This is a genomic window from uncultured Sphingobacterium sp. (genome assembly GCF_964277905.1).
GTDB classification, from domain to species: Bacteria; Bacteroidota; Bacteroidia; order Sphingobacteriales; family Sphingobacteriaceae; genus Sphingobacterium; species Sphingobacterium siyangense.
The window spans coordinates 807,399-865,069 of record NZ_CAXYKD010000048.1; the positions used below are offsets into that span (position 1 = coordinate 807,399).

At 39.7% G+C, this 57,671-nt stretch carries 61 protein-coding genes and 1 pseudogene (2 of these 62 cut by a window edge); 44 read left to right on the top strand and 18 right to left on the bottom strand.

All coding sequences use genetic code 11. From position 1 onward, the window contains the following. The 5 genes from traM to ACHWSC_RS25160 all read left to right on the top strand — a co-directional run. On the top strand, positions 1-786 hold the 3' portion of the coding sequence (traM, locus tag ACHWSC_RS25140) for a conjugative transposon protein TraM (RefSeq protein ID WP_394678652.1). 549 nt of this gene lie to the left of the window's left edge; 786 of the gene's 1,335 nt are visible here — the last part of the coding sequence; the start codon falls outside the window, past its left edge; it ends in the stop codon at positions 784-786. Positions 787-810: 24 nt separating this feature from the next. Beyond that, positions 811-1,695, top strand: coding sequence for a conjugative transposon protein TraN (gene traN / locus ACHWSC_RS25145; RefSeq protein ID WP_394678653.1), 885 nt, complete (start codon positions 811-813; stop codon positions 1,693-1,695). Between the two features lie 10 nt (positions 1,696-1,705). Beyond that, on the top strand, positions 1,706-2,263 hold the full coding sequence (locus ACHWSC_RS25150; protein WP_394678654.1) for a conjugal transfer protein TraO: 558 nt from the start codon (positions 1,706-1,708) through the stop codon (positions 2,261-2,263). Between the two features lie 13 nt (positions 2,264-2,276). Next, positions 2,277-2,753, top strand: a complete 477-nt coding sequence (locus tag ACHWSC_RS25155; protein ID WP_394678655.1) for a DUF3872 domain-containing protein — start codon at positions 2,277-2,279, stop codon at positions 2,751-2,753. Between the two features lie 249 nt (positions 2,754-3,002). Beyond that, a complete protein-coding gene (locus ACHWSC_RS25160; protein WP_394678903.1) occupies positions 3,003-3,917 on the top strand; it encodes a site-specific integrase in 915 nt (304 codons plus the stop codon). A 136-nt stretch (positions 3,918-4,053) separates the two neighbouring features. Here the strand turns inward: ACHWSC_RS25160 and ACHWSC_RS25165 are convergent, their stop codons facing one another. From ACHWSC_RS25165 to ACHWSC_RS25210, 10 genes and pseudogenes are all read right to left on the bottom strand, one after another. Further along, entirely contained in the window at positions 4,054-5,259 is a 1,206-nt protein-coding gene (locus tag ACHWSC_RS25165; RefSeq protein ID WP_394678656.1) for a serine hydrolase domain-containing protein, read from the bottom strand. Positions 5,260-5,289: 30 nt separating this feature from the next. Beyond that, positions 5,290-6,231, bottom strand: a complete 942-nt coding sequence (locus ACHWSC_RS25170) for an alpha/beta hydrolase (RefSeq protein WP_394678657.1) — start codon at positions 6,229-6,231, stop codon at positions 5,290-5,292. Positions 6,232-6,358: 127 nt separating this feature from the next. Then, positions 6,359-6,961 (bottom strand): DUF6624 domain-containing protein, encoded by a 603-nt coding sequence (locus tag ACHWSC_RS25175; protein WP_394678658.1) that lies wholly within the window; start codon positions 6,959-6,961, stop codon positions 6,359-6,361. Positions 6,962-6,978: 17 nt separating this feature from the next. After that, complete coding sequence (locus ACHWSC_RS25180) at positions 6,979-7,209, bottom strand: hypothetical protein (protein WP_394678659.1); 231 nt, start codon at positions 7,207-7,209, stop codon at positions 6,979-6,981. Between the two features lie 19 nt (positions 7,210-7,228). Beyond that, entirely contained in the window at positions 7,229-7,414 is a 186-nt protein-coding gene (locus ACHWSC_RS25185; protein WP_394678660.1) for a hypothetical protein, read from the bottom strand. Between the two features lie 10 nt (positions 7,415-7,424). Further along, entirely contained in the window at positions 7,425-7,751 is a 327-nt protein-coding gene (locus ACHWSC_RS25190; RefSeq protein WP_394678661.1) for a serine hydrolase, read from the bottom strand. A 68-nt stretch (positions 7,752-7,819) separates the two neighbouring features. Further along, positions 7,820-8,496: pseudogene (locus tag ACHWSC_RS25195) on the bottom strand (serine hydrolase domain-containing protein). Between the two features lie 141 nt (positions 8,497-8,637). Next, on the bottom strand, positions 8,638-9,405 hold the full coding sequence (locus ACHWSC_RS25200) for a hypothetical protein (protein WP_394678662.1): 768 nt from the start codon (positions 9,403-9,405) through the stop codon (positions 8,638-8,640). A 43-nt stretch (positions 9,406-9,448) separates the two neighbouring features. Beyond that, positions 9,449-10,072, bottom strand: a complete 624-nt coding sequence (locus ACHWSC_RS25205; protein WP_394678663.1) for a carboxypeptidase-like regulatory domain-containing protein — start codon at positions 10,070-10,072, stop codon at positions 9,449-9,451. Positions 10,073-10,077: 5 nt separating this feature from the next. Further along, the gene (locus tag ACHWSC_RS25210) at positions 10,078-10,620 is read right to left on the bottom strand and encodes a hypothetical protein (RefSeq protein ID WP_394678664.1); all 543 of its coding nucleotides are present in this window, start codon (positions 10,618-10,620) and stop codon (positions 10,078-10,080) included. A 223-nt stretch (positions 10,621-10,843) separates the two neighbouring features. Between ACHWSC_RS25210 and ACHWSC_RS25215 the strand changes: the two genes are divergently transcribed. Continuing rightward, positions 10,844-12,847: an ATP-binding protein gene (locus ACHWSC_RS25215; protein WP_394678665.1), complete on the top strand. Its 2,004-nt coding sequence runs from the start codon at positions 10,844-10,846 to the stop codon at positions 12,845-12,847. Then, complete coding sequence (locus ACHWSC_RS25220; RefSeq protein ID WP_394678666.1) at positions 12,840-13,469, top strand: response regulator; 630 nt, start codon at positions 12,840-12,842, stop codon at positions 13,467-13,469. Before ACHWSC_RS25215 ends, ACHWSC_RS25220 begins: the two co-directional genes overlap by 8 nt. Positions 13,470-14,242: 773 nt before the next feature. Here the strand turns inward: ACHWSC_RS25220 and ACHWSC_RS25225 are convergent. Continuing rightward, positions 14,243-15,139, bottom strand: coding sequence for a helix-turn-helix domain-containing protein (locus ACHWSC_RS25225; RefSeq protein ID WP_394678667.1), 897 nt, complete (start codon positions 15,137-15,139; stop codon positions 14,243-14,245). Positions 15,140-15,317: 178 nt separating this feature from the next. On the opposite strand from ACHWSC_RS25225, the gene ACHWSC_RS25230 reads away from it, so the two are divergent. The 17 genes from ACHWSC_RS25230 to ACHWSC_RS25310 all read left to right on the top strand — a co-directional run bounded on the left by ACHWSC_RS25230 (position 15,318) and on the right by ACHWSC_RS25310 (position 29,385). Continuing rightward, positions 15,318-16,490: an aldo/keto reductase gene (locus ACHWSC_RS25230; protein WP_394678668.1), complete on the top strand. Its 1,173-nt coding sequence runs from the start codon at positions 15,318-15,320 to the stop codon at positions 16,488-16,490. A 48-nt stretch (positions 16,491-16,538) separates the two neighbouring features. Further along, the gene (locus ACHWSC_RS25235) at positions 16,539-17,000 is read left to right on the top strand and encodes a cyclophilin-like fold protein (RefSeq protein WP_394678669.1); all 462 of its coding nucleotides are present in this window, start codon (positions 16,539-16,541) and stop codon (positions 16,998-17,000) included. 10 nt (positions 17,001-17,010) lie between these two features. Further along, positions 17,011-17,511: a cupin domain-containing protein gene (locus ACHWSC_RS25240; RefSeq protein ID WP_394678670.1), complete on the top strand. Its 501-nt coding sequence runs from the start codon at positions 17,011-17,013 to the stop codon at positions 17,509-17,511. Positions 17,512-17,522: 11 nt separating this feature from the next. Then, positions 17,523-18,587 carry a carboxymuconolactone decarboxylase family protein gene (locus tag ACHWSC_RS25245; protein ID WP_394678671.1) on the top strand — a complete coding sequence of 355 codons (1,065 nt, stop codon included), beginning with the start codon at positions 17,523-17,525 and terminating at the stop codon, positions 18,585-18,587. Positions 18,588-18,673: 86 nt separating this feature from the next. Then, complete coding sequence (locus ACHWSC_RS25250; protein WP_394678672.1) at positions 18,674-19,171, top strand: DapH/DapD/GlmU-related protein; 498 nt, start codon at positions 18,674-18,676, stop codon at positions 19,169-19,171. Positions 19,172-19,219: 48 nt separating this feature from the next. Then, positions 19,220-20,221, top strand: coding sequence for an aldo/keto reductase (locus ACHWSC_RS25255; protein WP_394678673.1), 1,002 nt, complete (start codon positions 19,220-19,222; stop codon positions 20,219-20,221). Continuing rightward, entirely contained in the window at positions 20,175-20,495 is a 321-nt protein-coding gene (locus ACHWSC_RS25260) for a DUF2255 family protein (RefSeq protein ID WP_394678674.1), read from the top strand. Before ACHWSC_RS25255 ends, ACHWSC_RS25260 begins: the two co-directional genes overlap by 47 nt. A 132-nt stretch (positions 20,496-20,627) precedes the next feature. Continuing rightward, positions 20,628-21,806 (top strand): NAD(P)-dependent alcohol dehydrogenase, encoded by a 1,179-nt coding sequence (locus ACHWSC_RS25265; RefSeq protein WP_394678675.1) that lies wholly within the window; start codon positions 20,628-20,630, stop codon positions 21,804-21,806. 124 nt (positions 21,807-21,930) lie between these two features. Then, the gene (locus ACHWSC_RS25270) at positions 21,931-22,800 is read left to right on the top strand and encodes a helix-turn-helix domain-containing protein (RefSeq protein WP_394678676.1); all 870 of its coding nucleotides are present in this window, start codon (positions 21,931-21,933) and stop codon (positions 22,798-22,800) included. A gap of 6 nt (positions 22,801-22,806) precedes the next feature. Continuing rightward, the gene (locus ACHWSC_RS25275) at positions 22,807-24,045 is read left to right on the top strand and encodes an amidohydrolase family protein (protein WP_394678677.1); all 1,239 of its coding nucleotides are present in this window, start codon (positions 22,807-22,809) and stop codon (positions 24,043-24,045) included. A gap of 135 nt (positions 24,046-24,180) precedes the next feature. Next, positions 24,181-24,438, top strand: a complete 258-nt coding sequence (locus ACHWSC_RS25280; protein ID WP_394678678.1) for a hypothetical protein — start codon at positions 24,181-24,183, stop codon at positions 24,436-24,438. Between the two features lie 2 nt (positions 24,439-24,440). Beyond that, positions 24,441-25,112, top strand: a complete 672-nt coding sequence (locus ACHWSC_RS25285) for a type 1 glutamine amidotransferase domain-containing protein (protein WP_394678679.1) — start codon at positions 24,441-24,443, stop codon at positions 25,110-25,112. 81 nt (positions 25,113-25,193) lie between these two features. After that, the gene (locus ACHWSC_RS25290) at positions 25,194-25,829 is read left to right on the top strand and encodes an NAD(P)H-dependent oxidoreductase (RefSeq protein WP_394678680.1); all 636 of its coding nucleotides are present in this window, start codon (positions 25,194-25,196) and stop codon (positions 25,827-25,829) included. A gap of 55 nt (positions 25,830-25,884) precedes the next feature. Continuing rightward, positions 25,885-26,868 (top strand): aldo/keto reductase, encoded by a 984-nt coding sequence (locus tag ACHWSC_RS25295; RefSeq protein WP_394678681.1) that lies wholly within the window; start codon positions 25,885-25,887, stop codon positions 26,866-26,868. Positions 26,869-26,930: 62 nt separating this feature from the next. Continuing rightward, positions 26,931-27,845: an alpha/beta hydrolase gene (locus tag ACHWSC_RS25300; protein WP_394678682.1), complete on the top strand. Its 915-nt coding sequence runs from the start codon at positions 26,931-26,933 to the stop codon at positions 27,843-27,845. Positions 27,846-27,946: 101 nt separating this feature from the next. Then, complete coding sequence (locus tag ACHWSC_RS25305) at positions 27,947-28,891, top strand: aldo/keto reductase (protein ID WP_394678683.1); 945 nt, start codon at positions 27,947-27,949, stop codon at positions 28,889-28,891. A gap of 8 nt (positions 28,892-28,899) precedes the next feature. Then, positions 28,900-29,385, top strand: coding sequence for a cyclophilin-like fold protein (locus ACHWSC_RS25310; protein ID WP_394678684.1), 486 nt, complete (start codon positions 28,900-28,902; stop codon positions 29,383-29,385). 144 nt (positions 29,386-29,529) lie between these two features. Here ACHWSC_RS25310 and ACHWSC_RS25315 read toward each other — a convergent pair whose 3' ends face one another. From ACHWSC_RS25315 to ACHWSC_RS25325, 3 genes are read right to left on the bottom strand one after another with little or no spacing between them, the layout of a single operon-like run. Beyond that, entirely contained in the window at positions 29,530-30,447 is a 918-nt protein-coding gene (locus ACHWSC_RS25315) for a DMT family transporter (RefSeq protein WP_394678685.1), read from the bottom strand. Between the two features lie 3 nt (positions 30,448-30,450). Next, positions 30,451-31,614, bottom strand: a complete 1,164-nt coding sequence (locus tag ACHWSC_RS25320; RefSeq protein WP_394678686.1) for a MalY/PatB family protein — start codon at positions 31,612-31,614, stop codon at positions 30,451-30,453. Then, positions 31,614-32,474 carry a DUF3737 family protein gene (locus ACHWSC_RS25325; RefSeq protein ID WP_394678687.1) on the bottom strand — a complete coding sequence of 287 codons (861 nt, stop codon included), beginning with the start codon at positions 32,472-32,474 and terminating at the stop codon, positions 31,614-31,616. Before ACHWSC_RS25325 ends, ACHWSC_RS25320 begins: the two co-directional genes overlap by 1 nt. Positions 32,475-32,683: 209 nt before the next feature. On the opposite strand from ACHWSC_RS25325, the gene ACHWSC_RS25330 reads away from it, so the two are divergent. The 11 genes from ACHWSC_RS25330 to ACHWSC_RS25380 all read left to right on the top strand — a co-directional run bounded on the left by ACHWSC_RS25330 (position 32,684) and on the right by ACHWSC_RS25380 (position 43,192). Beyond that, a complete protein-coding gene (locus ACHWSC_RS25330; RefSeq protein WP_394678688.1) occupies positions 32,684-33,601 on the top strand; it encodes a helix-turn-helix domain-containing protein in 918 nt (305 codons plus the stop codon). Between the two features lie 79 nt (positions 33,602-33,680). Then, entirely contained in the window at positions 33,681-34,562 is an 882-nt protein-coding gene (locus ACHWSC_RS25335; RefSeq protein ID WP_394678689.1) for an aldo/keto reductase, read from the top strand. Between the two features lie 174 nt (positions 34,563-34,736). Further along, positions 34,737-35,585 carry an SDR family oxidoreductase gene (locus ACHWSC_RS25340; RefSeq protein WP_394678690.1) on the top strand — a complete coding sequence of 283 codons (849 nt, stop codon included), beginning with the start codon at positions 34,737-34,739 and terminating at the stop codon, positions 35,583-35,585. Positions 35,586-35,619: 34 nt separating this feature from the next. Then, entirely contained in the window at positions 35,620-37,023 is a 1,404-nt protein-coding gene (locus tag ACHWSC_RS25345; RefSeq protein ID WP_394678691.1) for an NAD-dependent succinate-semialdehyde dehydrogenase, read from the top strand. Between the two features lie 16 nt (positions 37,024-37,039). Beyond that, positions 37,040-38,065 (top strand): SDR family NAD(P)-dependent oxidoreductase, encoded by a 1,026-nt coding sequence (locus tag ACHWSC_RS25350; RefSeq protein ID WP_394678692.1) that lies wholly within the window; start codon positions 37,040-37,042, stop codon positions 38,063-38,065. 108 nt (positions 38,066-38,173) lie between these two features. Further along, the gene (locus ACHWSC_RS25355; RefSeq protein ID WP_394678693.1) at positions 38,174-38,752 is read left to right on the top strand and encodes a flavodoxin family protein; all 579 of its coding nucleotides are present in this window, start codon (positions 38,174-38,176) and stop codon (positions 38,750-38,752) included. A 23-nt stretch (positions 38,753-38,775) separates the two neighbouring features. Continuing rightward, on the top strand, positions 38,776-39,837 hold the full coding sequence (locus ACHWSC_RS25360) for an NAD(P)-dependent alcohol dehydrogenase (protein ID WP_394678694.1): 1,062 nt from the start codon (positions 38,776-38,778) through the stop codon (positions 39,835-39,837). 412 nt (positions 39,838-40,249) lie between these two features. Further along, positions 40,250-41,071, top strand: a complete 822-nt coding sequence (locus ACHWSC_RS25365) for an RteC domain-containing protein (protein ID WP_394678695.1) — start codon at positions 40,250-40,252, stop codon at positions 41,069-41,071. After that, on the top strand, positions 41,061-41,936 hold the full coding sequence (locus ACHWSC_RS25370) for an NAD(P)-dependent oxidoreductase (RefSeq protein ID WP_394678696.1): 876 nt from the start codon (positions 41,061-41,063) through the stop codon (positions 41,934-41,936). Before ACHWSC_RS25365 ends, ACHWSC_RS25370 begins: the two co-directional genes overlap by 11 nt. 224 nt (positions 41,937-42,160) lie before the next feature. Continuing rightward, complete coding sequence (locus tag ACHWSC_RS25375; RefSeq protein WP_394678697.1) at positions 42,161-42,571, top strand: hypothetical protein; 411 nt, start codon at positions 42,161-42,163, stop codon at positions 42,569-42,571. A 6-nt stretch (positions 42,572-42,577) separates the two neighbouring features. Further along, complete coding sequence (locus ACHWSC_RS25380; protein WP_394678904.1) at positions 42,578-43,192, top strand: TolC family protein; 615 nt, start codon at positions 42,578-42,580, stop codon at positions 43,190-43,192. Positions 43,193-43,241: 49 nt separating this feature from the next. On the opposite strand, the gene ACHWSC_RS25385 is transcribed toward ACHWSC_RS25380, so the two are convergent. Then, complete coding sequence (locus ACHWSC_RS25385; protein ID WP_394678698.1) at positions 43,242-44,138, bottom strand: helix-turn-helix domain-containing protein; 897 nt, start codon at positions 44,136-44,138, stop codon at positions 43,242-43,244. 215 nt (positions 44,139-44,353) lie between these two features. Between ACHWSC_RS25385 and ACHWSC_RS25390 the strand changes: the two genes are divergently transcribed. The 9 genes from ACHWSC_RS25390 (at position 44,354) to ACHWSC_RS25430 (ending at position 52,820) form a co-directional block, all read left to right on the top strand. Continuing rightward, entirely contained in the window at positions 44,354-45,115 is a 762-nt protein-coding gene (locus tag ACHWSC_RS25390; RefSeq protein ID WP_394678699.1) for an SDR family NAD(P)-dependent oxidoreductase, read from the top strand. 26 nt (positions 45,116-45,141) lie between these two features. Next, complete coding sequence (locus ACHWSC_RS25395; protein ID WP_394678700.1) at positions 45,142-46,335, top strand: aldo/keto reductase; 1,194 nt, start codon at positions 45,142-45,144, stop codon at positions 46,333-46,335. Between the two features lie 10 nt (positions 46,336-46,345). Next, positions 46,346-47,347 (top strand): DUF6282 family protein, encoded by a 1,002-nt coding sequence (locus ACHWSC_RS25400; protein ID WP_394678701.1) that lies wholly within the window; start codon positions 46,346-46,348, stop codon positions 47,345-47,347. Between the two features lie 30 nt (positions 47,348-47,377). Next, positions 47,378-49,291 carry a pyrroloquinoline quinone-dependent dehydrogenase gene (locus ACHWSC_RS25405; RefSeq protein WP_394678702.1) on the top strand — a complete coding sequence of 638 codons (1,914 nt, stop codon included), beginning with the start codon at positions 47,378-47,380 and terminating at the stop codon, positions 49,289-49,291. Positions 49,292-49,327: 36 nt separating this feature from the next. Then, a complete protein-coding gene (locus ACHWSC_RS25410; RefSeq protein WP_394678703.1) occupies positions 49,328-49,816 on the top strand; it encodes a cupin domain-containing protein in 489 nt (162 codons plus the stop codon). Between the two features lies 1 nt (position 49,817). Then, positions 49,818-50,048, top strand: coding sequence for a hypothetical protein (locus tag ACHWSC_RS25415; protein WP_394678704.1), 231 nt, complete (start codon positions 49,818-49,820; stop codon positions 50,046-50,048). A gap of 76 nt (positions 50,049-50,124) precedes the next feature. Then, complete coding sequence (locus ACHWSC_RS25420) at positions 50,125-50,883, top strand: hypothetical protein (protein ID WP_394678705.1); 759 nt, start codon at positions 50,125-50,127, stop codon at positions 50,881-50,883. A gap of 136 nt (positions 50,884-51,019) precedes the next feature. Beyond that, on the top strand, positions 51,020-52,534 hold the full coding sequence (locus tag ACHWSC_RS25425; protein ID WP_394678706.1) for a MauE/DoxX family redox-associated membrane protein: 1,515 nt from the start codon (positions 51,020-51,022) through the stop codon (positions 52,532-52,534). Positions 52,535-52,565: 31 nt separating this feature from the next. Next, entirely contained in the window at positions 52,566-52,820 is a 255-nt protein-coding gene (locus ACHWSC_RS25430) for a hypothetical protein (protein ID WP_394678707.1), read from the top strand. Positions 52,821-52,845: 25 nt separating this feature from the next. On the opposite strand, the gene ACHWSC_RS25435 is transcribed toward ACHWSC_RS25430, so the two are convergent. From ACHWSC_RS25435 to ACHWSC_RS25445, 3 genes are all read right to left on the bottom strand, one after another. Beyond that, positions 52,846-55,176 carry an alpha/beta hydrolase family protein gene (locus tag ACHWSC_RS25435; RefSeq protein ID WP_394678708.1) on the bottom strand — a complete coding sequence of 777 codons (2,331 nt, stop codon included), beginning with the start codon at positions 55,174-55,176 and terminating at the stop codon, positions 52,846-52,848. Between the two features lie 152 nt (positions 55,177-55,328). Beyond that, positions 55,329-56,702 (bottom strand): RagB/SusD family nutrient uptake outer membrane protein, encoded by a 1,374-nt coding sequence (locus ACHWSC_RS25440; protein WP_394678709.1) that lies wholly within the window; start codon positions 56,700-56,702, stop codon positions 55,329-55,331. A gap of 11 nt (positions 56,703-56,713) precedes the next feature. Beyond that, a protein-coding gene (locus ACHWSC_RS25445) for a SusC/RagA family TonB-linked outer membrane protein (protein WP_394678710.1) crosses the window boundary here: on the bottom strand, positions 56,714-57,671 show its final stretch. Its footprint extends 2,117 nt past the window's final position; the window shows 958 of its 3,075 coding nt (coding positions 2,118-3,075); the start codon falls outside the window, past its right edge; the stop codon is at positions 56,714-56,716.

Genomic DNA, 57,671 nt, shown 5'->3' on the forward strand with positions numbered 1-57,671 from the left:
CCGCAGGCACCTACCTATAAGGATCAGCTCGCATTAATGGAAAAATCATACGAAATGGCTTCGCGCTATCTTCCGTCAGCAAATGCGGGCCCCGTAAGCCCTACGGTCAATGTTAGTCAGAATATGGATTCAACTACAGTTAAAACAACTGCTTTACCAGGCAAAAAAGGGAAAACCGAAAGTTTGAAGGCAGACAAAAAGAGTGTGGTCTCAGCCCTCTATCGGGAAGAGGACGCATCGGAGATTTTAAATGGAACCACAGAGCGTAACATGGGGTTTATAACGCCCGGACAGGTTGCCCAAAGCGATATTGTCAGCAACAGTATACATGCAATGGTGATGGAAACAAAAACAATATCAGGCGATGGATCACTAAAGTTGAGGCTATCCGAAAATGCAACCATCGGTGGACATCATGTTCCCAAAGGAACAGAACTCGTTGCAGATACCAAATTTCAGGGAAACAGGTTGCAGCTAAAGATTAGCGCAGTTGAAGTATCTGGAAATATAATTCCGGTTGAAATCCTTGTTTACGGCACGGACGGTCAGCTCGGTTTACTTGTCCCACGAACAGATGAGATCAATGCCGCAGGAGAAATCGCGGCTAACATGAGCCAGAGTTCAGGAATGAATATTTCGATGTCACGTTCTGCGGGCCAGCAGGTTGTCGGTGATATGAGTCGGGGCCTGATACAGGGAGTTTCTGGCTTTTTTTCTAAGAAGCTGAGAGCTGTTAAGGTAACGGTGAGAGCTGGGCATCCGGTACTGCTTTTGACAAAAAAGTAATATAACAACAATAATAATCATATTATGATATCAATCAAAAATATACTTATGATCCTACTTTTTGTGGGGCTGTTCATCAAGACCTTTGGACAACAGTCGCTTGAAGCGGGAAGAGTCGAACCTTATAGGCTCGAAGTTACCTATAATAAAACCTGCCACCTTATTTTTCCGGTAGCGATCAGGTACACAGACCTGGGATCGAATTATCTGATTGCGGAAAAGGCTGAGGATGCACAGAACGTCCTGCGTATAAAGGCAGCAGTTAAGGATTTTGCGGAGGAAAGCAACTTTACTGTAATTACGGAGGATGGCCAATTTTATAGCTTTAATGTTATTTATAATGCTGATCCATATACGCTGAGCTACGATTTAAAGAAAATGAAAAATGATGCTGACCGTGAGGAAGGAAGAAACGTTCAGTTTGAGGAGCTAGGTTTTAATCCACCATCTTTAACAGAAGTTGCGCTAAAAACCATATATCAGCAGAATAAAAGATATGTGCGACATATCGCGTCCAGATCGTATGGAATTCAGTCGGTTCTTAAAGGTATCTATGTCCATAACGGTAAGCTTTACTTCCATGTGGAAGTTAAAAATAGATCAAACGTACCTTTTGTCGTGGACTTTTGTACCTACAAAATAGAGGATAAGCGGATTGCAAAAAGAACGGTTTCTCAGGAAAAACAATTAGTTCCTTTAAGGCAGTATCCAGGTCTTGATGTAATCTCAGATAATTCGATCGCTGGCAATGTGATACTTCTTGATCAGTTTACAATCACCGATGAGCAGGTACTCCGGATTGAAATTTTTGAAAGGAATGGAGCAAGAAACCAGGTGCTGGAGGTTGAGAATTCGGACTTGGTTGCCGCTAAGCCCGTATCTGAGATGAATATCAAGGTTAGTCAATAAACAAAGAATCATGAAACAGTATATCATCTTTTTAGTACTAGCCATTATGAGCAGTCCATTGTGTGCGCAGCGCATGGTGTATAAACAGAAATCGTTGGAAATGAATACAGGGCTTCTAAATACTGATAAAGTCGGCAAAAATTTCTATATCAATCTGACATTGAACAGTTTTGCAAAGCACGGAAACTACTGGATCTGGGGGCTTGAATATCAAAAGAAAGCTGTAGACTATAAAAATTGGGAAATCCCTTTAGAAAACTACTTTGGAGAGGTTGGCTATAGTATAAAGCTTCTTTCCGATTCAAAAAAGTTTATAATCTTAAACGGGGCCTTAACGGGTATCGCTGGCTACGAATCTGTGAATAGGGGAGATAGTATCCTTTTTGACGGCGGAGTTCTGAAAAACCAAAATGGATTTGTTTTTGGTACTGGAGGAAGGTTGTCGTTGGAGACCTATATTTCAGACCGGGTCGTTTTTATGGTGCAAAGTCGGATCAGAATCTTATGGGGGACCGATCTAGAGAAATTTAGACCATCAACGGGTATCGGTTTACGTTTTAATTTTTGAAAATCAGAGAATTATGAAAAATATATTTAATACTATGAAAATGTCGATAGGATCGGTTTTTTTAGGCTTTATTGCAATTCTGGGAATTGCATTACTTTCCGGCTGTGAGAAAGAGGTTTTGGATGTGCAGGAGGTTTTTCCTTTTGAAGTGAAGGTGATGCCTGTTCCAAAGGAGATCGGGATTGGTGAAAGTGTGGAAATACGGTTTTCCATAATTTCCTCTGGAAACTTCACAGGTAATACGTACAGGCTAAGATATTTTCAAAATGATGGCCAAGGTAGTTTAAATTATGCGGGATATAAACCTTATTTGCCAAACGATTTGTATCCATTGGCGGAAAAAGAATTTCGTCTGTATTATACATCAGAATCTTTAGTTTCACAACAATTTGACGTCTGGATAGTTGATAGTTTTGGTAATGAAAAGCAAATTTCTTTTCAATTCAATAACAAAAAGCTAGGTCCGATCATTATTGGGCCAGTTAGATAATTTGTTTTCATAAATTTTGTGATATTTGTAAAGCAGAAACCATACACTACCAGAGTGGAAGCATGCTTGTTAGGACAGCCAATAGGCTGTCCTTTCTTGTTACAATTAATAGTTTGGCCATTAAGTTCGGGGCAAATTAAATGTGATTTGTACATTATTATTTCATTATTAGGGTAAAAAGATTAAATTGACCATACGATAGACCATAAATTACACTATACGGAAACTTATTTTATTGCTGACGCTGACATCCTCAAAGTATTCAAGGACCAAAATGAGGATTTTGAAAGAATCGTCAGTAAAGGCAAGCGTTCTCAAAATACCTACAATAAATACAAGACCGTTTTCAATCATCTATGTGAATTCATCCGTGAAAGGTATCACAGAGATGATTTGGCCTTTAGGGAACTTACATCTGATTTTATCCGGGAGTTCGACTTTTTTCTGCGTATAGACAAGGAATGCACGCACAATACAGTTTGGGATTATACAATGCCGGTAATTGCTCTAGCAGATCTGGCTATTAAAAAAGGGCTGATACGTCAAAATCCTTTTGAGGATTATGAAATCAGTATGCAGGAAACCGATCGTAGCTATCTTCTAAAAGAGGATGTAGAGAAGTTAATGCGTTTAAAGCCGTCGAAACCTAAATATGAATTCGTAAAAGACCTCTTCATTTTCAGTTGTTTTACGGGGCTATCCTATATAGATATCCAAAAGTTAAAATGGAGCAACATACAGTCATTCTTTGATGGTCATCAATGGATCATTAGCAGAAGAAAAAAATCGGATGTAGCTTCCAACGTCCGGTTATTGGAAATACCCAAACGTATCATTGAAAAATATAGGGGATTTACCCGTAACGATCACGTATTTCCTGTACCCTCGAACGCAACATGCAATAACCACGTAAAGAAATTAATAGAAGAAGTAGAAATCATTACCGAACAGAAGATAACCTTCCATACTGCACGTCACACATTCGCTACTATGTTTTTAACAGAGGGTGTACCACTTGAAAGTCTTAGCAAAATGATGGGGCATAAAAACATTTCCACCACACAGATTTATGCCAAGATTACCAGTCAAAAAATCAGTAAGGATATGGATATGGTGTCAGATAAATTCAAAGCAATGGAAAGCGCCTTTTTGGAAGTGATATAGATTTCACAAAAACAAAGCAGGTTTATATAGGTCCTGCTTTTGCTTTTTTATTTTCTTTTTTAAGTCAGAGAAGCAATTGATTTTCTCGCTTTCTGATAACATTCGCATGATTTCTCCTGAAAATTTTCATATTCATCTACTTTCCAAGTAAGATAGAATCTTTATCCCACTTGATTCTCTGTCCGTATTTATAAAGTTCATTATAGATATTAAAAAACTTAGCCTCTTCTTTTTCTGTGAGGGATGTATTTGAGAACATAATTACAGCCACTTTTTTATCTAGATCTGAAAGCATAAATGTCCTAACACCCGGGTCGCTGCCATTATGCCCAATTCGTTTTCCGCCCATCTTTGTAGCCCAAAATATACCTGAATTAAGGTCTTTGGGGTCGATGTTTTCCGGCTTGTTCTTTTCATTAAATTGAAAGGCCAACATCTGCCCGACAGTTTCTTCTTTCAGGATTCTAATATTTCTATACTTTCCATTATTCAGCAGAGCTATAAAAAACTTGCACAGATCATCTACTGAGGTGTGTACACCACCATCAGGATAGGTCGTCAACCCATATAGCTCGATGTTCTTGACACCAACATCATCTTTCACATATAGCTTCGCATGTTTTTTGAGGTTGATGTCTGATAAAAACCAGCCTGTATGATTCATTTTTAATGGCTTGAATATGTAACGTTTACTGTATTCGTTCAATTTCTGTCCGGTGCGCTGTTCCACAATAAAGCCAGCGAGTGCCGTACCTATATTTGAATATTCGCGGAAAGTACCCGCCTTATGATCCAGAAAATTCTCTTTTGAATAATACTTGCCCCCTGCCACGAAATAATTCCTAAGAAAATCGCCCAAAGACTCCGGGGAGTCTTTCCCATTAATGTAAAGACTATCCGTATAAAACGGATACCGATCTGTTAAGCCCGAAGTATGGGTTGCAAGGTGACGCAGTGTTACACGATCCTGCGGAAAATATGGATTCACGATCTTAAATGGCAGATACCTGTTGATATCTTCATCAAGTGAAACCTTGCCTTGTTCTACAGCTTTCATCAGGCAAGCCCCCGTCACTGTTTTAGTAATGGAAGCAATGTTCATTATCGTCGAAGTAGTAAAAGGTTTATTGTTTTCTCTATCGGCAAAACCAAACCCTTTTTTCCAGACAACTTGCTTGTCTACAATGATTGCAGCGCTCAGGCCAACGATACCGCTCTCAGTAATCTTTTGGTGAAGGATACTATCGATCTGAAAGGAAACATTCACGTCCTTATTTTGTGCAAATAGGTTATTTGCCCAGATCAAAATACATACAACTACTGTTACTAATTTTAATTGCATTGTTAATTACTTCTAATATTACGAATCATGTTATTTTGGATTTGATATTTTAATCACCATATCGTTGATTGCGTTTTCAATAGCTTTTGGCTGTTCCTGATTGATATAATGACCACTGTTCGGTACTAAAATTTGTTTGCTGTCTGTTGACAGTAACAAAAAATCTTTTTGCATTTTATTCCAGGCATTTATCATTTCCATTTTTAATTTTTTTTCTTTTATAACAGAATTATAGCGCTTGACATCTCCTGCTGTCAATATAACAAGAGGAATAGTGCCAAAAGATTTTATTTTAGATGCCTCTATTTTTATCGAGCCCATCTGATCCTGCTCCTCTAACACAGCATCGGCACTTTTATAAAGCAGAGCGGGCATTATTGAAATTTGATATTCATATTCTTTACCGCTGGGAAACATTCCTTTGAACATCAATCTGGCAAGTCCGAAAGTATTCGCAAATTTTAGAAAACCACTTGGCAGTCCCTGATTTGCCATTTTGAAAAGTTCCGGCGAAAGATATTTTTCATCATCAGGGCATTGGCTGTCCACAAATATTACAACTCCAACAACTTTAGGATATTTGTCGACGAAAAACCGGACAAGCGTTCCGCCAAATGAATGCCCAACTAGAATATAAGGTTTAGGCAATCCCGCTTTTTCCAGCAAAAGATGTAATTCTTCCGCCATTTTTACTCCCGACTTTGGATTTTTTCCTCTTTCACTCCACAAAATTCCTGCCCTGTCATAGGAAATACTTGTATAAGAAACTGGTAATTCTTTTTGGATATTGTACCACTGTAGGTGTCCTGCCGGGTCAAATGCGGTTTCAAAAACAACGGTAGGTGCGCCGTTTCCTTTTTTGTGATAATGCAGGCGATGATTTTCAACCACTGCAAAGTTTCCGTCGGGATTAATCTTTTCGGCATCATGTCGGGATTTCCTTTCGAAGATAAATCCTGCAATGAGTAACAATATCACAAAGGAGATTAATGCCAAAGCTATTCGTTTTGCCCATTTAAGAATTCTTTTCATTGTTTTTATATTAAGACATTTTGGTTTGGGTTTTTATTACATCAGTGTATTTTCTAGGGTATCTTTTTTATTTTTTCCATCCAACTTTTTTTCGCCATATAATATATTCAGCATTTTGATTTTCAATGAATTCAATACTTTCGATGGGCAGGATACTGTCAATCTTTTCTTGCGTAAGTTCTGGCAGGTGATTTTTTTTTCTTAGCCCGTTGATTTCGTTTTTATTGATAACCGGATAAATTGTGCCATCAGAATTAAGCTGAGTTCCAAATTTCTGTGGTTTCCCTTGAAAAAACTGAATCCTGTCAAATAAAAATGCAAGATGCTTCAAATTAACATCAGCCGAATTTTCCAGCATTAGTTTGTAAGAACTTTTCATAAATTCGGGCTCTGCTATCGAATGTTGAACAATAAGCCAGGCAGCATCACTTGCCTTTTCCCCAACTGTTGAGATGGTTGGAAAACCAATTTCCTTAATTATTTCTTTTAGACGTTGGGCATTTTCTTTATGCACTTTTTCCATTTCAGGATTATATCCGTCAGAAAGTTTATTTATGGCCAATAACTTTTCCCTCATCAGCAAATCATTTTCTGCCAGTTGTACCAATTCTTCAGAGAATTTATCTTTCATACTTTTAATTTTCTTACCTATTGTTTTTCCTGCTTTCATAAAAAATCAGCAATCTCTCAAGAAAAAATAACACTCATGATTTTCCATTTGCCTTCCGCTTTTATAAGATACCAATATTCATTTCCCCAATCCTTAATTTTCTTTCCTTCCCAGAATAAATAATCAAAAGTAATACTGCCAATAGCATCATGTACAATCTTAATATGTTCAAATTTTTCTTCCTTACTTCTTTTTCCTAGTATATAATTGAGGAATTTTTGGTATTCGCAGGATTTTTTGCCAGTCATTTTTGTTAGATCCTGTTTTTTAGAACACCAATCCATTTACGGGATTTTCATGGAACAGACTATAAAAGGTTGCTGAATCTTTTTTGATGATACTTTCTTTAAACTGTTGAACAACTTTTCCAATTTCGGCTTTTTCGCTTACAAAATTTTGAGCCATTGTAAAATTGGATAGCAGACTAAAAATGAAAACATGAATTATTCCCATAGGCAGATATCTATTGTTTTAATGTTTTTAAGGTCAATTCGGCAATGTCCCTTACCACTTGGGTTGGCGAATTACAGTCACAATTGCTAAAACCTACTACGTAAATATCTTCACCTGGTATGTAAACAGCCATCGTCTTAAATCCGAATATACTTCCGCCATGCTCACGTGTTGATACTTTATCAATGTCCTTGATGTGCCATCCGTAACCGTAGGTAAAATAATCGCCGTTGTTTAGTTTATACTTGCTGAAAGCTTTTTTCGTTTCAATGCTATCAAGGAGAAGATTTTGGTTCAGTGCGTTTTGCCATTTAAGCATATCGGACAAAGTCGACATTAGCGACCCGGATGAAAATGGAACGCTGAAACTGATTACTGTTTTATTGACATAACCATATTCCTTCTTTATCCATAAGCTCTATTTTTGATAACTTTCCGGTCACTGGCATAACAGGACTGGGACATTCCGGCTTTGTCGAAAATATGTATACGAATATAATCTTCATATTTTTCGCCGGAAACAAGTTCAATCAGATAGCCCAGCAAAACATACCCTGAGTTGTTATAATCAAACTTTTCACCCGGTGCAAAATCAACAGGCTCATTCTTAAAGAAATCAACCATCATTTTGGGTGTCATTTCTTTCTGCGCAATGTCTGATAAAGATTTCATCTTTGTAAAATCCCTGATCCCCGAAGTATGGGTTAACAAATGGTGTATTTTATTTTATCTGCATTCGGGTAATCCGGAATATATTTCGAAATACGGTCTCCAACGTTGAGTTTGCCCTGCTGTTCCAACATCAATATGGCCACCGCGGTAAACTGCTTGGTCATGGAGCCGAGCTCGAATACATTATCTACCGACATATCATCACCAAGTTCCAGATTTGCCTTTCCAAATGCCTTCTGATAAACAGGCTTTCCTTGATGTGCGTTCATGAATACACCACCGGGAACGTTTTTATCATTAAAATCTCTTGAGATTAAACTATCGACTGCTTTTTCAATACTTTGAGCCTTAATGGCAAATGGGCTTAAGGCAAATATCCATAAGAGTAATGATACACTAAAATTCTTCATTTTTGACTAAGTTGTTTATGTTATAAGACGCAGTAAGAATACGATGGGTTACAGAATATAATGTTATAATGATAATTTTTGACCTTTTCTGACCGCAGAATCCTATTTTATCCTTATATCACAGGCCAGACCGGAAAGCGGTTATTTCTTAAATCCATAGATTTTAATATTGCTGATCAGCACTTTTGCACCATTCTCATAGGTCCATGGAGCGGTAAAATAAAAGTTCTTGGCAACGGACGGATTAAAGAAGACCGCGTCCTGCAGTTTTTTTCCGTCCAGATATACAGCTATCCGCTGCCCGTCTACCGCTAAAGCTACATGTAGCGGACGGTTTAGGTAAGCAGAAAGGTCAAAAGTGGTATTGATGAATTTTTTAGGGCTGCTATTGCCAAAATTTACCTGGTCACCATCATAATAATGGAGTTCTACATAAGCGCCTGCATTGCTGGTGTATTCCCCTGCGCTGTTGTCTGTGGCAAAACCAAATGACATCGGCGAAATATCCTTTATCTTCTCACCTGTTGTGAGCACATCAAATTCTACGGTAAACTGCCTAGGGTATATTATTGCTTTAGAGAATTTATAAGTCGTTTTATTCTGTAAGGACAGCCACTTCCCGCTATTCCCCTGAACCGTTTCCACATTAACTGTGCCTTTAAACCTGCTTTGTGCTCCGTTTTTCGTACCTGAGAAATCTTCGGAAAAGATCAGCGAATCTCCTGTTATAAAGTTTCCAGTATCTTTTATATGATAACCTGTTTTTTTCGCACCACCTTTTTTTTCAATAATTTCCCCGCCTTTTTCCTTTGCCTTTTTTAACAATCCATCGAGTTGTGCGTGGGCTTTTATGCCGGAAAATAACATTAAAAATACAATCAGGCGAATTGGTGTTTGATATGTTTTCATAATATTTTCGTTTGGTAGATTACTTCCTTAATAAAAATTAAACTCAGTTGAGTTTTATCTTAACAATTTCCCCATCCTGGTTAACCTCTACAAATGCTTCAATCCTGTCCTCATGGTCAACTGAATAACTCTTTTGCTGATAGTAGTCTGTCTGTCCGCCATAATTGTTATACCCTGATCCGGTATATTCATTATAGGTCCCATTATGTGTATAGCCCAGAAAACCTTGCAGGAAATATTTGCCAGGCTTCATATCGGGAAACGTAAATTCCCCATCACTATTGGTAATTGCTTCCAGCCTGTACCTGTAGGCATCTTTGGAAAGATAGACATAACGTCTTTTCCTCAGGTTTTCTTTTTCCTTTCTCAAAGCATACCACGACTCCAGATATGGTGTTACGGGGAATAATGTAACCTTTATCTGATTGGCATATATGCGTTGCCCCACCTTGAGTCCCCATTTACTTTTCGCTTTGGTAAAAGCTATTCCTTTGATGGTGGAGGTGCCTTTGGTAAGTTGTTGTTTCGCCTGCAATGAATCAAAAGGGATCTGCGGATAAATCGCTTCAATTTTATCCTTTTTCTCTGGCTCCTTATATTGTGCCTTTGCAGGGATTACTGCGTAAAGGACTATCAGGAGCAACAATGCTGATTTGTTTAAGTGCATATTATTTATGGATTTATTATGGTCTGATAAGGAAGATTGAATGAACCATCAGTAATACTGATAGCTGTACCGGCCATGTTACGTACGGTACCCGAAAATGTACCTTTAATACCCTGCTTACCTATTGATTCTATCTTGAGGGTAAAAACGTCATTTGCGAAGGATGTATTATAAAGTAATGTCCCATCGGATGTCTGTACCGCATAACGAGCGATCATTTTTTCCTCTATTGGGGTAGAATACGTGCCTTCCGTGATATTACTTCCAAGCTTCCAGATCTCGAAATCCAATGAAGGTGGGATAGGCTGTCCAGAAGCCGGATAAGAAGTTTCATACCCCCCCACCACAATGTGTTCCCATCGATTGTCATTCCCACCGCCCTGAAAATTAACAGTGTGGAAATCTACCTTTCTTCCATCAATGGCAGCCCTGAAGTAATAATCCGTAGAAACATCATTACCGCCATCCTCATCTTTAGAGCAAGCGGAAAAGGCCAGTAAGATAACTACAGTAAACAAACATGTCCATAGTTTTTTGGATCTTACCATATTTTTCATCTTTATTTCTCTCATACTTTAATATTTTCCAAATGGTACTTCAAAGCTAAGGCAACCATCTGCTTTTTGAAATACCCTGTTTTGATGCTTTTTTTCTACTGGTTTTTCAGTATTTTTTATCAGGTTTTCATTGGGTGTTAAAATTGCATTAATTAAAAGCGGATATTTACAGGTAGATAAACCCGGTAATCAACTGGATAATAGTATTTCTAAAATGAGAAAGATATTAGTATTTGTACTCGCTGTACTGGGATCATTTGAAATACATGCACAGCAGCAAATTCCCCTTAACGAAAAACACTATCTGGATAGTTTGCAAAATATCCTCCGTCGAAACATGGCGGATAGTTCCAAGGCAGATGCCAGTTTCCTGCTTGTGGAATACTGGAAGATGAAAGATACCCTCAAAAGTAGATCCTATCTGGCCGCTGGGAAAAAATATGCACAAAAAAATCCCTATTATACTGCCCTTGGACATTTTTACGAAGGGCAGTATTATTTCAGTTGGGATCACCTAAAAGCGTCCATTGCTTTTAAGCAAGCGGAAGAGGCACTTGCCCGTTTTCAGACGAAGAAAGCCTATGCCAAGCGAGCAGCTGCATGGTATAATTATGCCCTTATGAACATAGATAAAAAAGGTTATGATTACATTACAAAAATTACCCTTGACAAAGCAATTCCAAATGCCGAAAAAACTGGAGACCCCAAAGTGGTCGCCTATTATTATACGCAGCTTTCTACCATTTTCATGAATAACTATCAGTTGCAAAAGGCGGCGTTATATAGTCAAAAAGCAATTGAATTATTGGAAAAAGAAAGTCCTAGTTCTTCAGATCTTCTGTTTGCCTATCTCAGTGCCGTAAGTATCTATTGCTACGATCATAAGATCGAATTGGCCAGTCCGTTATTGGAAAAAGCATATAAAATGTTGCAGCCTTTTCCCGAATCGTTGAATAACACTTTATATTACTATAACGAGGCCCTTTACTATACCATTACAAAGCAATATGCCAATGCACTTACCAGTATTAATCGGGGTATCTCACTGGCTAAAAAATATAATCAGAAACAACTTTACCAGCAATTTTTCTTTCGAAGGTATGATATTTATTCGGAGCAAAAGGAATTTGCAAAAGCCCGTGGAATCTTGCTTAATATAGTTAATGAAGGCACACTTATTGCGAACATTAACGACAAGGCAACAATATACTTGGAGATTGCCAAAACAAGTGAGCGCTTAAAAGATTATAAAGCAGCGTATACCTGGCTCAACAAATATCGCAATGTAAATGATAGTATCAACAATAGCCAAACGACGTTAAAGATTAATGAACTCGAAACCAAATACAGGGTGGCACAGAATCAGCAGAAAATTGCTTCCCTTCAGGCACAGAACAGGCAGGCTTTGTTGACATCCAAAAACGAAAGGCTATATAACTGGGTTCTGGGACTTGGTTGTCTATTTCTCTTAGCTACACTCGCACTCGTTCTTCTTAATACCCGCAACAGAAGAAAACTGCTGGAACAAAAAGAAATAAACTATAAACAACAGCTTTTGGAACTGGAGCAAAAGCAGCAGCTTAAAGTCACTAAAGCAATGCTTGATGGTGAAGAACTGGAAAGGGAAAGGGTTGCAAGGGATCTTCATGACGGTCTTGGCGGAATGTTGGCCGGTGTGAAAATAGGGCTTTCTGGTTGGTCAAACACTAATCCGGTAGTTTCCGGCGATAAAGATCTGAGCCGTATCATAAATCAGTTGGATGCCTCCGTGAGTGAACTGCGCCGGATTGCAAGAAATATGGTACCTGAAACCCTAATAAAGTTTGGTCTGGAAACTGCACTGAAAGACCTTTGCGAATTCCATATGCAGGAAAGCCTCAACATTAACTATGAAGCTTTTAATATTGAAGGGGACATTCCACTCAATGTACAGCTCAATATCTATCGCATTGTTCAGGAATTGCTTTCCAATGCCATTAAACACGCGAAGGCAAAAAATATATTAGTACAGTGCAGTCAGAATGCGGATACTATCTTTATTACTTTTGAAGATGATGGTATTGGTTTTGATCTCAATTTACTGGATCAAAATAAAGGGATGGGATTGGAAAATTTAAAAAACCGTATCGCATATTTACAGGGAAAACTTGAAATATTATCTTCTGTAAACGATGGTACGACCATAAATATCGAACTTAATACCGCTCTGGATGGATAAATTACATACCGTGATAGTAGACGATCATCCAATAGTGATCGCTGGCCTGAAAACATTCCTTCAGAATGAAGCCAATTTAGATATAGTAACCGAATTTTACGCCGGAAATGATCTTATTTCATACATAAAAATAAATCCTACGGATTTGATCCTGCTTGATATAACCCTGCCCGATATAAATGGAATGGATCTTTGTTTATTGATAAAAAAAATATCGGTACAGACAATCATACTCATTCTGAGCAACCATACAGAAAGAAGTATAATCATGCAGACCATCCAAAACGGAGCTAGCGGCTATCTATTAAAAAACAGTTCCCTCGAAGAATTAAGACATTGCATAGCCCAGGCAATGAAAGGAAACATCTGCTACAGCAGAGAAGTTATAGAGATCATGAGCCGCCCTACAAAAAATCAGTTAAGAATTACCCCTCAGCTGACCAAACGCGAAAAACAGATATTGGGTCTTCTTGCTCAGGGAAAGACCAGCATGATTATTGGGGAGGAACTCTTTCTAAGCCCGCTCACTGTGGATACGCATCGCAGGAACTTGCTCCAAAAATTTGAGGTCAAAAATGTTGCGGAACTAATTATGATAGCTACTCAACAACAGGTTTTGTAGGCCTGTTTTATTTTTTGCATTAATCTTTATTTTTAGAAACTAATTTCTTACCCGAGGAATAGCAGGAAAAACTATTTGTTTCAAATGCAGTCAAATATGATTAGCATTAAGTATATGGGTGATTTGATGTTAGAAAACGTAATATAACAAATGGATTTGGTATCACATAGATTTGCAGGAATGAAAGCTGCGTTTATTGAAATGGAAGATGAGATTCCAGTTTGATTTTTACAATTTTTATACATTATAAGCAGGATTCGATCCTGCTTTTTTTGTTTTAGGAAACCAAGGTAATCTTAATGAAATTCTTTTTTAAATTTACTTATAACAATCCTGTAATCCTTAAAACACATTTATTCCTCCGGAATACACCCCACGCCATAAAAGAGCTTTAACAGGATATCCTAATAAACCATACAAAAAATTCCGCCTTCTGTTCCTAAACTACATTTTCTAGTATCGTTTAAGTGGTTAATCAGGCCACCATACTTTAAAACTGTTACCAAATTTTTAAACTTAGCTATCTCCAATTTAGCTACAAATTTTGCGATCATAAATGACAACTTCCCCCAAGTTGTACCCAACTGGGGGAAGATTTTTAATTTTCAAATGACTTAAATACCATCAATTATAGGCTTTTATAAATACCCGACAAAAGGATAAAATATTGTTCTTAGAGGAATGAGGCTGATAAATTTAAAAAAGAATATATAAAAAAACAATCTTATGAAAAGCTGTATATAATCAGTATGTAGACTATTAATACGATTCTCTTAGTTCAAATTTCTGAATTCATTTGGGGTTATTCCCACTTTTTGCTTAAAAAGGCGGGTAAAATGCTGTTGATATTTAAAACCAAGTTCATCGGCGATCTCATTGATGGATTTATTCGGTTCAAATATTCTTTCTTTGGCTTCTTCGATCAGTTTTGCTTGTATATAGTCCAGCGCTGTATTGCCTGTTTCCTTTTTGATAAGGTCACCAAAATAATTCGCCGAAAGGTGCAATTGTTCTGCACAATAAGTTACAGTAGGCAAACCCAGTTCCTTTGATTTTCCGGACCTGAAATAATCATAAAGCAGATTTTCAAACCTTCCCAATATATCCGTGTTAACATTGACCCTGGTGATAAACTGCCTGTCATAAAAACGCATGCAGTAGTTTAAGAAAAGTTCAATGTTGGAAACGATAAGTGTTTTGCTATGTCTGTCTATGTTCAGATCAATCTCGTTTTCTATTTTATCAAAACAATCATTGATGGTAACTCTTTCTTTTTTGGAAAGGTGTAAGGCTTCATTAACATCATAGGAGAAAAACGTGTAGTCCTTGATCTTTTTTCCCAGCGAAGTACCAACGATCATATCAGGATGAAATACCAAAGCCCTTCCTGACGGTTTAATGACCTTACCGCTACTATCGATTCCATATACCTGGCCTGGCGCTATGAAAACAAGAGTACCATCTTCATAATCATACGGTTGGCATCCGTATCGCATGTCGCCACATTTTATATTTTTCAGGAAAACACAATACAACCCCATATATCTACGGAACTGAATATAAGTAGGTATTTCATCGAAATTTACAATACTGACCAAAGGGTGTTTTGTTTCAACCCCCATCTCGTCATTATACTGTTTTACCGTATCGATTTTTCGAACTTCTTCCATAATATTCTTTTTTTTCTTTCTGTACAAATTTAGAAAACCTTTCTTTTAGATGTATGTTTTTGGAGCCAAATCCGTAAAACTGGTAAATACATCTGTATTCTGTATAAATAAGTTGAAATGTTTTATACTGAACTTTGTAGAAGTTAATTATCGATAGTTGGACTCAAAAAATTATTTTATGGAAAACTTATCAAATAAAAGCCTTGCCGATAATACAAACGAACGGAGGGATTTCATTAAGAAAGGATTATTGCTTGCTTCAGGTGCACTCATCGCTCCCGATATTTTATTTGCCAGTCAAAACCGAAAAAATAGTGATATAAATCCACAAAAGCCATTCGCAGGTGGAACACAGAATAATATCTATATGGAAAAACGTAAGCTTGGAACACTGGAAGTATCTGCCATTGGGCTGGGATGCCTGCCGATGGTAGGCTATTACGGTAATGGTGTAAGGGATAAAAAGACGATGATCGAACATATCCGAACGGCTTATGACAAAGGTGTTACACTCTTTGATACAGCTGAGGTTTACGGACCTTATATATGTGAGGAATATGTCGGAGAAGCAGTTAAATCCTTCCGGAAGAATATTGTGATAGAAACAAAATTTGGTTTTGGTGTGGAAGAAAAGCAACCTACAGCACTTAATAGTCGGCCGGATCATATCCGAAGAGCGGTAGAAGGTTCCCTGAAGCGCCTTCAGACGGATTACATTGACCTCTTGTACCAACACCGAGTAGACCCGAATGTACCAATGGAAGATGTGGCAGGAACAGTGAAAGATCTGATACAGGAAGGAAAGGTCAGACACTTCGGACTATCCGAAGCCAGTGCAAAATCCATCCGCAAAGCCCACGCCGTGCAGCCTGTTTCAGCTGTGCAGAGTGAATATGCGATTTGGTGGAGAGAACCAGAAACAAAAATATTCCCCACTTTAGAAGAATTAGGTATTGGCTTTGTGCCTTATTGCCCTTTGGGCAGAGGCTTTCTTACGGGAGCTATAAACCCATTTCAAAGGTTTACGAAACCGGACAGGCTTTCGACATTGCCTCGATTTGAGCCTGAAGGATTAAGAGCCAATATGCCATTGGTGGACTATATCCGCCAATGGGCAGAGCGAAAAAATGCGAGTATGGCACAGATCGCACTCGCCTGGACAACCTCCCAAAAACCATGGATAGTCCCTATTCCGGGAACAACACAATACCATCACCTTATTGAGAACATAGGAGCGGCAGCAGTGCGTTTTGATCCGGCAGAGCTGCAGGAATTCAATGCAGGTTTGGACAAGATCAAATTAACCGGAAGCCGTGCAGATACTTTTACCGAAAGTCAGGTAGATCATTAAAGGAAAGATTTGCAAAAAACACAAAAGGAAAAAACGATAAAAAAACCGATGAAGGTAATTACAGTTGCAGTAACGTTACTATTGAATTGCCTTATGTCTATTGGTGGAAATCACAAGGAAGAAATCCCCATCTGCTTTACACCAACAAATAACAGAGGAAATATGGATATGAGGATCACCGTCAACGGCAAGGTTGCCAAAGCGGTATTATATGACAATGAGGCCAGTAGGGATTTTGCAGCCTTGCTGCCAATGACACTTGTTCTGGAAGATTATAATAACACAGAAAAGATTGTTGAGATCTCCAAAAAATTGTCCATCGATGGAGCTCCGTCTGGGTTTGATCCCGACATCGGCGACCTTACCTATTATGAGCCTTGGGGAAACCTTGCGTTGTTCTATAAAGACTTCGGATATTCCAACGGGCTGGTATCCCTTGGTAAAGTTACCGAAGGGCTGGCACTTTTCAAAAACAAAGGGAAACTCAAGGTAACATTTGAATTGGACTAAAATTTTAAATATGAAACATACAGTTATAACATACGGATTAGTTGTAGCGGTGTCGGCTTTGACACTGGGTTGCAGCAATCCCAAAAACAAGATAAATATGGCAACAGAAAATAACAGTTCCATTTTCCCTTTGGGAAATAAGGTAGATTCCAAAAACTTCGTAGGTAACGCCTACCTCCAGCTCTTAACGGAAAGGGAAAAAAACAGCGATTACGTTATCGGAAGTGTCACATTTGAACCCGGTGCCAGAAACAACTGGCACAGCCATCCAAAAGGTCAGATATTGTTGGTTACAGAGGGAGAAGGATTGTATCAGGAAAGAGGCAAGCCGGCCCGACGCATTAAAAAAGGCGATGTGGTAAACATCCCGGAAAACACGGAACACTGGCACGGAGCCACCGCCGACAGCAAGATGGTACATATTGCCATTACCAACTATCAGGGGGATACAAATGGAATATGGCTTGAACCGGTGAGCGAGGAAGATTACAAACAGGCAAACAAACTTTAAACGTATAGAAAATGAGCAGATTCAACATCAAACAATTGATTTTACTCTTTTTGTTCGCAATAAATATAAATACAATGGAAGCACAGGAAAACAAAACCACAAAAGAGGCATTGAACACGCACCAACAGACTTTGGCTACCATCGCCGCCCTTACCGCAACGGGTGACCAGGAAGCACTTAAACCCGCACTCAACAAAGGACTGGATGCAGGACTGGCAATTAACGAAATCAAAGAAGCATTGGTACAATTGTATGCTTACTGTGGATTTCCCCGCAGCCTTAATGCTGTTGGCACATTTAAAACCGTACTGGAGGAAAGAGCTGCAAAAGGTATCAAGGATAAAGAGGGTAAACCCATTGTAGTAGAAAATATAGTTCCGGACAAGTACGAGCAAGGCCGCAAGGTTCTTGAAGAATTAACGAAAACTCCCCAGGCTAAACCTGCACCTGGTTTGGGTGAATTTGCACCACGTGCCGACGCTTTTCTCAAAGAACATTTGTTTGCAGATATTTTTGCCAGCGATGTACTGAACTTCCGACAAAGAGAGTTTGTGACCATATCGGCACTCGCTGCAATGCCGGGCGTAGAACCCCAATTGAAAGCCCACATTTTTATGGGTAAAAATACAGGTGTAACCGATGCGCAACTGGCAGAACTTACCGAAATCATTGAAAAAACCGCGGGCAGGACACAGGCCAATGTTTTAAGAGCGGCCATTGGGCAACCTGAACGTCCCATCATAGCACCTGATATGATGGTCAGGATCGCCGAGATAGAGATTGTACCTGAATATCTGGAACAATACAATGCTATTCTTAAAGACCAGTCATCCCAATCACTAAAAATAGAACCTGGTGTAATCTCCATCTTTCCAATGTACCAGAAGGATAATCCTACCATATTGAGGTTAATAGAGATTTATGCCAGCAAGAGCGCCTATGAATCCCATATCAAATCAGATCATTTTCAGGAGTACAAGACCAGTACGCTTAAAATGGTCAAGTCACTCAAGCTCGTAGAAATGGGCGCTATAAATCCTGAGACAATGACATTAATTTTTCAAAAATTAAAATAAAGATGCAAGACTTCAGTGAAAAGGACATTTTTGAAAGATTGAAGGATGGGGAAACCATACCTCAGGGCGATTCTCAGGCGTACAGGATGAGGGATGCCTCTTATGCTGCCAAAGAGTCATTGTTACAAATGAATGCCACCAGTGATGCTTCGGAAATACGGTATCATCTGGGGCAGATTACAGGTAAGGAGATTGACGAAACGACAGATATATTCACTCCCTTGTATATCAATTACGGCAAGGACATCACGATCGGGAAAAATGTGTTCATCAATTTCGACTGCGTTTTTCTGGGACTGGGTGGTATCATCATCGAAGACAACGTACTTATTGCCCCCAAGGTAAGCCTGCTTTCCGAAGGACACTTGTTGAATCCTGAAACCAGACATTCATTAGTTCCGGGTCGCATTCATATCAAAAAAAATGCCTGGATAGGTGCGGGAGCCACGATTTTACCGGGGGTTAGTATAGGTGAAAATGCAGTAGTGGCTTCGGGGGCAGTCGTTTCCAAAAATGTGCCTGACAATACTGTAGTGGCAGGCATTCCTGCCAAAGTTGTAAAGCACATCGGCACCGAAAAATAGAATCAATAACAATAAACAATTAGGACCAAGTCCTTAAAAATATAAAATATGGAAAAGCGATTTTTAGGTAATAACAAATTGGAAGTATCTGCCATTGGTTTAGGATGTATGGGTATGAGCTGGTCTTATGGTCCGGCCAAGGATAAAAACGAAATGATCGCCCTTATTCGTAAGGCTTTTGAACAAGGCATTACTTTTTTTGATACTGCCGAAGTATATGGCCCTTTATTAAACGAAGAGCTGTTGGGCGAAGCTGTCCAGCCATTCAGGGATGAAGTAGTAATAGCCACCAAATTCGGTTTTAAACCATTGAAAGACGATCCTAGCAATCCACGTTGGGGAGGTATCGACAGCAGACCTGAACATATCAAAAAAGTAGTGGAAGAATCATTGAGAAGATTAAGGACAGAACGTATAGACCTTTACTATCAGCACCGTGTGGATCCCAATGTTCCAATAGAAGATGTTGCCGGGGCAGTAAAGGATCTGATAACCGAAGGAAAAGTGAAGCATTTTGGCCTGTCGGAAGCAGGCGTAAAAAATATCAGGAAAGCCCATAACGTACAGCCCGTAACCGCTCTACAAAGCGAGTATTCTATGTTCTATCGTGATCCCGAAAAGGAAATCCTGCCGCTTCTGGAGGAACTCGGTATAGCTCTGGTGCCGTTCAGCCCGTTGGGCAAAGGATTTCTGACCGGTAAAATCAATACGGACACAAAATTCGATAGTACCGATTTCCGCAGTACGGTGCCAAGGTTTGAGCAGGACAATTTAAAAGCGAATATGGCCATCGTAGATTTTATTGAATCAATAGCTGGGCAAAAAGAGGTTACTCCTGCACAAGTAGCATTGGGATGGCTGTTGGCACAGAAACCGTGGATAGCCCCGATTCCGGGTACGACAAAACTGGAACGGTTGGAAGAAAACATCGCTGGGGCAAGCGTCAACTTTACCCAAGATGAGCTACAATCCATCAATGACCAACTTTCCAAAATACAAATCCATGGAAACAGGTACTCCCCTGCCCAGGAAAAGATGGTTGACAAATAATTTCAAAACAAAGCATATGAACATTAATAAAAGTTTTTCAGCAGAAGATTTAGAAAAGATCGATTTGGCTGAAGACCTGAAAATTGCGCCGTTCAGAGCAGATGGAATTACCTACGGCACACCAACCTGGATATGGAATGTCGTGGTGGGTGGCGAACTGTACGTGAGAGCCTACAATGGTCGAAGTTCCCGTTGGTACCAATCGGCCATCGCTCAAAAAGCAGGACAGATCCACGCTGCCGGGATGGTAAAAGATGTTCTTTTCGACCCCTAAGCGATGTTGTACTCAATATAGAAATTGATGCTGCCTATAATAAAAAGTATGGTGGCAGTCCATATTTACCTCCGATGATCAGTAACAAAACTAAAGAAGCTACTATTCATATCATTCAAAAATAAACAGCATATGGAAACCAATTCAGAAAATGACAGTTCAAGACGAAAATTCATTCAGCAAACAGCACTTGCCGGAGCGGGTTTAATGCTCGCCAAGCCGATGGCTTTGTTTGCCGGACAAAATACAAATACCATGAATACCATAAAATCAAAAGGCTATGCCGGTAAAAATGAGACTGGTAAACTCGTCCCTTGGAATTTTGAAAGAAGAGCTGTGGGAGACAATGACATCCTAATCGAAATAAAATATTCCGGCATTTGCCATTCCGACATCCATACGATCAAAGGACACTGGGGCAAACAGCAATATCCACAGGTTCCCGGTCACGAGATTGCGGGAATTGTTGCCGCTGTTGGAAAGAATGTTACCAAATTCAAAGTCGGCGATAAAGCGGGTGTTGGTTGTATGGTAAACAGTTGTCTGGAGTGCGAACCGTGTAAACACGGGGAAGAGCACCACTGCGAGAAAGGAATGACCGGAACTTATGGTACTCCGGAGACGAGTTCTCCCAGCGGTATCACACAGGGAGGTTATTCCAACAATCTAGTGGTACGCGACCATTTCGCAATTAAAATTCCCGACAATATTGACCTGCAACATGCTGCACCGCTGCTTTGTTCAGGGATCACAACCTATTCACCGCTAATAAAGGCGAATTTTAACAGGGGTGATAAAGTCGGCATCGCAGGTATTGGAGGGCTTGGTCATATAGCCATCAAGCTTGCGGTTTCCAAGGGAGCTGAAGTTTACGCCTTTACTACTTCCGCTGATAAAGTGAAAGATATTCTTTCCTTTGGAGCAAAAGAAGCAGTTCTTGTTGACAGTCCGGAGAAACTTGCTCCCTACAGAGGCAAACTGGACTATATGCTTTCTACCATACCTTATGACTATGACATTGCGGCGTATGCCTCTGTTGTAAAACCCTACGGCACACTTACGCAGGTTGGCGTGCCTATCGGGGGCAAAGTAACGACCAATTTCTTCGACCTTATTTTCAGCAGGGTGAAAATCAATGCTTCGATGATCGGTGGCATCCCTGAAACACAGGAAGTAATGGATTACTGTGCAGACAATAATCTGCTTCCCAATATAGAAATAATAAAGGCTTCAGAAATTAATGATGCCTGGGATAAAGTAGTCAACAAACAGGCCCGTTACAGGTATGTGATCGATGCGACAACTTTCTAACTGAGTTGGCCATCATTTTTTTTACAACTAGTCTATTAGAGTTGCTTCTGCGATAAATTAAAGGAAAGAATTAATTTTTAGAAATGTTCTAATTATATGGAATTGACGACAAAAGAGTGAACGGATGGAAGGAAATGATTTCAACGTATTCCGAGTGGATAACCTTGACGGTTACGCTCCATTTTTCGGAAGAAAAGACCTGTACAGGATTTGTCTGGTAAACGGTAAAAGCAGGATAAACTACAATGACCAGTCTGTCGGCATTTCTGGGAGCTATTTGTTCTTTGGCAATGTCAACACCCCCTATTCTTGGGAAACAGAATCTAACAAACAACAAGGATACAGTTGCCTCTTTACCAAAGAGTTTTTAAAAGGCGCTGAATTTGCACAGAATTTCAGGGAATACTCTCCTTTTCGTTCTGCCAATATTCCCCTTTATGTAGTGAAGAACAAAAAGCAGTTTGCCAATATCGAATTTATCTTCGAAAGGATGCTCACCGTGTATAACAGTGATTATTGTAATCAAAGGGATATGATAAAAAGTCTTATCAATCTTTTGATGCATGAAGCACTTACTATCAGGCCTTATTCAAAGCTCTTAGAAGGAGACAAGGAAACAACAAAAAGTTCCCGCAAAATTTCCTTAGAGTTCCAGAACCTGCTGGACGCTCAGTTCCCGGTGGAGAATAAGAAACTTTCAGTGGAAATGACTATGGCTTCCCATTTTGCGGACAAACTTGGTGTTCACCCAAACTACCTTAACCGAGCGATCAAAAGGGATACTGGTAAGACGGCACTGAAACATATCAATGAACGGATTATTACCGAGGCAAAAATCCTACTGGAACATTCGGACTGGACTATCTCAGAAATATCTTTCTGTCTTGGCTTTGAATATCATTCTTATTTTGACAATGTATTCAAGAAGATAACGGGGCTTACTCCCAAAGCCTACAGGGATCGTTTCAACCCCATAGTTATACTTGAAAAGTGATTAGATATGGATATTAAACGAGAAATACAAGATGATCGGTTAAGTTTCCATCCGTCGGGAAGAAGGGATTTTTTAAAAAAAGGAGGTATTTTAACGGCAGGATTACTTGTTGGCCCCGGAATGCTATTTGCAGGTTCAGATGGCAATACATCAGGGGTTCCCAACTCAGAAAAAACATTAACCAACAACCCTGAAAAATTCAGCATGGAAACAAACATCCCTACAAAAATAGATAGAATCATTACCATTGAAGAGCACTTTACCATCAAAGAGATATCAGCAAAAGTAGCGGAGTTCAACCGCCTTGCAGGAAAAATAAATCCACAAAGGGCTGCCATTCAAAAAGAACTGATGGCTATCGTATTACCTACCAACGATGATATTGAAGATGTTGGTGAGAGGCGTATAAAGTTTATGGATGAAGCAGGCATCGATATGCAGGTACTTTCCTATGGCGCAAACAGCCCGCAGAATATCACAGATAAAGAACTCGCCATTAGACTTTGCAGACAGGCAAACGATATGCTTGCAGTAGTGATTGAGAAACATCCCAAACGATTTTCCGGCTTTGCGCTGCTTCCTGTAGCTGATCCAATTGCAGCAAGTGTAGAACTGGAGCGTACCGTAAGCGAACTTGGATTGAAGGGGGCTATGCTTTCTGGAACGTTTGAAGGCATTTTTTTTGACGATTCGATGTTTTTACCAATTTTTCAAAAAGCCCAGTCGTTGGGTGTACCGATTTATATGCACCCCGCCGTCATAGACCCCAAGGTTGCAGGATACTATTTCCAAAGTCAAGACTGGTCTGCGGTGGCAGGCGCCATGTTTGCAACAGCAGGATATGGATGGCACGTGGATTCCGGCATCGGCATTGTCCGCATGATTGCAGCCGGTATCTTAGATAAATTGCCAGACCTCCAACTTATCTCCGGACACTGGGGCGAGTTTGTTCCTTTTTACCTCAACAGACTGGACGACCAGCTGGGTAAGACGCTGAAGCTTGAAAGAAAGATTTCCGACTATTACCGCAACAATGTATTTGTCACACCGGCAGGTCTATTTTCAGAAAACCAACTGAAATACGCGATCGCAGAATTAGGTTCTGACCGCATCATATATTCAGGAGATTATCCTTTCCTTATAGATAATAATACACGTGGATTTTTGGAACATGCTTCAATTTCCAAAGAGGATAAACGCAAGATTGGCTATGCTAATGCAGAGCATCTTTTAAAAATAAAATAGGCATTTTCCTTCTGTGATATTTCAAACAAACATAAGGTTTGAAATTCATAAGTATTGGTATAAAACCTCTTAACAACGAAGGGATTAGTGTATCTAAATTTGTGTTGTAATTTTTAAACAATAAAAAAAAGTAGTATGAACACAATTTTGGTCAACACCGTTTTAGGTAAAGTAGACAATATCGAAGAGATTCTTCCAAAAGAATTCGCAGTAGTGGAAGGATGGCAAAAAGAAGGCGTTATTGCACATCTTTTTCTGAAAGAGGCTGGTACAGGTGCTGTATTGATCTTTAACGAAACAGATGAACAGAAAGCCCGTGAGCTTATCGCACAATTGCCATTGCACACCTATTTTGAACAAACAGAATATATCGTTCTTGACAAAAAATTCTAGGTATGAAAAAAGTATTATTCGTAGTAACGAGCTGCGACGAAAAAGGTGATACAAAAATCCCTACCGGGTTTAATCTCGCAGAAGTAACACATCCGCTTTCAGTTTTAGAGGAAGGCGGTGTACACGTAGACATAGCATCGATCAAGGGAGGTGCTGCACCATTGGACGGCTTGGAAGACCTTGAAGAGCCGATCAATAAAAAGTATTGGGCGGACGAGGTTTTCAGAACGAAAATTGCCAATACGGCGAAACTGGAAGATGTTGACACTACCCAATATGATGCGATTTTCTTTGCAGGGGGACACGGCACGATGTGGGATTTTCCGGATACAGCTGCGGTACAGACCGCTATCCGTGAGATGTATGAGAGCGGAAAAATAGTATCTGCTGTTTGTCATGGTCCGGCAGCATTGGTAAATGCCAAATTAAGTGATGGTTCTTATCTTGTCAATGGGAAGAAGCTGGCTGCTTTTACCGATGATGAAGAAGAGGAAGTACAATCTACCAATGTAGTACCTTTCCTTTTGGCAAGCACTTTAGAAAAACGTGGAGCATTGCATCAATATTCACCGAATTGGAGTGACAATACTGTAGCGGATGGTCGTCTGATCACAGGACAGAACCCTCAATCAGCCTTTAGTTTAGGAAAATTGCTACTGAACGCACTTAAATAAAAAAAACAATGAAACAGCCGGTTGAATGGTATTTATACCTGACCGGTTTTTCTATTTGTCAACTTAATATAGATCAACAAAATGTCATTGATAGAAGATTTGAACTGGCGATACGCCACAAAAAAATACAATCCGGATAAAAAAATTTCTCAGCAGGACGTTCAAAAAATAGTTGAGGCAGCCAGACTGGCACCTTCATCTTATGGTATACAGCCCTACAAAGTATTTGCCATTGGAAATACAGCATTGAAGAACAAGATATTTGAGATTGGCTGGAACCAGCAGATTATAAAAGACTGTTCCCACTTATTGGTTTTCTGTGCCTGGGACAACTATACAGCTGAACGTGTCGAAGGCTTTTTCAATTATACTTCCCAGGTTAGGGAGACTTCCAAAGACGCTTTTGGCTCTGCCACTGCCGGTATTATAGCCTCACAGGTCAACATGACTCCCGAAGAAGCTTTTATCGATACGGCTAAACAGGCGTGTATAGGTTTCGCAATGGCCATTGCACAGGCGGCAGAACTAAAAATAGACAATACGCCAATGGGCGGTTTCCAAAATGCTGCAATGGATGCTTTGTTAGGTTTAAAGGAAAAAGGACTGAAAAGTGTGTATATGCTTGCCCTCGGATACAGAAGTGACGAAGGAGATTGGTTGGTCAACCTGAAAAAAGTCCGTACTGCAGAAGCAGATTTTGTCGAATACATCGATTAGTTGGTTGCTCTCTGATTATTGGTGTCTTTAATTGGGATTGTATTAATAAATTGAAATGGAATATACTTTTTTAGGGCGTTCAGGATTGCGTGTAAGCCGTTTAGCGCTCGGTACGATGAATTTTGGCTATGTAAGCGACGAAGCGGAAAGTTTCAAAATAATGGATGCTGCCGTTGATGCAGGCATCAATCTTTTTGATAGTGCAGACGTGTACGGCGGTCCTCAGAAACCCGATATGGTTCAAGGCTATGGCATCTCCGAAGAAATTATCGGAAAATGGTTGAGAAAACAAGGCTCAAGAGGGAAAATAGTGCTGGCAACAAAAGTGTACCAACCTATGGGAACAGGTATAAATGATAAATATCTATCAGCCTATCATATCAGGAAAGCCTGCGAGGATAGCCTTCGCCGTTTGCAAACTGATCATATCGATCTCTACCAGATGCACCACATAGACCGAAATACACCTTGGGAAGAAATTTGGCAGGCAATGGAGGTATTGGTTCAACAAGGAAAGATCAGCTATATTGGAAGCTGCAATTTTGCGGGATGGCATATTGCAATGGCACAGGCCGCTGCCGGATCGCGTCATTTTATGGGCTTAGTTTCCGAACAAAGTATATATAACCTTTCAAAAAGAACTATAGAATTGGAAGTAATTCCTGCTTGTGAAAAATTAGGTTTGGGCATCATGCCCTGGAGCCCTTTTGCCGGAGGACTTTTAAGCGGTGTTTTGAAAAAAGGAATACACACTAAACGTGCTGCTGAGACCCGGGAAATGGTAGAAAAATTCAGACCCCAGTTGGAAGCGTACGAGAAATTGTGTGACGAGATCGGACAGGAACCCACTCAGGTTGCACTAGCTTGGTTACTGCATAATCCAACAATAACCGCCCCTATTTTAGGGCCAAGGACAATAGAACAACTCACAACGAATGTACTTTCTTTGGACATCAGATTGTCAGAGGAAACATTAAAAGAACTTAATACAATATGGCCTGGACCCGGCGGAGCAGCTCCTGAAGCGTATGCCTGGTAACTGTTTGCTTAAGATCATAGCCATTACTGTAATACAAAATAATACTGTTTTAATTTAAAAAAATGAAAAAATCAACGAGTTTTAAGAACAAGGGGCTGAAAATGGCGGCTGAATTACACCTGCCAGAAAACTTTTTGGAAACTGAAAAATATCCGGCGATAGTATGTATACATCCCGCAGGAGGAGTTAAAGAGCAGACGATTGGGCACTATGCGGCAAGAATCGCTGAGAGTGGTTTTGTTGTCCTTACTTTTGATGCTTCTTATCAGGGAGAAAGCGAAGGTGAACCCCGCTATCTTGAAGACCCTACCTCAAGGGTTGAAGATGCACGTGCAGGAGCCGACTATCTGGCCACACTTCCATATGTGGATATGGATCGCTTAGGCGTGTTTGGCATCTGTGCAGGTGGAGGCTACGCCATAAGTGTGGCACAAACAGAACATCGTTTCAAGGCGGTGGCAACAGTGAGTGCCTCCCCGATGGGCGAGGGTTTCAGAAACTTCCTTGGATTTGAAACGCCCAATGATGTTTTACTGGACATGCTTTCAAAAATTGGAGAACAACGTAACATTGAAGCTAAAGGAGGTGCGCCTTTGTATATGCATTGGGTTCCTGAAACACTGGCTGAAATCAATGAAAATACCCCCGATTTATTAAGGGAAGGTTACGATTATTACAAAACTCCAAGGGCTCAACACCCTAACTCAGTAAACAAGTATTTATTTACGGGAACGGATAGAATGCTCGCTTTTTCTGCATTTGACCAAATAGGTCGCTTTCTGACCCAGCCGTTTTTATTGATTGCCGGAAGCAAGGCGGATACCAAAGTATTCAGCGACCAGGCTTTCAATCTTGCCAACGGAGATAAGGAATTGTTTGTTGTAGAAGGAGCAACACATATTGCCCTATACGACATTCCCGAATATTTCGAACAAGCGGTTGCTAAGCTGATAGCGTTCTACAGCCAAAAATTATAATTATTAAAAATATGACCAGATAGCTTTAGCTTTTAAGGAATGCGATATCAGGTTCATTTTTTTAATATACACTAAGTATAATACTTTAAACAATAAACAACATGAGTAAATTACCAAAGATAGCCTTAGGTACTTGGTCTTGGGGCAGTGGTTTTGCCGGAGGAGATCAGGTCTTCGGCAACAGTATTGAAGTCAAAGATGTAAAACCCGTATTCGATGCCGCGATGCAGGCAGGACTTACACTATGGGATACGGCTGCCGTATATGGCGGAGGTTCATCTGAAACTATTTTAGGAGAATGTATCAAAGGGTATAATCGGGAAGATGTTTTACTTTCTACGAAATTTACCCCGCAGGTTGCAACCGATACAGAAAATCCTGTTTCACAAATGCTCGAAGAAAGCCTTGAACGTTTGGGTACGGACTATATCGATATCTATTGGATACACAATCCCGGAGATGTGGAGAAATGGACTCCAGGCCTGATACCATTGCTCAAAGCTGGTAAGGTCAGACAGGTTGGTGTATCCAATCATAATCTGGAGCAGATCAAACAGGCTAACGATATACTTGCTAAGGAAGGTTTCCGTGTTTCTGCCGTACAGAATCATTATTCCCTCCTTTACCGTTCTTCGGAGGAAGCTGGTATTATAGATTATTGCCGTGAGAATGATATTACATTTTTTGCTTATATGGTGCTGGAGCAAGGTGCATTGAGTGGCAAATACAACAGTGCTAACCCACTTCCTGAAAACAGTGGTCGGGCCGCTACCTACAATAAGGTTCTTCCACAGCTCGAACATTTGACAACCGCTATGAAGGAGATTGGTGAAAGCCGTAATGCTTCTGTAGCGCAGATAGGAATTGCCTGGGCTATTGCAAAGCACACCTTGCCAATTATTGGGGTCACTAAGTTACCACAGGTTGCCGATGCTGCATCCGCAGCAAAAATAATATTATCGAAGGAAGAAGTGGAAAGATTGGAAGAGCTTGCAATGAAAACCGGAGTAGATACCAAAGGTGCTTGGGAAAACCCGATGGCTTAAAAACAGCAATGAAAAAAACGCTGCTATATACGCTGATGTTCGTGTCAACCTGTTTACAAGCATCTGCCTGTAAACGGGTCGATGCAACAGGTCATAAAACTTCAATAGATAGTCTTACAAATGTGAAAAATATGAAGCTAAATATAATAGTTGGCGATAAAATTATTGTCGCCACAATGATAGACAATGTTACCACTCGGGCATTTGTGGAAATGTTACCATTGACATTAGAAATGACCGAGTTGCACAAAAATGAGAAATATGGTCACCTGTCGAAAAAGTTGCCTGGTAAGGCGCTTACTCCTGGTACCATCCATGCAGGCGATATAATGCTTTGGGATGCGGACTATAAATGCCTTGTACTATTTTACAAAACATTTAGTAGCCCCTATAGCTATGTGAAATTGGGTACAGTAGACAATCCCAAAGAACTCGAAGCCGCTTTAGGTTCAGGCGATATTCAAGTACGATTTGAACAATTGAAATCAGAATAGATATAAAAAGTGCGATTGTTTTGGGCTTAATTATTTGGAATACAAGTCAAATGGCATTGACCATACCTTGTGATTAATGAAAAAGATCCGTTAATTTAATTTTATATTCGTTACGTGTATAATCTCCTCTCTGTCTTTTCCAAATCAGCATTTTTCTTTTTTCCTAATTCCTGTTACCATATACACGCCCAATAAAATAATCAGCAAACCAACAATCTGTAACCATGTTACATTTTCATTTCCAAGGGTCACACCGAATACAAGGGCGATGACCGGATTAACATAGGCATGAGTTCCAACTTCTGCCGCCGGTCTTACTTTTAACAACCAGACATATGCCGAGTACGCTAAAATGGATCCGAAGAAAACCAGATAAGCCAATGAACCCCAGGAAAGCCAAGTTATTTCCTTCCACTGAATGATTGAGAATTCCTGTTTTACAGTGGCGGCTATCCAAAAAGCAATTGAAGCAAAAATCATCTGCCATGCAGAAGAAGACAAGGCATTAGAGTTTTGTGATGAAAATCTTTTGGTTAATAGTGTTCCCAATGCCCACGAGATGCAGCCTATAATCAAGATAAAGATGCCCTTATCTTTGATGGTATCTGACTGATTTTGCCAGTGTTGTTCAAGGTACAGCATCCCAACACCCAGAAATCCCAAAACAAGACCGATAATTTTAAATGGATGATGGAAATTTTTCTTCCATAATGGTATATCCAGCAAGACAATCCAAACAGCAGTGGAAGAAGCGATGATAGCTACCAAGCTACTGTTGACATATTGTTGGGCAACCATGATTACTGCCATATCTATAAACAGTAAAATGATCCCACTGATCGCCGATTGCCATACTAGCCGTATATTAAAAATCGGTTGTCTTTTGGCTATGCACCAAACCAAAAGTATTAATCCTGCAAGTAAGAAGCGTATCGCTCCGAGCAAAAAGGGAGGAAAATCATTTAGTGCCACCCCAATAAAATAATAGGTTGAGCCCCAAACTACATAGATAAGGAGATAAGCAATAATGATATGTAGCTTTTTGTTTTCCGTAATGTTCAATGGTTAATTTTGTTCAAGTACCTGTTTAATTCTTGAAAGTCCTTCCATTAGCAATGCTCTGGGACAGGCAATGTTCATCCGAATAAAATGATCATCCATATCACCAAAAATCTTTCCCTCGTTCAGTCTCAAATTTTGAGTATCCAATAACGTTTTTACGATTTCGCTTGCGGGCTTTCCAAAGGTGCTGCAATCTATCCAAACCAAATAGGTAGCTTCTAAAGGTGCCAACGTAAATTGTGGTAGATGCTGTGCAAAATAATTTTTTACGCAGAGATAGTTTTCAAAAATATATTCATTAAGCTGGTTCAGCCAATCCTCCCCATCGGTGTAAGCAGCGATTAATGCTTCTATACCAAAAACACCCACATCACAAACTTCGTTAATATTCAATGCTTTATCTATCTTTTGCCTGTAAATATCATCAGACACGAGAATGTTGGCAATTTGCAAACCGGCTATATTGAAGGCTTTGCTTGGCGAAGAACAAGTAATGGATTTTTGATAAAATTCTTCGCTGATTGATGCAAATGGAACGTGAAAATGGCCTGGATGTACCAGATCGCAATGTATTTCATCAGCTACCACAATCACATTATTTCGGTAACATATTTCGCCGATCCTTATCAATTCATCTTTTGTCCATACTCTGCCGGCCGGATTGTGGGGGCTACAAAGCAACATCATCGTAGCATTGGGATTTTTAGCTTTTTCTTCCAAATCCTCAAAATCAATGTGATAATTTCCGTTCTTATACAACAGATTGTTGGACACTACCTCGCAACCATTGTTTTTAATGGAGGTGAAGAATAGATTATACACCGGGCTTTGCACAATGACTTGGTTTCCGGGAATGGTGAGCGCCTTTATAATGGCCGAAAGTGCCGGTACCACACCAGAAGTGTACAAAAGGTGTTCTTTTTTGAATCGGAAACGATGGCGCTTCTCAAACCAATCTACCACGGCTTCGTAATATGCTTCTGGCACTTTGGTGTAACCGAAAATACCGTGCTGCACACGCTTTGCCAATGCATCAATAACCGCAGGAGCAGTTTTAAAATCCATATCGGCCACCCACATCGGCAAAACATTTTGGTCTTCATCCAAATCCCATTTATAAGAATTGGTATGTTTGCGGGAAATGATCTCGTCGAAATTGTATGTCATTATATTTCATTTAGCTGTTCGGCGACATCAATTTCACAACCTCCGGCATTCCTTAAGTTTTCGTCCAGGATGATTTCACCAATACTTAATGCCCTGATCTTCCCTCCTAAAGGATTCTTAATGCTTACAATGTTGTTGTTTATATCGGCATTCAACGTACTATATTCAAAAGCTAAATCACAATCATCCATAAACTCACAGTTTTCCAGTATTAGATCAGTATTGTAGCATAGTGGTTGCGTCCCGCCAATCTTGCAATTGACAAGACGAAGGTTTTTGGAATGCCAGCCGAGATATTCGCCAATAATCACCGAATCATATACCGTTACGTTTTCAGTTTTCCAAAATGCATCTTTAGAATCAAGATAAGAATTGCGGATCTCAACATTTTTGGCATCTTGGAAAGAGTAATCACCTTCTAACTTTAATCCATCAATTTTGATGTTGACACAATTCATAAAGATGTAAGGTGCATTTTTCGCTTCGACATTTTTCATTTCAATGTTGCGACAGTTCCAACAGGTTTCTCCTGCATCGGGCAACTTCACGTTTTCGAGAAAAAGGCCATCTACCTCCCGGAACATTTTAGGTGCTTCCACTACAGAATCAACCATACGTATATTTTTGGAATACCAGATCGCAGCCCTGCTGTAAACGGTAAAATGGCTTTTTTCAATCACCGTATTATTGTTGTGCCAGAATGGATATTTGCACATAAAGTAACAATCGCGTGCAATAATGTTCTGGGATTCCTTTAGAGCTGACTCTCCGGGATAAAATTTCACATTTTCTAATCTAAGGTCTTTTGATCCATATAAAGGGCGCTCCCCTTCATAAAATCTATTATTTATTAAATCCATATTGTTATTGTTCTGCTGTAAAATACTGGCAGTTTTGTGTACTATTCTTGTTATCACAAAATTGTAAAGTAATGTCCATTATCTGTTTATACAGAACACGGATGTATTTACCATTTTTACGGATTAACATAATCTAATGCAATTTTTAAATTCAGCTTATAAGTGTAGTGCGTAACTTTCATATCTTTGATTTTCGCAAATAGTACAACATGAACAATAAAGATCTCCCTGAACATTTTGAACAGCCTTACAATCTATTACCTTCAGGAATAAGTAATGACATTGGACACTTTAACGTGTTCGATATTGGGGTAATGGTGGCCAAACACCAAGGCAAACCTTATGTGCCTTACAACAATCGTGTCTTTTATAAGATAGCTCTTAAAAAAGGACACAATATTGTGCAATTTTCAGATGAAAGTTTTGAGATCAAGGGGGATACTTTATTATTTGCCACACCGAAGTACCCATCCAATTGGCTTCCTCAAAATGCTGAGCAAAAAGGACACATCTGCATTTTTACGGACGAGTTTTTGATACGGAACAAAAGCGGTTTCCTTTTGGATGAATTACCCGTCTTCAAATCAGGTTCGCGACCTGTATTTGCTTTGTCCGCAAAAGAATCAAAAAAAATAAATAACTTATTTATTCAAATCCATGAAGAAATAGGTTCTGATTATGCGTTTAAATATGATCTGATTAGAAACCTTGTTCTGGAGATCATACATTTTGCCCAAAAGAAAATGACATCAACGAGTCTTTACGCTACAAAAGACGCATCATCCAGAATTGTTGGCCTATTCATTGAACTGCTGGAAAGGCAATTTCCAATAGAATCACCCATACAAAGATTATCCCTTCTCTCTGCAATAGACTACGCACGTAAGCTGTCCGTACATATCAACCATCTTAACATGGTTGTAAAGGAAAAAACGGGCAAGACCACAACCGAGTTTATCAATAACCGGATTGCCAACGAAGCAAAGATCTTACTACGCAATTCTAATTGGCAGATATCAGAAATTGCATACAGTCTGGGATTTGAGGAGCTTGCACATTTTTCTAATTTTTTTAAAAAGAACACCTCATTCACCCCGACCAGTTTCAGGGAAAGTAATGTTCTGTGATTTTTGCAAACCATTCTTTGAAATTCGCAAGTAATTGAGATATTTCTTTATCAAATTTGTATGATAAAAGATTTCAATTATGAGCATTAGTAAAACCATCACGATCGGGGCAAATACCGATGAACCGTTAACCATAAAGCGATTTGGATACGGTACAATGAGACTTACCGCAGAACATGGCTGGGGTGAACCCAAAGACAAGGATGAGGCGTTAAAGGTACTTAAGGCAACCATAGAAAATGGCATAAGCTTTATAGACACAGCAGACTTCTACGGAGAAGATGTGACCAACCGTTTAATAGCGGAGGCTCTTTATCCATATGCTGATGACCTTCTGCTATGCACCAAGGTCGGCCCTGCAAGAACCTCGCTGAGGGACTGGCATTTTTTTGACAAGCCCGAAAATCTTAGGACGAGCATCGAAAAAAATCTCGCCACACTGAAACTTGAACGTATTCCATTAGTACATTTTAGATATATGCCGGGTTCACCAACACCCTTCGAAGCTTCAATGGAAGAAATGTTCAAGCTGCAACAAGAAGGAAAAATTCTTCACTTGGGAGTCAGCTGTGTAGGAGTTCAGGAACTGACCAAGGCTTTGAACATGGGAAATATTGCAAGTGTGGAAAATGCTTTCGGATATGGACAGCGCACTACTTTCCAGATGCATGGCGTAGAAGTCAGAGGCCTGCAAGAAGTTATGGACATCTGTATCGATAACAAGATTCCGATGGTACCTTATTGGTCCCTGCAAAATGCAAAGGCTGAGGGGGAGGACAAAATAGCTGTCATTGCAAAAAAATACAATACTTCCGAAACAATAATTAATCTTGCATGGCTATTACACTACAATGACCTTATACTACCCATCCCGGGCACTTCCAAACTAAAGCATTTTGAGGAAAACATAAAGGCTCTCGATGTTAACCTTACGCAGGAGGATATGCAATTCCTTGGTTAAATTAATTAATCAGGATCGATTCAATAAAGCATTTGATATACTGTATATCAGATGCTTTTCTTTTGATAAACCTGGTTTGAAATTCATAAGTATTGGTATGAATCCTCTTAACAAGAAAGCGTCAAAGGTATCTACCTTTACATAAAATTTGTATAAATTTTAAAACATACAGAAATGACAGATATACACACAGCTAAAACATGGTTGATCACAGGAGCATCCAAGGGATTGGGTTTAATTTTGACCAAACAACTTTTGGCCTTAGGTCACAAAGTGGCAGCGACTACCCGTGATGTAGAGGCGTTAGAGAACGAATTAGGACCGATGTCGGAATATTTTTTACCTCTTGCTGTTGATTTAAACAATGAAAAGAGTGTACAAGATGGAGTTACTGAAACAGTACGCCATTTTGAGGGACTGGATGTTGTGGTTAATAATGCAGGCTTTGGGCAAATCGGCACACTAGAAGAACTAAGCGATGCAGAGGCAAGAAAAAGCTTCGAGATCAATGTGTTAGGGATGTTGAATGTGATACGGGCTGTAATGCCTTACCTGCGCAAGCAGAGAAAAGGGCATATCATGAATATCTCTTCCATGGCAGGTATTCAAGGCTATATTCCGGGATGGGGAGTGTACTGTTCTGCAAAATTTGCCGTGGCTGGGCTTACCGAAGCGCTGGCAGCTGAAGTTAAGGAGTTTGGAATAAAGGTCACACTTGTCTATCCAGGGCATATGCGTACCAGCTTCCTTTCGCAAGGGTCAATAATGTCTCCCCAAAGCCCAATTGCTGATTATATTTCTGTTCGTCAAAACGAGCAGATGGCCAAAGAGCAAATGAATGGGCAACAGATGGGAGATCCTGAAAAGGCAGCCGCACTGCTTCTCAAAATCAGTTCTCTAGACAATCCACCACTGCATTATTTTATAGGAGAAGATGTATACAAGGCTGCCAATGCCAAGATTGATACATTAAAAAGTGCGTTGGAAACATGGAAAGAAGATTCATTATCTATCGGTTTTTAATAGGTTCTAAATATTAACCAAAACAATTAAAATTATGCCTGATACAATTAAAAAAAGTACAATAAAGTCTATCAACCCATTCAATAACGAACTTGAAAAAGAATTTATTGAAATGGAGGATGCTCAGGTGGACGCCATTATTCAAAATGCAGATATTGCATTTCAAACATGGAGAAAGGTTCCGTTTGCACAACGCGCCATCATTATAAAGAAAGTAGCATCCATCCTCCGTGAACGAAAAACCGAACTGGGGATTCTTGCGACAAAGGAAATGGGAAAACTCCTTCGTGAAAGCATTGCGGAAGTAGAACTTTCAGCTAATATTTTCGATTATTATGCAGACAATGCAGCGTCTTTTCTCTCTGATTCACCTTTGGAAGTTGCCCATGGTGAAGCGTTCCTGAGTTATGAGCCACTTGGTGTATTGCTAAGCGTTCAGCCATGGAATTTTCCATTTTACCAAATAACCCGCTCTGCTGCTCCCAATCTGATGGCAGGAAATACCATGGTGCTAAAACATGCCTCCAATGTACCGCAATGTGCCAAAGTTATGGAAGACATTTTCTTGGAAGCAGGACTGCCTCAAGGTGTATATAATAATATATTCATTCAAGGGAAAGCTGTGGAAAGACTTGTGTCTAACCCTGCCATCAAAGCAGTGACCCTTACGGGAAGCGCGCCGGCGGGAGCCAGCATTGCCGGGGCTGCCGGTTCCAAACTTAAAAAATCAACACTGGAACTCGGAGGTAGCGACCCATTTATTGTTCTGGACGATGCTGATATTGAAACAGCAGCAAAAACTACCGTATATGGACGTATGTGGAATGCGGGACAGGTATGTGTATCGCCAAAACGTGTGATAGTTGCTGAAACCATTGCAGATGCATTCCTGGAAAAAGTAGAAACGCTATTTGCAGGACTTAAAATAGGCGATCCAATGGATGAATCAACAGATGTAGCGCCTTTGAGTAGCGAAAAAGCTGCCAACGATGTTATAAGCCAGATAGACAAGGCTTCAGCACAGGGAGCAACCATCGTAACAGGAGGAAAACGGACACAATCTTCCGGATCTTTTGTAGAGCCTACGCTAATTACGGGAATTACTCCAGATATGGATGCCTACAAAGAAGAGATCTTTGGGCCGGTTTTCATGATGTATGTTTATAAGACCATTGATGAAGCTATAGAAATTGCAAACGCAACGGAATTTGGCCTTGGAGGCTCTGTATTCGGCACCGATATAAAAAGAGCGCAAGAAGTGGCTAGAAGGATTGATACAGGAATGGTTTACATCAACCATGTTACCGGTATCGCCCCGGAACTTCCATTTGGAGGTACAAAACAGTCAGGTTACGGCAGGGAGCAATCTCCTGCGGCAATTTATGAATTTGTCAATGCTAAACTTATCAGAACTACAAGTCCGGATAAAGCATACTAAGAATAAGGAATTAAAGATGAATAAGAATAATTATGAAGGTGCTTTACAGCATAAAATTTTTTCGGGATTTGATGCGGCATCGACGGCATCAGAAGTAATTAAAGGGATTGACCTGTCTGGTAAAACAGCTATTGTAACTGGAGGTTATGCTGGTATTGGGTTAGAAACCACAAGGGTATTCACTGAAGCGGGAGCTAAGGTAATCGTGCCGGCGAGGGATTTGGAAAAAGCAAAAAAGAACCTTAGTGGAATAAGCAATGTACAAATCGAGGAAATGAACCTGATGGAACCTTCTTCGATAATAAATTTTGCTGAAAAATTTCTTGCTGGAAATGAACAACTTCATCTGTTGATTAATAATGCCGGTATTATGTGGGTTCCGCTTCGAAGGGATTCCCGAGGTTATGAGTCGCAGTTTTCAACAAATTATCTGGGACATTTTCAGCTTACTGCTCTATTATGGCCTGCCCTTAGGAATGCTGAAGGAGCCAGAGTGGTCAATGTTTCTTCCTGGGGGCATCACTTTTCACCCATCCTTTTCGATGATCCAAACTTTGAAAAAACAGAGTACCAGCCAATGGTTGGCTATGGACAATCCAAAACGGCCAACATCTTATTTTCACTTGAATTGGACAGCCTTGGAAGCGAATATGATGTACGTTCCTATTCCTTACACCCCGGCGGGATCATAGATACAGATCTTATCCGTAATATGACAAAGGAAGAGCTGATCGGTATGCAGGTAATGGATGCTGAAGGCAATGTGATACGTGACCCTTCAAGAGGGCTGAAGACCATCGCCCAGGGTGCATCTACTACAGTTTGGTGTGCAACTAATCCAAAATTAGACAAAGTAGGTGGTGTTTATTGTGAAAATACAGAAATCGCGGAAATAGATTTATTTACAGGCAATGCATTTGCTGAAATACCTGGTTCTAAAAGACTTGAAGGGGTAATGCCATTTGCACTGGAAAAAGAAGCAGCAAAAAAACTTTGGGTTTTGAGTGAGGAATTAACAGGAACAAAGTTTGACGTTCGTTAAGGTTAGATCTACACCAATTCAAACATATACTTAATTGTTAGTTTAAAAATTGATTTTCCCTTTTATCAAATAATATTGACATAGGCAATTGCCTCTTAAACAAATAAAATGACAACAGTATCCATAATCTATTTTTCAGGAGCTGGACATACAGCCGAATTAGCAAAATCAGTTGAGAAAGGTGCAATTTCTGTATCTGGAGTAACAACTCATCTTATTTCCATTGAGGGGAAGGACATCATTGAAGGGCGCTACCGCAATGATGAAGTAATGGCAAAATTAGATGAAAGCGATGCTATTATTTTCGGTTCTCCAACTTATATGGGAAACATCTCAGCACAATTCAAAGCATTTGCAGATGCAACGGTTTCACAATGGGCCTCCCAGAAATGGAAAGATAAATTTGCTGCCGGCTTTACCGTTTCCGGCACACCAAGCGGAGACAAGGCATATACTTTACAATACCTGCAAACGTTAGCGATGCAACACGCAATGATATGGATAAGCCTTGGTGAATTACCTATGCAACCCAACGGCATAAACCGTCTTGCAAGTTGGGGAGGCGCTATGGCTATGGCAAATACAGAACCAGTAGATATTGCACCAGGCAAAGAAGACAAACTTACAGGTGAAATTTTAGGAAAGCGGGTAGCTAACCTTGCATTAAAATTTGCGGCACAACAATAAACCACTAAATAAAAATACTAATTATGAGTACAACAATAAAAGCATTCGGTACAGAAGCAAGCGATGCACCGTTAAAACAGTTACCTATTGAAAGGAGAAATTTAACGCCTCATGACGTTCAGATTGAAATTTTATATTGTGGCGTGTGTCATTCGGACCTGCATCAGGCACGTGGTGAATGGCATAATACCGTATATCCATGTGTTCCAGGACATGAAATTGTAGGACGAATCACAGCGGTTGGCGACCATGTAACAAAATTTAAGGTTGGTGATCTTGCTGGTGTGGGATGCATGGTCGATAGTTGCCGCGAATGTGAATCCTGCAAGGAAGGATTGGAACAATATTGTGAAAATGGAATTGAAGGCACTTATAACAGCCCGGATAAATATTTGGGTGGTGTAACCTACGGCGGTTATTCAGAAAAAGTAGTTGTGGATGAAAATTATGTGCTTCACGTTCCTGAAAATCTTGATCTTGCAGCTGTCGCACCATTATTGTGTGCTGGTATTACTACTTATTCACCATTGCGCCATTGGAATGTAGGACCCGGTAAAAAAGTAGGAATTGCAGGTATTGGAGGATTAGGACATATGGGTGTTAAGTTAGCGAAAGCAATGGGCGCTCACGTGGTCGTAATTACAACATCTCCTTCTAAAATTGAAGATGCAAAAAGATTAGGTGCTGATGAGGTTATCATCTCCAAAGACCCTGAACAAATGCAAAAGCATAGAGGTACTTTGGATTTTCTATTGGATTGTATTTCAGCAGAACACGATATTAATACTTATATCTCTTTAGTAAAAAGAGATGGCGCGCTTGCACTTGTTGGAGCCCCCGAAAATCCTGTACCTATAGCAGCCTTCAGCTTAATTATGGGAAGAAAAAGCTTTGCAGGTTCTGCTATTGGCGGTATCGCGGAAACACAAGAAATGCTTGACTTTTGCGGACAACATAACATCACGTCTGATATCGAATTAATCAATATCGACTACATCAACGAAGCATATGAACGCTTACTAAAAGGTGATGTTAAATATCGTTTTGTAATAGATATGGCTTCGCTGAAAAATTTAATTATTTAATTTTTGATATTTCTCTAAAGAAGCATTCAGTCTCTCAAATGATATTTCAAAAACTCGTATTTGAACGCTAAAAAAATTGATATTTATCCATAACCTTATTGAAGTGTCTAAGTCGATGATATACAAATCCATGCCCATCTATGCAATCTGGAATATTACTTTAGCGAACTGTCTTTTAACTTGATGAAAAGGATTAAATGCTGTTATTCATAAATACAATGATTTAAGCAATTATGATAGGACTTATATTTTATATAAACCTTGCATAGATAAGGTAGATGTTACTGCTGTTGTTGTCGGTGGATTACTTCAGATCTGATTACTTTGGAACAGATGTGGAATTTCTCCGATCACCTGGTATTAGATCGAACATGTTTGCAAAAAAAAGATTTTTGAAAATAGAACCAAATCAATGAATAATTATTGCGCGGAGGTAATTGATAAATTAAATGAACAACTTGAAGAGTTAAGTATAGAACTTGATAATTCTATTCATCTTTATGAAATAGCAATAAGCTTAATATTAGAAAGGATGAATGATATAAAACAATTCATCCTCAAAAGAGGGTTTACGAGTGAAGAGGAAGAAATTCTCTTTTTTAAGAAATTAAAACCATCAATTCTTTCAAAACTTATTTATTATAATACAATTTACAAGATTGAAATGAAAAAGCCTCATGGTGGCGAAAAAAACATTCGTAAATACCTTAACCATGAGTTGTCCAAATTAAGAAGATATTTTGATAACAATCTTGAATTCTATAAATATTATCGAACAGCTAGTACCTATCTTGATCAAACATATTTCGTGAGAGATAAATATGATATTAAATTAAGTCTTGATACTTATTATTTTGAAGCAGATCACAGCTTTTCAACCTCACATGATTACAAAGTTGCAAAAATTATAGCAAATGACCTTATTCAGGTTTATATTGAAGATCAATTATCAAATGATCTAAAAAAAAAATCCCAAGTAGTATTAAATTGGACCGCAAATAAAACATCTCTGATTGAATTAATTTATGCACTTCACTCACAGGGAGTTTTTGATAATGGTACTAGCGATATTAAATTAATAGCAAAATCATTCGAAAGTCTTTTTAATATCGATTTAGGGGATTTTTATCATACATATATGGAACTCAAAAACAGAAAAATTAATCGTACCAAATTTATCGATGCATTAAAGGATAGTTTGATACACAAAATGGATGAACAAGATGAAAAATAAAAATAAGATTCAAGAAAAAGTAGGGTTTATTGGACTTGGAAATATGGGCCATCCGATGGCAAAAAACCTTGAATACGCAGGCTTTGAATTATCTGTTTATAATAGAACCGCAGTTAGGGCAGCCGATTTTGTTCAAAATTCAACGGTATGCGCGGATATCGCTGATCTAGTAAAAAATGCCACTTTAATCTTTACAATGTTAACTAATGATGAAGCAGTAGAGCGTGTTTACAATGAAATTGTTGAAAATGAAATTGAAGGTAAATTATTTGTAGATATGAGTACCATATCTATTGATATGTCGCAAAAAATTTGCACTTTGATAAATAGTAAAGGTGGGCATTTTCTGGATGCACCTGTGGCTGGAAGTACAAAACCTGCGGAAGAGGGAAAACTCATAATTATGGTTGGTGGTACTGAAATAAATTTGCACCGTGCACTTCCATATCTGGAGAAAATGGGCAAAAAGGTAAAATATCTTGGTCCCAATGGAAAAGGTCTAGCTGCTAAAATATCAATAAACTATTTTTTATCTATCATTTATGAAGGTCTTGCAGAAACCGTATTACTTTCTGATCATTTAGGTATAGATAGAAGTGACATGCTTGAAATTATAAACGAAAGCGCTAGCGGAAGCGGAGCTACATTAGTAAAAACTCCAATGCTACTGAAGAGCGATTATAAGCCCGCATTTAGTTTAAATCTTATGCTGAAAGATATAAAATTAGCATCATGCACCGAAGCAACTTCACCTACAGGTAAAACAGTTCTTGATGTTTTTCAAAAAGCCAGCGACCATGGATATGGTGAAAAAGATGTCATTTCTGTTATAGAATTCTTGAAAAATGTCGAAAATAAGCGCTAGTTTTTTAAGATTTATTAATTACCGATTACTCGAACAAATTGAGTTGACTAAATAAAAAATATTACGAATAAGTAAAATTGGTAAATAAATCAGTGTTCTGTATAAAGTCATTGTAAGCAATCTTTACAAAATTTGTAAAAAATATTAGTTGGTAATAAATGCAAATTGTTTCTGCAATTACCGATGCGCACATTTTATAAATTTTAAAAGCAAAAAATAGGCTATTGACTTCACATATAGAAACATCTACATCTATCTATAAGATATTTACGAAAGTATTCATTGCGTATACTTTGGCAATCTCAAATGTATGTTTTGCTCAATCTTTATCACTTAAGGATGCTATAGAACAAGGAGTAGAAAACTACGGAACGCTTACAGCAAAACAGTTATACGCTGAAGCATCACAGGAAAGAGTCGCCCGTGTGAAACGAGATTATCTTCCCAATCTGAATCTTTCTGCCCAGCAATCTTATGGGACAATTAACGGGCAAAACGGTCCACTTTACGGATTGGGCGGATTGGGCGTTTCCTCCTCTGGGCTTCCTTTGCCGGAGCAAAATTGGAATGCCGCTTTTGGAGCACTTTACTTAGTAAATCTCAATTGGGATTTTTACACTTTTGGCAGGGTATAACAACGAATAAAAGTTGCGGGAAAGGAAGCTGAGCAATCCGAGCTTGATTATGAACAAGAAGTTTTCAGACATAAAATAAAGATTGCAACAGCATATCTTAATCTTCTGGCAAGTCAAAGGTTAGTAACCTCTCAAGAAAGAAACTTGGAGAGAGCTGTAAGTCTTCGTCATAACATCGCCACCAGAGCGAAAGGAGGACTGCTTCCCGGAGTGGATTCCACAATGGCTTCAGCAGAGGTTTCTCGTGCAAATATTGTTCTGAACCAAGCAAAAGAGCAAGTGAAAATTCAGAATAACGAGCTTGCAAAAATCATCGGATACGAATTACAGGACTTTCAAACTGACACATTATTTGTAAGTCGAGAACCCGATATTATACATCTACTTGAAGTTTCTAATGAAGGAGATAATCATCCAATAAGACAATATTTTAAAAGTAGAGTAACAATAAGTGAAGAACAAACAGAGCTTTTCCAAAAGAATTTTTGGCCCACACTTTCCCTAATTGGAGTCCATCAATTTAGAGGATCTGGTTTTAGGGCAGATTATGATTCAAATCAAAATTCCTTTACCGGCAATTCCTTTGATGGAATGCTCCCAACCGTCAAAATTATCTTTTAGGGATCGGCATAAAAAGCCCTTTCTTTATTCGTCTAAACCAACGCACACCTTAATTCGATGACCTGTATTCAATGGGCGTTACGCCCGTACTCTTTTTGAAAGCCCTCGTAAAATGTGCTGGATATTTAAACCCTAATTCGTAGGCAATCTCATTAATGGTATTTTTGTTGTCCAATATCTTCTGTTTAGCCAAAGCCATTATTTTTAATTGGACATATTCTAAAGCAGTTTTACCCGTTTCCTTTTTTATCAAATCACCGAAATAATTGGTAGAAAGGTTTAATTGCTCTGCACAATAGGTAACAGACGGCAAGCCTATTGTTTGCGGCTTGTCCGATTGATAATATTCACCCAACAGCTTTTCAAACTGTACTAAAATATCATTGTTTACCTCATTGCGGGTAATGAACTGGCGTTCGTAAAAACGTACACAGTAATTTAAAAACAGTTCAATGTTGGAGGCAATCAGCATCCTGCTATGCTTGTCCATACCCCGTTCCAGTTCGTACTTGATTTTGTCGAAACAATCAAGTACAATCTTTCTTTCCCTTTCGGATAGGTGCAAGGCTTCATTCGATTGGTAGGAAAAGAACGTATATTCATCAATCTGCCTGCCCAAAGATGTGCCACGTATCAGGTCGGGATGGAACAGCAGTGCGTAGCCCTGCGGTTTATAATCCTTGTTAATATCCACGTTGATGATTTGCCCCGGAGCAACAAAAACCAATGTCCTATCCTGATAGTCATAGGTATGTTTTCCGTATTTCATATCACCGCACACCACTTCCTTTAAATACACGGCATAAAAACCAAAATTCATTTTGGACGCATAGATTTCCGGCACTCTGCCGTCAAAATCCATAATGCTCACTAATGGATGCAAATTCTCCTTATGGTAAAAAGCATCATGCTCGCTAACTGTATCAATTCTTAAAATATCGTCCATTTTAATTGCGTTTAAAATCAATACAAATTTATCCATTATTTCTTCCCCAGTATGGAAATTGGTGCAAATCAGTGAAAATGGTAGCATAATCCGTGGATTGTATAAGGGAAATAAATAACTAAGGTGAGACCTTTGTACTGTAAACTTATAGCGTGGTGCAAATCACGGTAAATATAAAAAACATTTTAACAACAACATTAAATAAAGAATTGATTATGAAACTGATGAAAGACAAGGTTGTTCTTATTACAGGAGCAGCAAAAGGTATCGGATTTGCTGCTGCAAAAGCATTCGCAGAGGCCGGGGCATCGGTAGCATTGGCTGATTATGATGAGGATATGGTAAACCAAGCAGCAGAACAGTTAAAGGCAGCGGGTTATCAAGCACTTGCTATCGTTTGTGATGTTTCGGATGATGCACAGGTAAAGGCGATGGTCGATAAAACGGTGGAAACATTCGGAAGACTGGATGCAGCCTATAACAATGCAGGTATCCAAAATGTACTGGCAGATGCAGCAGACCAAACGATAGAAGATTTTGACAGGGTGATAGGGATAAACCTACGTGGCGAGTGGAGCTGCATGAAATACGAGTTGCAGCAGATGCGGAAGCAGGGAAGCGGAGCAATTGTAAACTGTTCGTCCATCGGCGGTATCTTAGGGGGAGCGCAAAGGGGCACGTACCACGCAGCTAAACACGGTGTAATCGGACTTACCAAAAGTGCGGCATTGGAATACGCCTCAAAAGGGATACGCATTAACTCCATCTGTCCGGGTATTATTCATACACCAATGTTGGATGGCATGTTGAGCGGAGGTCAGACAGATGTAATTGATGAAATGCTAAAAGGAGTACCTATTGGTCGTTTGGGACGTCCCGAAGAAATAGCAAATGCTGTGGTATTCCTGTGCAGTGATGCAGCGAGTTTTGTAATCGGTCATACGTTGGTCGTGGACGGCGGTTACAGCATCCAGTAAACTGATTGTAAACTAAAAATAAAGATATGAGTAACGAAAAAGAATTTCAGAACAACGAGAATAGTAACCCGTCCAATCGCCGGGATTTCTTAAAGAGTGCCGCCCTTTTTGGAGCGGCTGCCTGCGTTCCTACCGTATTAGTATCATGCTGTACAGAGCAGAAAACAACATCTTCAAACGAAAGTCAAAACGAAAGCGATATGCCAGTCATTACAGAACGCCGTACATTGGGAAAAGGCACAGCCGCAATGGAAGTTTCCGCATTGGGCTTCGGTGTCATGGGCATGAATTACCACCGTGGCGCACATCCCGATGAAAAAGCCATGATTAAGCTGGCACACCAGGTCGTGGAGCGTGGCGTTACCCTTTTTGACACCGCAGAGACCTATGGCCCGTTCGTAAACGAGGAACTCGCGGGCAAGGCTCTTGCGGAGTTTAAGGGCAAAGTTGCCGTTACCACAAAATTCGGTTTCAACTATGCCGGAAACAAGATAAACGAGAAACCCGCAGGGGCAAACAGCCGTCCCGAACGTATCCGTGAAATGGTGGAAGCATCGCTGAAACGCCTGAATATTGATGTGATAGAATTGCTGTACCAGCACCGTTTCGACCCCAATGTGCCTATTGAAGATGTAGCGGGAACGGTGAAAGACCTTATCGCCGAGGGAAAGGTAAAACACTTCGGTATGTGCGAGGTCGGTGCAGACACTATCCGCAAGGCACACGCCGTTCAGCCTGTTACAGCCATACAGAGCGAATACCATCTGATGTGGCGTGATGTGGAAAAAGAAGTACTGCCCGTATGTGAGGAATTGGGTATCGGTTTCGTGCCGTACAGCCCGTTGAACAGGGGGTTCCTCACGGGAGCAATCAATGAATATACAAGTTTTGGTTCAGGAAACGACAACCGTAATATCCTGCCACGGTTTACCCCCGAAGCCATTCGGTCAAACCTGAAAATCGTGGAAGAACTGAACAAATTCGGACGGACAAGAGGTATCACCATTGCGCAGGTAGCATTGGGATGGCTGCTTCAAAAAGCACCCTACATCGTTCCCATTCCCGGAACGACCAAACTGTCCCATTTGGAAGAAAACCTAAGAACACTTGATTTTACGTTCAGCCAACAGGAATGGAATGAACTTGAAACGGCGGTAGCAAACATTACCATTGTTGGCGACCGTTACCCGGCTTCCGAACAAAAACAGGTACAGAACTAAAGTAGCAGGTATGGAACGCAGACATTTTTTTAAAGTAGCAGCTATGGGCGGAGGTTCGCTAATGGTTTCAGGGCTGACCCCTGTAAACGGCTTGACAAATTTATCAGATAGTACAGAGGACAAAAAACCTGATGAAGCAACAGCCCAAAGGACTGCGCTGCTGAAAGGTGTGTGCGATATTCATATCCATGCCTCTCCCGACAGTAAACCACGGTTGATAAACGAACTTGGTTTTGCACGGGATGCGTACAAGGCAGGCTACCGTTCGATTTTGTACAAGAGCAACGATTTCAGTTGCCATGACCGGGTGTACCTGATACGTCAGGAACTCCCCGATTTTGAGGTCTTCGGCAGCTTGGTAATGAACCGTGTACATGGCGATAAGGTCAATGTACGGGCTGCCGAAAAAGCGGTGGAAACGACAGGTAAATTTTGTAGATGTATATGGATGCCTACGGGCGATGCCATATATCAGCTTAAACACATGAACAGTAAGGAACAGGGCATTCCGGTATTGGGCAGCGATGGAAAAGTGTTGCCCGAAGTGGTACGTGTTATGGAAATCTGCGAAGAAGCGGGAATTAGTTTTGCCACAGGGCATTCCTCACCTGACGAAGCAATCGTACTGGCTCGCAAAGCCCGTGAAGTGGGTCTGAAAAGATTTATTGTTACCCATGCCAATAGCGGTATTTGGACAATGACCCCTGACCAGATAAAGCAGAGCATGGACGTGGGTGCGTTTGTCGAATACTGTTATCTGCCAAAACTTTGGGGAGCGGGAACAGGTTTGCCGGAATACACCCGCATGACTGACGAAGAATTTTTGTCCTTTGTTCGCATCAACCCGCAACGCAGCTTTATCACCTCCGATTTGGGGCAGGTAGGTATGCCACACCCGATTGATGGGATGAACGACTGTATAAGGACGTTACAAAAGGGAGGTATTTCGCAGCAGGATATTGATTTGCTGCTTCGCCGTAATCCGGCTATGTTGGTGGGTTTGCAGGGATAGATAACAGCGTAATCCTAAATTTAAAAAAAGATGAATAACCGTACAATCACTAAAGCAACCCGTGGCATCCTGTCCATAGCCGTATTGCTGGCAATCGGAAGTTGCAAACAATCGCAGAACAATGACCGTACTTGGTCGGTCTACAAAGCGGATGAAAACAGTTCAAATTATTCTCCCCTAAATCAGATAACGGTGGAGAATGTAAGCCAGTTGCAGCACGCATGGACATTTTCGATGGATGACATGCCGAAAACGGCACAGCCGGGCAAAAGCGAATGCAATCCCATTATTGTGGATGGCATCATGTATGCTTCGTCAGCCAACCAATGGGCGTATGCCATAGATGCCGCAACCGGGAAACAGCTATGGTCTTATAACCCATTGGACGGTGAGGGAACTGGGGAAGTAAACCGGGGGCTTACCTATTGGGAAGATGGCGATGATAAGCGCATCATCATGTCCGCAAACAATTTCCTTATCGCCCTTGATGCCAAAACCGGAAAGCCAATACCTGAATTTGGAAATAACGGTAAAGTAGATTTAAAAATCGGATTGCGTGACGCTGATAAAAACTTTTATGTATCACTCACATCACCCGGCGGCATTTATAAAAATCTTATTATCATAGGTTGCCGTGTACCGGATACTTACGGTTCCCAACCCGGTTACATTAGGGCTTATAACTGTGTTACGGGAAAATTGGAATGGACATTCCATACCGTCCCTAATCCGGGTGAGCCAGGTTACGACACTTGGGCTCCCGAAGCCTACAAAGTGGTTGGAGGTGCAAATAATTGGGCTGGACTTAGTATAGACAGCAAACGTGGAATGGTATTTTTATCGTTGGGTTCTCCATCCTATGATTTTTGGGGAGCAGACAGAAAAGGTGACAATCTATACAGCAATTGTGTACTGGCATTGGATGCGGCGACCGGAAAACATAGATGGCATTTTCAGACCGTTCATCACGATATATGGGATTATGACCTGCCAGCACCTCCAGCGTTGATAACGATAAACGATAATGGCAAAAAAACCGATGCGGTAGTACAGATTACCAAGCAGGGTTTTGTTTTTGTATTCGACAGGGAAACGGGCAAATCATTATTCCCGATTGAAGAAAGAAAAGTTCCGGTAAGTCATTTGCCCGGCGAACACTCATCACAGACCCAACCTTTTCCGCTAAAACCCAAGCCGTTTGCAAGGCAGCATATTACAGAAGCAGACCTAACAAACTTTTCTCCCGAAGACCATGAGGCATTGGTAAAACAATTTCGTTCGATGCGCTACGAGGGCTTGTACACCCCACCTGATTTAAAAGGAACAATCCAGCTTCCGGGAACAAGGGGCGGTGGTGAATGGGGCGGTGCTGCCTACGATCCTGCTACCAATTTACTGTATGTCAAATCGAACGATGCGCCTGACTTGATTACCATCACCACTGGAACAAAGCAGGCTTCGGAAAGCGTTGTTCAGGAAAGTTCCAGCCAGCTTACAACCGCCGACAGAAGCGCACGTCCCGACCAATATATAAACAGCACAGGTTACAAAACGTGGAAAGACCCAAGCGGCAACCCTGCAATTACGCCACCATGGGGAACGCTAAGTGCCATCAATATGGCTACCGGAGATTATGCGTGGCAGATACCGTTGGGCAATGACAGCCTGCGGCAACAAAAAGGCGCACCTGAGACTGGGCAAGAGGGAAAAGCTGGCCCGGTTGTAACTGCAGGTGGTTTAATTTTCATAAGCGGAACGGAAGACAGAAAACTCCGAGCCTTGGATAAGGCGACAGGAAAATTGCTTTGGCAAACAACGCTCCCTGCCCTTGCGAACGCTACGGCGTGTACCTATCAGGTAAACGGTAAACAATATGTGGCAATTTCGGTCGGCGGAACCAAAAATAATCCATCGGGTTCCATTATGGCGTTCTCAATACCGTAAGATGCTAAGATTGGATAATATTTAAAATCAACATATATGACAAAGACTATAACAATAGCATTGATGACAGCAACCTTAATGCTTTTATCCTGCAACAATTCAAAAGATAAAACAATGGAATCGACAAACAACGAAATATTCCCCATTGGTAACAAAATCACCAACGGATATTTTAGCGGAGATGCTTTCTTGCGTCTCCTGCAAGAAAAGGACAAGAACAATGATTTTGCATTGGGCAACGTAACCTTTGAACCTGGCGCAAGAACAAACTGGCATAACCATCCCAAAGGGCAGGTATTAATTGTCACCGAGGGCAAGGGTTGGTATCAGGAAAAGGGAAATCCTGCACAGGTCATCAAGAAGGGCGATGTTATAAACATCCCTGAAGACGTGGAGCATTGGCACGGCGCATCTGCCGACAGCAGGATGGTACATATTGCCATCACCAACTATCAAGGTGAGGAAAATGTAACTTGGCTGCAACCCGTAACGGATGCAGAATACAACGAGGTAAACAAACAATAAAATGAAAAGGATAAGACTTATTGCAGTTGCGTCCCTTATGCTATTGGGACTGGCTTGCACAGAAACCCAAAAAGATAAAAAAGCACCGGATATGAAACAGGAAACTAAACAGGAGGACTATCTGACCTTTAAGTTAAGCGATAAGGTCATAAGAGAGCAGGTATACCATATAAACTTGAAACGGCAATCAACGAATTGGAACTTGAAGCCGATTGTTCGATACAACAGATAGAAACTGTTATCAACCTTATTCTTGGTTGCCTGACCGAAGTAAAAGAGCATGTTTTAAGATAACAAAATAAGATACAATGAATTTCTACATCGTCTCATTATTGGATGCTTTAGCTGAGCAAAATCTATCTGTTTTTTGCAAACTAAATTTTGTGAAGTCCGCAGTCCTTTTTTCTGATCTGCATGTAATATCTAAGCATTTTAAAGTCGTTACTGATTTTTATTTTTCTTTTTTTAAAAACCTTGAATTCATACCGGAAAATGGGTTTACTAAAGATCATTTTGGTTATTATAGCTTTACGGAAGATGATGGTTATGATCAACCGATTAAAGAGGTGGTCCGTAATCTTAACCAGACTAGGCTTGCCTTTAATGATGTATTTCCGGTTCAAGTGCGTTATACTGATAAAAGTAATATACATTTGGTTGTAGGTTTAGGCCGGGCAGAGAGTGTAAAGAGGGGCTTTTTGCACATAGTTGATCTCAATTTGCCTAAAGAGGAAATTAAAAACACCCCTCAAAATGTTATTTATGTTAAGGAGATATTGAAATCCTATAATCCCAATAATATTCAGACTTTAAAGGAGTTTATTGAAGCCAAGGGATTTAATTATAGTCACTTTCAACGTGACTGTAAAATTTGCTTCGGTGATTCTTTCTACAGTTTCTGGTTAAAGGGAAAGATGCTGGACGCAGTAGGCGATATAATATTTACGCCCATGAGCTTAAAGGAAGTAGCATTTAAAAACAGATTTTTAGATTATCAGAATATGTATAAAGCTTTTACGCGTCATGGTGTCGGTCTGACAACAATTCCTCGATTAGCTAATTTATAATTCCTTCAGTTATTATTGTACATACTTTTGTTGCATATTGGTATAATTTTATTGCATATTGGTATATAATTGTTAATATTGTCATTATTTATTTTTAGCACAAGACCGAAATTTGTCATAATCAATGCCAGTGATTATGATAAGCTTTATAAAAAAGTATTTTGTACAGACGGTAAGTATTCTTCTTGCATTGCTTTTTATATATGCTGCTGCCAGTAAGCTGTTGGACTTTGCAAACTTCCAGGTACAACTTGCTCAGTCTCCTTTATTAAGTGCTTACGCGGGAATTATATCATACCTGATCCTGATAATCGAATTTCTGGTAGCAATTGCGTTATGTTTACCCATAAGCAGGCTTCTAGCGTTATATGCATCACTGGCATTAATGGTCGCTTTCACTATTTATATCTACCTCATATTGAATTATAGTGATTTCATACCCTGCAGTTGTGGAGGTATACTGGAAAAATTGGGTTGGAAAGAACATCTTATATTCAATATTTGCTTTGTTTTATTATCTTTTGGTGCAATCGTGGCGCTCAGTAGGAACAGCGGTTTTAAAATGCGCACAACTTTAGCTTTTACGACTATTACAACTGTGCTGAGCTGCGGAATTGTGATTTTATTGTTTCTAGGGTCAGAGCACATTGTGAAAAAGGAAAATAATTTCACAAGACGCTTCCTGGTTCATCCAGTTATTGAAGAAAAAAAGATTCTTGACCTGGACAGACCGGACTATTATTTTGCTGGTTATGATGACGAACATATCTATCTTGGAAATAGGATCTTTCCGCAGATTTTGACGACCGCAGATACAGCACTCAATAGCATGCAGTTAATGAAGATCGAGCCAGACAATATGAACCATAAATTTTCTAATTTGAGGTTGCAGGTCAATAATGGATTTTACTATTTTTATGACGGTACTATACCAATAATTTACCGTGGTAGATTAGGAAATCCACACGCTAAAACTTTAAGTTTTCAAGATGCCTATTTTAATCAGCTTATTGTTTTGGATTCAGCACGGTTTGCGCTGAGAACACAGAGCAGCGCGACGAAACAATTTACACTGGCACTCCTTGATCTAAATTCAGACCCTAAGATAAAGTTATTTCCAGAGCTTTTAAAAAAGCAGATAGATGGTGTGTTCGATGTAGATGGAAACATAACTTATGACAAGTCTCAGATCAACTTGATTTACACCTACCTCTATAGAAACGAATACCTAATTATGGACGATCGGTTTAGGTTAAAGAATACGTTCAATACTATTGATACAACACATATTGCCCAGATCAAAATAACAAAACTTGCTGACGGTAGACACAAAATGAACGCACCCCCATTGAAGGTAAACCGTCAGAGTGTTGCATTCGGTGGAGTACTCTTTAACCAATCTGATCTCATGGGTAAGCTTGAATCGAGGGAAGCTTGGGAAGCCGCGAAGGTGATAGATATGTATAGAACCGACCGACAGGAATACATTGGAAGCTTTTACATATATAATAAAAAGGAGATGAAAATGCATGATTTTTTGATAACTGAGAAATATATGTATGTTCTACGTGGAGACGAAGTGGTAAGGTACCGCATTCGCGATATTATCAAAAAAAATTACGTAAGAGGGGAAGCCGAAAACCTCCACTAAGAGTAGGCAGAGAAATTATAAACAAATTAAGATGAAAAAATTATTATTGCCTGCACTCATTGTAGCAATGGGTGCCGGAGCAGCAGTTGCCGGAAACATGGCAAAATTTAACGAAACAGCTTATCGCTTTGATGAAAGCCAAGGGCTGTGTATTGAGACCAACCAAATGTGTGGTGAAGCTGAAGAAAATCCAATTTGTACGTGGTCTGAGGATTCCTCTGTCCAATTAAAAAGACTTAGCAGTCCAACAGAATGTGGGAAGGTTCTACATGAAATCTTACCTTAGTAACTGACAAAAAAAATGAGGGATGCTAATTAGCATCCCTTTTAATTTCTTTTTCAATCCAAGGAATATCGGTTTTATTTTTTAAAAAATAGTTCCACCAATCCAGTGCTTTTCTGTTCATGTCTTTGCTTTCTTTCGTATTCCATCCCAGATCATGTTCACGATGTTGATAGAATAAAGCAACGACCGGGAGATTATTCCGTTTCAGCCCCATTAAGAACTCCATAGCCTGTTCAGGGGGAACAATATCATCGAGTGATCCACTCCAGAGCAGAACGGGGGCTTTTACGTTTTCGACATAATTTATTGGACTGTTTTTTAAATAACGCTCCTTTGCCTCAGAAAAAGGTTTGTTCATTTCATATTGTCCTACTTCAAATCTAGTGTGATTAGGTTTTTGCTCATGGTAGTCATATGAGAAATAACTTGAAACTATATCGCTCTTTGCTGCGCCAGCTATAAATGCTGCAAATCGATTAGATTGAGTAGCAATGAAATTCGTTTCATAACCACCCATAGAATGCCCAGTCAGGCCAATCTTATCTTTATCTATGGCTTGGTTCAGCGATATAGCATTCAATGCGCTATGTACACAGTCCAATGCGGCAAGCCCAGTTCCCCTACCATCAAATACAATATCCGGTTCATACACAAAATATCCATTTTCCAGGAGGGTACGTCTATTTACGCCTGTAGGTTCATTTGCTGGAAGGGAATAAAAATTGGATAGGGTACTTTTAATTTGATAAATGTAAACCACCATTGGGTATTTTTTACTTTGATCATATCCTGTGGGATAGTAAAGGACACCCTTCAGAGGTATTCCAAGAGAATTTTTATATTGTATAATTTCCTGTTTTAGAGTTTGTCCAGTCTTATCCGTAGTAGTAAAAATTTCGATTTTCTTTTTGCTTCCAGCTTTCGAAGAGAATATCTTGGGTGCCATATTGTAGTTCTCTTCGATTGTTACTAAATTCTTCAAATCTTGGTCGTACTTAATGTCCTTAATCCGATTTTTTGTTGTAGGAATGACAGTTTTTATTTTGGCTTTGTAAAAAGAACTGTAAGTACTGCTATTTGAAATTTTATTTACTGTTCTAATCAAAAGTGGACGCTTATTGCTAAACATATTCATTTTAAACCCAAACACAGGATTCGTAGTTCTTCGCTCAGCATTTAAAATTCTAGCCTCCTGTTCTTTTGAAATTCCAGCTGGGAATAGTGTTTGGCTTTTTATGTCAAAAATATAGACGTCATTGGAACTTTCAAATAGGATATTTTTAAAATCCTCGGAAAACGTAGGATTCTGTAAACTTTGATTATCAATAATTATGTGTCTGTCAATTTCTACTTCATAGAGGTTCCATTTTTGATCTTTTGGGTTTAGTGCGATAATAAAACGGCCGTCAGAGGAATGTACGATGTCCTTTGTAACCTGATGAAAAATTTCGGTAAAAGTTCCCCTTAATGTATCATATAGTTTCAAATTAAGGAATGGATGCAATGTTAGATTCTTAAATTCCTCCAATGGATTAAAAGCCAAAACATACCTCTCACTGTCAATGTTACTGTAGATTGGATAAGTGTTGGGTAACTGATATGTCCTGTTTGTATCCTTGCTCCATAGATAATAAAGGTAGTCTGTTGATCCTGCCTGTTTAGCGCCTAGATTATTATCTCTCCCGTACCATATATCTAAAAAATTCTCCTTAGATGGTTTTCGTCGACTTGCGAAGGTAATAAAATATGCCTTACCATCTTTAACCGGAGATACTTCAACGAAGTCAGCTTTTTGTGGCTCAATACCTGATAATATTGTTTGTTTTCCATATTGCGTATCAATAAATACCAGCTGCAATTTACGGGTCTTCGGATCTGTTATGCAGAGAATGAGATCCTTGCCAGAAGGAGGGAGCAACATTTGCGTAATTTCCTTTTGGGTTTCAAACAAAATTACTTTTTTATCACTATCTATTCGTGCTACTTTATTTATTGTTCCTTCTTTAAAATTCAGAAATAATAAATTTTTTTTGTCTGTTGTAAACATTTGGCTATTTGCCACTGATTGCAATAATTCATTCGCTGAACCATACAGTTTAAATGTTGCACTTTTATCCATAATGAGGTACTGATTTAGTTCAAAAAGGATATCTGCAAATCTCACATTTTCATATTTAACCGTTGATTTCTTATATAAATTGCTATGCTGTGCTATTCCATTTCCGTAGGAGAATAAACTGCTGTTTTTTAAGAACATATTATTTGGCATTTTAAGTATTGTTGCCAGCTGGTTATTTGTTCTGTTGGCTTCCAATACTACAGCGGTATCGCTGTTGGTCGAATATATTTTTCGCATAGCCACAAAGTTTGTATCGGGCGAATAGGTAAGGTTATTTATGGTGTGATATCTTGATATCCATTGCTGTAAAGTATCATAAGTAACCTTAGATTGGCCGTTTCCTATAATATTTAGAAGGATTAATAGAAAAATTAATATCTTTTTCATAATCAGTATCCGGTATTTTGTGGGTTCAGATTAGGATTTAGCAATAACTCTTTTTGCGGCAAAGGCCAAAAGCTATGGTAACTTTTCCAATTTGTTTTAATGGGTAGAAGGTCATTTAGTCTATTCATCCTTTTAAGGTCGAGGAATCGATGTCCCATTTCGGTAAAAAATTCTTTTCTATCTTCCAAAAGGATTTCATTCAGTAAGGCCTGTTTTGAAATTGGCATCACGAGTGCAGGTAACGTTGCGCGTTGACGTGTTGCGTTCAGGTAAGGAAGTGCTTCGGCTGATTTATCCTGCTGGGCGAGTGCTTCAGCCAAAAGGAGATGTACTTCCTCTAATCTGAAAATTACGGAGTATTCCGTGGTATTATTTGTAAGGATCTTATATTTTGCAGGCCTGTACCACGTATTTTGCCCTACAGTAACAGTTGCCATCCACTGATTTTTACGCTGGTCACCAGCAGAGAAAATGTTGACCAGATTTTGGGATAGGGCATAATTTGAAGGAGCTGCGCCCGTAAAATAGTAAGCAGTTACTTCCTGGGTTGCATCGCCATTGTTTTTTGGCTTTAATTGCCACAGTATATGTGATCCGGTTTTTGTGAAAACCTTGCTGAGATCATTTTCAGGCTGATAAAGGGAACTCTGGGTTATCATTCGCAGTTTGGTTTCGGCATCATTCCATCGGGATTGGAGCATGTAAATTTTTGCAAGCATGAGTTCAGCAACCTTACGGTTGGGGATGATCCTTTCCGTACTTCGATAAGTATCCGTGAGGGATAAAATGCTGCTATTGAGATCATTTTCCAATCGTGTCAGCACTTCTGATGATGGGATTTTTGGCAGGGACTGATTTACCTGATAATCTGTTGAGCTAGGATAGGGGATATCGCCAAAAATCTGTTGCAGATAGAAAAAAAGGATTGATCTGACCAGAAGTGCCTCACCTTTGATCCGCTGCTTTTCACTGACAGGAATTGTTGTCGATTTTTCGGTTCCCTCCAATATGGCGTTTGAGACATACACCAATCTATATGCTGAGGACCAATACGTACTTATTGCAGCATTGCTGTCAATCTGCTGGTTCTGGAAAATGTCGTAAAGACCAGTTGTGGAATTTGTTCCATAGTAGGTAAGATCATCTGTATAACTTCCCAGTAGTCTACCTGTTTGGTTTCCGGCCAGCGGAGAACTGTTCCATAATCCGGCGTATAGTTCAGCAAGTGCGGCATTGGCCGTCTGTACCGTTTCAAAAACCGATTCAGTAGGTATCTGGTTCTCAGGTACATCTACCTCCAGCATTTTTTCACAGGATAAAGTAACCTTTAGAAGTAGAAGTGCCAGTATAATGTATATTGATATGTGTATTTTCATTTTGATATATTTTAAAGATTTAATTTTAAGCCAAAAGCGAATGTGCGTAATGGCGGGAGGTAGCCAATGGTTGTGAATTCAGGATCAATGCCGAAATACTTTGTCCACGTAATCAGATTTTGGCCCTGAAAGTATAGTCTAATACTTCTGAAGGATGTGTTTTTTAATGGGATATTATATGCCAGTTCCACATTTTTAAGCCTGATGAAGGAGGCATCTGACACCGATGCCGTGCTATTCTGAAATATTGAATGATTAGGCGACGCATTGGCCTTATACGGCTGATAAAAGCCACTTGGATTTTCCGGCGACCAGACATCCAGCGCTTCTACAGGAAGATTATTCATGATGCCCGTAGAAGGGATTATATAATTATAGTTTCTGCTTTTCTGTTTTACAAACTGAAATAAGAACGAGAAATCCCAGTTTTCATAATGTAAGCTGCTGCTCAGACCGCCAAAGAAATTTACTCCGATGTTCTCAATTACTTGGGCGTCGTCCGCAGAAGAGATTTTACCGTCCCCATTATAGTCTGTGAAAATATAGGTTCCGGTTTTAGGGTCAATTCCTTCGAGATTAAATAATTTAACAATGGAGGTTGGCTGGCCAATAACATAGGTGTTACTGTATGTTGAACCTTCCAGTCCCGGAAAAGAAATAAGTTTATTTTTGGGAAAAGTTATGTTGAATGAAGTTTCCCATTGGAATTTTCCTTTGGAAAACGGTCTGGCATTCAATTCCAATTCCCATCCGGTATTCTGAACGGTGGCGTCAAGGTTCGCAAGTACGGAGGAAAAGCCTGTCATTGCAGGGAGCTGGTAGCCGACCAGCTGATTGGATGAGCGGTTGCGGTACCATGCGGCATTTATATTTACTTTATTCCTAAATAAACCGAGCTCGATTGCAGCTTCAACTTTTTTGGTTTTTTCCCAGCTGAAATCCGGATTGAACAGACGGGAAGGGGAAAGA

Excerpts from the sequence above, each read along its gene's own strand:
- traN (WP_394678653.1), top strand. The coding sequence starts at position 811 with ATGATATCAATCAAAAATATACTTATGATCCTACTTTTTGTGGGGCTG.
- ACHWSC_RS25150 (WP_394678654.1), top strand. The coding sequence starts at position 1,706 with ATGAAACAGTATATCATCTTTTTAGTACTAGCCATTATGAGCAGTCCA.
- ACHWSC_RS25155 (WP_394678655.1), top strand. The coding sequence starts at position 2,277 with ATGAAAAATATATTTAATACTATGAAAATGTCGATAGGATCGGTTTTT.
- ACHWSC_RS25165 (WP_394678656.1), bottom strand. The coding sequence starts at position 5,259 with ATGCAATTAAAATTAGTAACAGTAGTTGTATGTATTTTGATCTGGGCA.
- ACHWSC_RS25175 (WP_394678658.1), bottom strand. The coding sequence starts at position 6,961 with ATGAAAGCAGGAAAAACAATAGGTAAGAAAATTAAAAGTATGAAAGAT.
- ACHWSC_RS25180 (WP_394678659.1), bottom strand. The coding sequence starts at position 7,209 with ATGACTGGCAAAAAATCCTGCGAATACCAAAAATTCCTCAATTATATA.
- ACHWSC_RS25185 (WP_394678660.1), bottom strand. The coding sequence starts at position 7,414 with ATGGGAATAATTCATGTTTTCATTTTTAGTCTGCTATCCAATTTTACA.
- ACHWSC_RS25190 (WP_394678661.1), bottom strand. The coding sequence starts at position 7,751 with ATGTCGACTTTGTCCGATATGCTTAAATGGCAAAACGCACTGAACCAA.
- ACHWSC_RS25200 (WP_394678662.1), bottom strand. The coding sequence starts at position 9,405 with ATGAAAACATATCAAACACCAATTCGCCTGATTGTATTTTTAATGTTA.
- ACHWSC_RS25205 (WP_394678663.1), bottom strand. The coding sequence starts at position 10,072 with ATGCACTTAAACAAATCAGCATTGTTGCTCCTGATAGTCCTTTACGCA.
- ACHWSC_RS25210 (WP_394678664.1), bottom strand. The coding sequence starts at position 10,620 with ATGGTAAGATCCAAAAAACTATGGACATGTTTGTTTACTGTAGTTATC.
- ACHWSC_RS25215 (WP_394678665.1), top strand. The coding sequence starts at position 10,844 with ATGAGAAAGATATTAGTATTTGTACTCGCTGTACTGGGATCATTTGAA.
- ACHWSC_RS25220 (WP_394678666.1), top strand. The coding sequence starts at position 12,840 with ATGGATAAATTACATACCGTGATAGTAGACGATCATCCAATAGTGATC.
- ACHWSC_RS25225 (WP_394678667.1), bottom strand. The coding sequence starts at position 15,139 with ATGGAAGAAGTTCGAAAAATCGATACGGTAAAACAGTATAATGACGAG.
- ACHWSC_RS25230 (WP_394678668.1), top strand. The coding sequence starts at position 15,318 with ATGGAAAACTTATCAAATAAAAGCCTTGCCGATAATACAAACGAACGG.
- ACHWSC_RS25235 (WP_394678669.1), top strand. The coding sequence starts at position 16,539 with ATGAAGGTAATTACAGTTGCAGTAACGTTACTATTGAATTGCCTTATG.
- ACHWSC_RS25240 (WP_394678670.1), top strand. The coding sequence starts at position 17,011 with ATGAAACATACAGTTATAACATACGGATTAGTTGTAGCGGTGTCGGCT.
- ACHWSC_RS25245 (WP_394678671.1), top strand. The coding sequence starts at position 17,523 with ATGAGCAGATTCAACATCAAACAATTGATTTTACTCTTTTTGTTCGCA.
- ACHWSC_RS25250 (WP_394678672.1), top strand. The coding sequence starts at position 18,674 with ATGAGGGATGCCTCTTATGCTGCCAAAGAGTCATTGTTACAAATGAAT.
- ACHWSC_RS25255 (WP_394678673.1), top strand. The coding sequence starts at position 19,220 with ATGGAAAAGCGATTTTTAGGTAATAACAAATTGGAAGTATCTGCCATT.
- ACHWSC_RS25260 (WP_394678674.1), top strand. The coding sequence starts at position 20,175 with ATGGAAACAGGTACTCCCCTGCCCAGGAAAAGATGGTTGACAAATAAT.
- ACHWSC_RS25265 (WP_394678675.1), top strand. The coding sequence starts at position 20,628 with ATGGAAACCAATTCAGAAAATGACAGTTCAAGACGAAAATTCATTCAG.
- ACHWSC_RS25270 (WP_394678676.1), top strand. The coding sequence starts at position 21,931 with ATGGAAGGAAATGATTTCAACGTATTCCGAGTGGATAACCTTGACGGT.
- ACHWSC_RS25275 (WP_394678677.1), top strand. The coding sequence starts at position 22,807 with ATGGATATTAAACGAGAAATACAAGATGATCGGTTAAGTTTCCATCCG.
- ACHWSC_RS25280 (WP_394678678.1), top strand. The coding sequence starts at position 24,181 with ATGAACACAATTTTGGTCAACACCGTTTTAGGTAAAGTAGACAATATC.
- ACHWSC_RS25285 (WP_394678679.1), top strand. The coding sequence starts at position 24,441 with ATGAAAAAAGTATTATTCGTAGTAACGAGCTGCGACGAAAAAGGTGAT.
- ACHWSC_RS25290 (WP_394678680.1), top strand. The coding sequence starts at position 25,194 with ATGTCATTGATAGAAGATTTGAACTGGCGATACGCCACAAAAAAATAC.
- ACHWSC_RS25295 (WP_394678681.1), top strand. The coding sequence starts at position 25,885 with ATGGAATATACTTTTTTAGGGCGTTCAGGATTGCGTGTAAGCCGTTTA.
- ACHWSC_RS25300 (WP_394678682.1), top strand. The coding sequence starts at position 26,931 with ATGAAAAAATCAACGAGTTTTAAGAACAAGGGGCTGAAAATGGCGGCT.
- ACHWSC_RS25305 (WP_394678683.1), top strand. The coding sequence starts at position 27,947 with ATGAGTAAATTACCAAAGATAGCCTTAGGTACTTGGTCTTGGGGCAGT.
- ACHWSC_RS25310 (WP_394678684.1), top strand. The coding sequence starts at position 28,900 with ATGAAAAAAACGCTGCTATATACGCTGATGTTCGTGTCAACCTGTTTA.
- ACHWSC_RS25320 (WP_394678686.1), bottom strand. The coding sequence starts at position 31,614 with ATGACATACAATTTCGACGAGATCATTTCCCGCAAACATACCAATTCT.
- ACHWSC_RS25325 (WP_394678687.1), bottom strand. The coding sequence starts at position 32,474 with ATGGATTTAATAAATAATAGATTTTATGAAGGGGAGCGCCCTTTATAT.
- ACHWSC_RS25330 (WP_394678688.1), top strand. The coding sequence starts at position 32,684 with ATGAACAATAAAGATCTCCCTGAACATTTTGAACAGCCTTACAATCTA.
- ACHWSC_RS25335 (WP_394678689.1), top strand. The coding sequence starts at position 33,681 with ATGAGCATTAGTAAAACCATCACGATCGGGGCAAATACCGATGAACCG.
- ACHWSC_RS25340 (WP_394678690.1), top strand. The coding sequence starts at position 34,737 with ATGACAGATATACACACAGCTAAAACATGGTTGATCACAGGAGCATCC.
- ACHWSC_RS25345 (WP_394678691.1), top strand. The coding sequence starts at position 35,620 with ATGCCTGATACAATTAAAAAAAGTACAATAAAGTCTATCAACCCATTC.
- ACHWSC_RS25350 (WP_394678692.1), top strand. The coding sequence starts at position 37,040 with ATGAATAAGAATAATTATGAAGGTGCTTTACAGCATAAAATTTTTTCG.
- ACHWSC_RS25355 (WP_394678693.1), top strand. The coding sequence starts at position 38,174 with ATGACAACAGTATCCATAATCTATTTTTCAGGAGCTGGACATACAGCC.
- ACHWSC_RS25360 (WP_394678694.1), top strand. The coding sequence starts at position 38,776 with ATGAGTACAACAATAAAAGCATTCGGTACAGAAGCAAGCGATGCACCG.
- ACHWSC_RS25365 (WP_394678695.1), top strand. The coding sequence starts at position 40,250 with ATGAATAATTATTGCGCGGAGGTAATTGATAAATTAAATGAACAACTT.
- ACHWSC_RS25370 (WP_394678696.1), top strand. The coding sequence starts at position 41,061 with ATGAAAAATAAAAATAAGATTCAAGAAAAAGTAGGGTTTATTGGACTT.
- ACHWSC_RS25385 (WP_394678698.1), bottom strand. The coding sequence starts at position 44,138 with ATGGACGATATTTTAAGAATTGATACAGTTAGCGAGCATGATGCTTTT.
- ACHWSC_RS25390 (WP_394678699.1), top strand. The coding sequence starts at position 44,354 with ATGAAACTGATGAAAGACAAGGTTGTTCTTATTACAGGAGCAGCAAAA.
- ACHWSC_RS25395 (WP_394678700.1), top strand. The coding sequence starts at position 45,142 with ATGAGTAACGAAAAAGAATTTCAGAACAACGAGAATAGTAACCCGTCC.
- ACHWSC_RS25400 (WP_394678701.1), top strand. The coding sequence starts at position 46,346 with ATGGAACGCAGACATTTTTTTAAAGTAGCAGCTATGGGCGGAGGTTCG.
- ACHWSC_RS25405 (WP_394678702.1), top strand. The coding sequence starts at position 47,378 with ATGAATAACCGTACAATCACTAAAGCAACCCGTGGCATCCTGTCCATA.
- ACHWSC_RS25410 (WP_394678703.1), top strand. The coding sequence starts at position 49,328 with ATGACAAAGACTATAACAATAGCATTGATGACAGCAACCTTAATGCTT.
- ACHWSC_RS25415 (WP_394678704.1), top strand. The coding sequence starts at position 49,818 with ATGAAAAGGATAAGACTTATTGCAGTTGCGTCCCTTATGCTATTGGGA.
- ACHWSC_RS25420 (WP_394678705.1), top strand. The coding sequence starts at position 50,125 with ATGAATTTCTACATCGTCTCATTATTGGATGCTTTAGCTGAGCAAAAT.
- ACHWSC_RS25425 (WP_394678706.1), top strand. The coding sequence starts at position 51,020 with ATGATAAGCTTTATAAAAAAGTATTTTGTACAGACGGTAAGTATTCTT.
- ACHWSC_RS25430 (WP_394678707.1), top strand. The coding sequence starts at position 52,566 with ATGAAAAAATTATTATTGCCTGCACTCATTGTAGCAATGGGTGCCGGA.
- ACHWSC_RS25435 (WP_394678708.1), bottom strand. The coding sequence starts at position 55,176 with ATGCGAAAAATATATTCGACCAACAGCGATACCGCTGTAGTATTGGAA.
- ACHWSC_RS25440 (WP_394678709.1), bottom strand. The coding sequence starts at position 56,702 with ATGAAAATACACATATCAATATACATTATACTGGCACTTCTACTTCTA.